Here is a 57,671-nt window from a genome sequence, read left to right on the forward strand (position 1 = left end):
GGACACCGCCGCAATTTTAACTCACGTAAACCCCTTGGAGCACCCCTCCAAGGGGTTTACTACTGTGCACAAAGTGCCCTTCAGTCAAAGCTCGGCAACGAACAGCGGTAGGCGAGTGGACTCACGCACAATGTGGCAGTTATCTGGCGGATTATCGCCGTGAACCGGCTATGCTTTTTAAAGTAGAAATGTAGCTATCAGGGCTAGAACGCCCACGTTTGAAAAGCGCAACCGCGCAGGAATAGAGGAAGAAGCCATGGCAGAAGAACAAGGATCACGTTTTGATAAGGGTCGTGGTGGATTCCAACGTCGCTCACGGTGGAGCGACCACAATCAATCCCGCGCAAACAACAACCGTCGCGAAGGTGGATACGGCCGTCGCGACGATGACCGCCGTGAAGACGGATACGCGCGACGCGATAACGATCGGCGTGACGGCGGCTATGGTCGTCGTGATGACAATCGTGGTCGTGGTTTCGACCGTAACAACGATCGCCGTGACGGCGGATACGCGCGACGCGATAACGATCGGCGTGACGGTGGTTATGGACGTCGTGATGATAATCGTGGTCGTGGTTTCGACCGTAACAATGATCGGCGTGACGGCGGATACGCGCGACGCGATAACGATCGGCGTGACGGTGGTTATGGTCGTCGTGATGATAATCGTGGTCGTGGTTTCGACCGTAACAATGATCGGCGTGACGGTGGTTATGGACGTCGTGATGACAATCGTGGTCGTAGCTTTGATCGTAACAATGACCGCCGTGAAGGCGGATATGGGCGTCGTGGTGATGATCGTCGTCAGGGCGGTTATGGTCGTCGCGATGATAATCGTGGTCGTGGTTTCGACCGTAACAACGATCGCCGTTCCGGTGGTTTTGACCGTAACAATGAGCGTCGCGGTGGCGATCGCCAGCGCGGTGATCGCATGCCTCCCAGCCATAACCAAGAGCAGTACCAAAACTACGCTTCCACTGACGAGTACGTCTCGCCCAATCCGAATGAGCCCACGATTCCCGCAGGTGTGTCCGCCCAGGAACTTGATGCCGCAGCACTGCGCGCACTTACTACACTTTCCGGCCCGAATAAGGACATCGTTGCCCGCCACCTCGTGATGGCCGGACAACTGATTGACCTTGATCCGGAACTTGCCTACAAGCATGCTTCAGCAGCATCTGCGCGTGCCGGTCGCGTCGACGTTGTCCGCGAAGCAAGTGCCTTGACCGCATACGCATCCGGTCGCTATGACGAGGCGCTCCGTGAGGTCCGCGCCGTCCGTCGTATGCGCGGTGACAACTCGCTTCGTGCAGTCGAAGCCGATTGTGAACGTGGCCTGGGACGCCCTGAAAAGGCTGTCGAAATCATCGACCAGACTGAAACCAAAGGCATGGAACTGTCTGAGCAAGTCGAACTGATTCTGGTTTCTTCCGGCGCTCGCGCCGATCTTGGCCAGAGCGAAGTTGGTCTGCTCATCGTCGATGATGCGTTGGCTGTACTGCCCGCAGACACGGATCCCTTCCTCCTGCGTCGCTTGAACGAGGTCAAGATTGATCGTCTGCGTGAACTTGGACGCGATGATGAAGCCGACGAACTCGAATCCCAACTTCCTGAAGAAATTGAAGACCCCGATATCGTTGATATTTCGCTCTATGCGGATGCTGACGTTGACAATAAGCGCACTCAGCTTCGTGCAATGTCAAGACCGCTGGTTGAAGAATTCGATGTTGCCCTCTTTGATCTCGATGGCACCGCATGGAATGGTGATGAGCCGATCGAACATGCAGCTGACGCAGTGAAAGAAGCACGCGAAGCCGGCATGAAGACCGTGTTCGTTACGAATAACGCGATGCGTAGCCCTCGCCAGGTTGCCGACAAGCTGAACACGATGGACTTTGAAGCAGATCCGTCGATGGTGATGACCTCCGCCATGGATGTTATTGCTTTGATGAAGGAACGTATCGAAGACGGTTCGAAGGTCTTTGCTATCGGTGGCGACGGTCTTCGCGTTGCACTGACCGAAGCGGGATATGAGCTTGTTGATTCCGCTGATGATGAGCCGGTTGCCGTTGTTCAGGGCCTCGACAAGGACGTGAACTGGGTGCTCATGTCGGAAGGCGCATTTGCCATTCAACGCGGTGCGCGCTTCTTCGCAACGAACCTTGACACAACTCTTCCACAGGAACGTGGCTTTGCTCTTGGCAACGGCTCTCTTGTCGCCGCCATTGAACATGCAACGGGCAAGCGTGCGTTTGCAGCGGGCAAGCCGGAACCGGGTATTTACCAGCGTGCTGCTGCGCTGGTTGGCGGAGAGAAGCCGATCGCTGTTGGCGACCGCCTTGAAACCGACATCCTGGGTGCTATTCGCGCAGGCATGCCGGCAATGCATGTTCTTACCGGTATTCATGACGCACAAGCCATTGTGACGGCTCCTCGCGGCCAGCGCCCCAGCTTCCTTGCCCTCGATATCCGAGGCCTTCAGGAAACTCATCCGCGCGCTAAGCACCACCTGGATAACTCCTGGACCTGTGGCGTCTCTCAGGTTGTCCGCATAGCACGTCACGGTGGAATTTTCGTCGACGATGTTGAACTGGCCGCGGATGAGATCTACACGATTACGCTCGACACCTACCGTGCAATGGCGGCAGCAGGCTGGGATTACTCTGACGAAAACGCCGGAGAGACCCCGCGTTGCCCCAAGCTCACAGTCGTTCCGAACGACGATGAGTCCGGAATCGTTGTTGCGCCGATTGAAATCTTAGAAGACGCAGAAAGCGACGAGGGCTTCACCTCCTCTGACGAACTGCTTGCAGTTCAAGCAGATGAACTCGATGAAGCATTGGAAACTCCTGCGTTCCTTCCCGGCGAAGAAGAACTCGAACGTCTTCTTGCCGAAACTGAAGACGATGACGAAGCGGGCGAAACTCAAGGCGAGTGATGACTAATCTCAGTGACGGTTCTGGGGCGGGCGTGATGCCGCCCCAGAACCGGAGCCTTCGCAATGATGATGCTCACCAGGCTACGAATTCAGGACAGAATGCCCAGTCTGAAACGGTGAGCATCGAAGAACTTGAACGCGAGATCGTTCGTTTGAAAGAACGCGACGTTGTTCTACGCACGCGTCTATCCGGTCCGGAGTTCTTGTGAAACTGCGTCGAATTGATTCGGAGCTTGTGCGCAGGGGATTGGCTCGATCTCGTACCCACGCCCAAGAAATGATCGCTGACCAGCGTGTGAAGCTCGACGGAGAAATTGTTCTGAAGCCCGCACGTCAAATGGATCCTGCACAGGCGATCGTGATCAGCGAGGCACTAGAGATTGAATACGTCTCTCGTGGTGCGCATAAACTGGCCGGTGCCCTAGATATTCTGGGCGATACTGCTCCCACGATTGCGGACACAGTGTGTATGGACGCCGGCGCTTCAACCGGTGGATTCACTGACGTGTTGTTACGCAGGGGAGCCCGCCAGGTGTTTGCCGTTGACGTTGGTTACGGTCAGCTTGCTTGGAAGCTCCAGTCAGATCCTCGTGTTGTCGTGACGGATCGTACCAACGTACGCACGATGAAAGACGGCGATCTGGATCCGAAGCCACAGATCGTTGTTGGCGATATGTCCTTTATTTCACTGACGCTTGTTATCCCGGCTCTCGTTGCAGTTGCAACCGATGACGCTGATTTCCTGCTGATGGTGAAGCCGCAGTTTGAGATCGGCAAAGAACGTCTCGGCCACGGTGGCGTTGTTCGCAACCCGAACCATCACGTGGAAACCGTCGAAAATGTTGCGCTCTGCGCCATCGACAACGGTCTGACAGTCCGCGCAGTCGCAGCTTCGCCTCTTCCGGGGCCTTCTGGGAACGTTGAGTACTTTATCCATATGTCCGCATCTGGCTCAGGCGGAATTGATGCTGATGAGTTACGCTCACGTATCAAAGAGGCAGTGATCGCTGGCCCCGCAGATTCGAAGGGACTTCAATGATTCGTCGCGTCATGCTTGTCTGGCATAAGCATCGTCCTGACGCGCAGACAGCAGCATCGGTCATGATGAGCGAGCTCGACTCTCTTGGCGTAGAGGTCGTCGAAGAAGCACGCCCAAATTCTGCCGATCTTCTTCTTGCCCTCGGTGGCGATGGAACGATCCTTGCGGCAGCTGAATATGCTCGCCGTTGCGATGTCCCCCTTCTCGGAGTGAACCTCGGCCACATGGGCTTTCTCGCTGAGGCAACCGATCAGGGCTTCGACGAACTGGCACAACGCATCGCGAACGAAGATTTCCATCTGGAAACCCGCATGACGTTGGACGTTGTTGTTCGCCAACCCGATGGGACAGTCATTACTGACTGGGCGTTGAACGAAGCGGTCGTTATCCACACGGATGTTGCCCATCCGGTGCATCTTGCGCTGGCAGTCGACGGACAGGACGTTTCAACGTATGGCGCTGATGGCATTGTTTTGGCGACGCCAACAGGCTCAACCGCATATAGTTTCTCTGCCGGTGGACCAGTTGTATGGCCCGATATGGAGGCGATCGTGATGGCGCCGTTGGCGGCTCATGGATTGTTTACGAGGCCGCTTGTCGTGGGTCCATCTTCCAAGCTTGAAGTGGGCGTGCTCAGTGAAAACTGGACCTCGCCAGAACTATGGTGCGATGGCAAACGACGGAACAGTTTGCCTCCGGGCTCGAGCGTGACCACAACGGTTGGTCAGTGGCCGGTGAGACTTGTCCGTCTTGATGACACTCCATTCTCGACTCGTCTGGTTCAGAAATTTAATCTTCCGACCCGCGGTTGGAGGAACGGACGTAACAGGTCGGTCGGGAAATGATTTCAACGATTGAAATCTCCGGGATCGGTGTGATTGACCGCGCCACTCTTGACTTCGGTGAGGGGCTCACGGTCCTTACCGGCGAGACGGGTGCCGGTAAAACGATGGTGCTCACATCGGTCAATCTTCTATTGGGCTCGCGGGCAGAGCCAGCCTTAGTGCGCGAAGGACGATCTCGCGCGCAAGTCGATGGTGTCTTCATTCTGGATGAGCAACACATAGCTCCTCTGGTCGAAGAGGGAATTGACGTTGAAGATTCGGAGCTGATTGTTTCGCGTACCGTTCTAGCCCAGGGGCGCTCGCGCGCACACGTCGGTGGGCGAATGGTTCCAGCATCGGGGCTTGCCCAGACGGTTGCCCCTCTGATCACAGTGCACGGGCAGGCCGAACAAATGCGTTTAAAAAACCCGAACGCGCAACGTGACCTCGTAGATTCCTACGGCGACCAAGCGCACCAGGATCTGCTGGCCGAATACGAGAAAGCTTGGAAAGAAGCGGTGAACGCCAAGCGTTCTTTCGACGACATTACGAAGAACGCAGATGAGCGTATCCGAGAAACAGAATCGCTAAGCGCAGCTCTTGAAGCGATTGATGCTTTCGACCCTCATGAAGGTGAGGACGAAGAGCTACGACTTGAAGCGCGTCGCCTGATGAGCGTGGAAGACCTCCGTCGGTTTATTGATACTGCAACGGCTTTCATCCGAGGAACTGACGATACAGATGGAGCCTCGAGCCTTCTTCGACACAGTCGCGACCAGATTTCTTGCGCGCGCAGTCTCGACGAGTCGCTCGCGTCTCTTGAACGACAGGCAGAATCGATCGCAATCGATGTTGAGACTCTGGGGGATGACCTGGGAGCCTACGCTCGTAGCCTCGACGCTGACCCCAGTCGTCTTGCATGGGTTCATTCGCGACGCGCTGATCTGAAGAAACTTCTTGAAGGCCGGGCCGATGATGCGACTGGCCTCATTGAATGGGCGCAACGCGCACGTAGGCGTCTTGAAGAGCTTGTGACCAGTGGAAATAATCCTGAGGTCGCCGAAAAGAAACTGAAGGAAGCTCAAGCGCGTGTCCTCGAAGTCGGTTCACGGCTTCACGATTCCCGCGTCCGATGCGGTTGTGAGCTGGCGGAAAAAGTAACGGGGGAGCTGCACGCGCTTGCCATGGCAGACGCGAAGCTTATTTGTATCGTTGAAAAGACAAAACCTACGTCGCATGGCCTCGACGACGTCACTATCCTGCTTCAACCGCACTCGTCGGCCACACCACGCCCACTTGGGCAAGGAGCCTCCGGTGGCGAGCTGTCCCGCATCATGCTGGGACTCGAAGTCGTCTTGGGTGAAAAGAGCACCACGAAGACCTTCATTTTCGACGAAGTTGATGCGGGAATTGGCGGGCAAACGGCGACTGAAGTGGGTGCCCGTTTGAAACGCCTGGCGCAAAACCGGCAGGTTATTGTCGTCACTCACCTCCCGCAGGTCGCTGTCTTCGCCTCGCACCACCTAGTGGTGACGAAGAATGACGGTCTCACCGACGTGCACGTGGTGGAAGGTGAAGCCAGAGAGGCTGAATTAACGCGGATGATGGGTGGAGATGCTCACTCTCCGGCGGCGCGCCGACACGCTATCGAAGTCCTGACTTCAGCCGTGCCACAATCACAGGGATGAGTAGCGAAAAAATCCAGTCCGCTTCAGGCGCGACACAAATCACGGGTATCGTACGCGTTGACAGTCGTGTTCGAAACATTACTGCTCGCATGGAACCCGGTGACATTGCAGTAATCGATCAGGTTGACCTTGATCGTCAAAGCGCGCACGCTCTCGTGTCGCGTGAACCGAAGGCCGTCCTTAATGCCGCGCCTTCGTCGTCAGGTCGCCAACAGGTGCGCGGACCTCGTGTACTTCTCGAAGCAGGAATCATCGTCATCGATGATCTTGGCCCCGACGTGATGTCCCTGCGTGAAGGTGACACCATCACAATCGAAGATGGTCGTGTTCTTCGCGACGATGAAGTCGTATCGACAGGTCGTCTGCTTTCCCTGCGCGATTTGGAAAACGACGAAGTCGAAAGCCGACAGCTCATTTCAACGCAGATCGGTTCATTCGCAGCCTCGATCGAAGAATTCCTTGATCGTGATGGAGGCGTCCTACGAGGTGTTGGCGTTCCGACCTTTAAGAAAGACCTCGAAGGAAAGCCCGTTGTTGTCGTCCTTGACGATTCCCAGACCAAACAACAGCTGAAGAACCTGAAGCGTTGGATCGGCGATGCGTCTCCGATCATCATCGGTGTTGACGGAGGTAGTGATCTGGCGCGTTCTGCCGGGTTTAAACCTCAGATCGTTGTCGGTGACATGGATCAGATCAGCGATAAGGTTCTTCGTGGAGCAGGCCGTAGGATTCTTCGACGCGGTCACGACGGTATCGCTCAAGGAAGCGAACGACTCAACCGCATGGGTCTGCACGCCGACGTTGTCGAAATGTCGGGTTCGTCCGAAGACGTTGCCCTGCTGGTAGCTAAGCATTCGGGCGCCTCGTCGATCGTTCTCGTCGGTGGTCACCACGATCTTGACGATTTCGTTGACCGTGGTCGCTCCGCGATGTCGCCCTCATTCTTTACTCGACTCGTTGCCGGGGATGAACTCGTTCAGGCTCGAGCAGTTGCCGCCAGCCACCGCCCACGACTCTCAGGTTTCTGGATCGTGCTACTGGCGTTGGTGATGATTGGTGGAATCGGTGTTGCTCTCTGGGCGACGCCGTGGGGCAATGATTTGTTCTCATCGATTATTTCGCTTGCGAGCCCGTCCACCCCATTGTCCCCTGACTCTTTGACGAACCTCAACTGAGGAGATACAAAATGATGAATTTCCGTTACCACCTGGTATCGCTGATCGCAGTGTTCGTGGCGCTTTCGATCGGTGTCATCCTCGGTTCTGGTCCGTTGCAGTCCCGAATCTCTGGGGCTCTTGCAGATAAGAATGCAGCATCTTCCGTTGCCGATGCCCAGGCTCTTGCTCAGGCTCAAGCTTTGGCAAGCGCTGAAGCAGCAGGTCTTGATGCGATTGCATCGAACAAGCTTGATGGCACTCTGTCCGGCATGAAGGTAACAACAATTGGTCTGCCCGGAGCTACGGCTGAAGACATTACTACGGTCAGCGATCGCCTGTCCGCCGCTGGCGCCGAGGTAATCGGCCATGTCTCGCTGACGGACAACTTTGATAACGCTGGAATGTCTCAGTACCGTGAGACCCTTTCAAGCCCCCTTTCGAGCCATATGTCTAATCTGCCCTCATCTGCATCGGGCGAAGCAATCATCAGCTTCGGCATCGTTGCAGTCTTGACGACTACGGGTTCTGAAACGGACCTCGTGAAGGAGATTTTGACTGACGATTCCACTCCGATTATGTCGATCGCCACGGATCCGGCCGGAGCAACAGAAGCCATCGTTGTCGTCGGCCCGCGTGCTTCGGCAACTGTTTTAGCTCAGAACTCTGCAGATTCTTCCCAGTCTGGCGTTGTGGAACGTGCTCCTCAGGCGTGGTTGGGTCTTGCTCAGGCGGTTACTTCTGTTCCGAAGTCTGCGGTTATCGTCGCCGATGCTTCGACGGATTCGTCCATGGGACAGGTTCTGCGCACTCAGGGTGCCCAGGTCACGTCAATCGATTCGCCTGGCACGACGCTGTCGGCAATCTCAGCCGTCATCTCCCTGAAGGATGCGTCCGCAACTGCTCGCGCATACGGCGTTCAAAATGGCGCCACTGCGGTTATACCTGAGCTTCCGTGATAGGAGCTATCGTTTCGCCTCAACGTTCGTGACAGCGAGCCACTAGCGCTTCCACCACGTGGCGTTTCCAACTGTGCGGTGCGTATCATCTTGGCCTTCTGAGTCGAGGTGATACGCACCGTTTTGTTATGCTGGAGTCCCATGGTGATGTCTTCAACGCGCGCTATGGGCGCAGATCAAATGGTAACCAAGCAGATTTTTGTTACTGGCGGTGTCGTCAGTTCACTGGGTAAAGGGTTGACCGCTTCAAGTCTTGGTCGTCTTCTTCGTTCTCGTGGTCTTTCTGTTGTGATGCAGAAGCTTGATCCGTACATTAACGTCGATCCGGGCACAATGAACCCCTTCCAGCACGGTGAAGTTTTCGTGACGGAAGATGGTGCTGAGACCGACCTCGATATTGGTCACTACGAGCGTTTCCTTGATGTTGCTCTTTCGGGTGACGCAAACGCGACAACCGGTCAGGTCTACTCGACGGTGATCGCGAAGGAGCGTCGTGGTGAATACCTTGGTGATACCGTCCAGGTTATCCCGCATATTACTGATGAAATTAAACGCGTGATGCGTTCCCAGGCTCGTCCTGATGCCGAAGGCAACACTCCTGACGTGATCATCACGGAAATTGGTGGCACCGTCGGTGATATTGAATCTCAGCCGTTCCTCGAAGCTGCACGTCAAGTGCGCGCCGATCTTGGTCGCGAGAACGTTGCCTTTGTTCACGTTTCGCTGATTCCGTTCCTGCCGGCTGCCGGCGAACTGAAGACGAAGCCGACGCAGCACTCTGTTGCTGCTCTTCGTTCGATCGGTATTGCTCCCGATGCTCTTGTGTTGCGCACGGATCGTCCGCTTCCTGAGGGGATTAAGGGCAAGGTCGCGCTGATGTGCGACGTTGACCGCGATGCCGTCATCGAGTGCAAGGATGTGTCGTCGATTTACGAGGTTCCGCCGACGCTTCACCGTGAGGGACTTGATGCCTACTTGGTTCAACGTCTTGGATTGCAGTTCCGCGATGTTGATTGGACGGAGTGGAATGGCTTGCTCGAGCGGGTTCATTCCCCGAAGTACCGCGTTGAGGTTGCCCTGGTTGGCAAGTACATTGATCTGCACGATGCGTATCTGTCGGTTCAGGAAGCCATCAAGCACGGTGGCTTTGCAAACAATGCTCGCGTTGACATCCGCTGGGTCGCGTCCGATGGTTGCGAGACGCCCGAAGGTGCCAGTCGTGAACTTGCCGGTGTAGATGCGATCTGTGTCCCCGGCGGTTTCGGTGTACGAGGCATCGAAGGCAAGCTTGGTGCCCTGCGCTGGGCACGTGAACACGGCGTTCCTACTCTGGGCCTCTGCCTTGGCTTGCAGTGCATGGTGATTGAAGCATCGCGTAACATGCTGGGTCTGGCTGGCGCTTCTTCGACGGAGATGGATCCCGAGACTTCCGATCCGGTTGTTGCCACGATGGCCGACCAGATGGACATCGTTTCCGGCGAAGGTGATCTTGGCGGCACGATGCGCCTTGGCTCTTACCCTGCAAAACTCACCGAAGGTTCCATTGTTGCTCAGGCGTATGGAACGACCGAGGTGACCGAACGTCACCGTCACCGCTACGAGGTCAACAACGCCTATCGCGATCGCCTTGAAGCGGCGGGCCTGCATATTTCCGGTACTTCGCCCTCGGGTGATCTGGTTGAGTTCGTTGAGCTTGATCGTTCCGTGCACCCGTACTACGTGGCGACCCAGGCTCACCCGGAGTTCAAGTCGCGTCCGACGAACCCGCATCCACTGTTCGCGAGCCTCGTCCACGCTGCCCTGGAACGCCACAAGGGACGCTACTCGTCGAACCAAGACACTCATGTCGTTGAGGAATCGGCGAAATGACCTTGCGTGAAGTTGCGGCCTCTCAGGCGAAGGCCGAAGGCGACACTCCAGCTCAATTCGAGGTCATTGAACACCGTCATCTGTGGGATGGTCGGGTCATCGGGCTTGAAGAGGATGAAGTTCGTCTGATTGAAGACGCTGAACCTGTCCTTCGCCAGTACACCACGCACCCAGGTGCGGTCGCTGTCGTGGCGTTGCGGGGCGAAGCTGGCAACGAAGAGGTACTTCTTGAACGTCAGTATCGTCATCCGGTGCGAGCAAACCTATGGGAAATTCCCGCGGGATTGCTCGATATCGAAGGGGAAGACTATGTCTGTGCCGCCCAGCGAGAACTGGCTGAAGAAGTTGATCTTCAAGCCAATCAATGGGATGTTCTGGTCGACTACTTCACATCGCCGGGAGGATCTGTTGAATCGCTTCGTATCTTCCTCGCGCGTGATCTGGTCGAGCTTGATCAGGAGTTCGAACGTCTGGACGAAGAGGCACTCATGGTGAGTTCCTGGGTGAAGCTTGATGACGCTGTGGACATGATCTTTGCTGGCAAGTTGCACAACCCATCTGCGGTAACTGGAATTCTTGCAACCTGGAATGCGCGAGCACGTGGTTGGAAGAACCTCCGACCTGCGGATTCACCCTGGATGCGCTAAGGAAACGTGTGGCGTTTTTGACACGTCTGAATTTCGATAAGCATATTGTGCGTAAAAGGACGTAGACTCTGACATAGATTCCCATGTGAACAGATGATCGGAGGCCTTGTGGGCGAACAGCTCGATGCGCGAACTCGCGAGCAAGTCCTCGATTTGATCGTCGAAAAAGGACCCGTGACTGCAACCGTCATCGCTCGAATTCTTAAGCTGACTACCGCAGCCGTGCGCAGGCACATCACCATCTTGTTGGATTCGAAAGAAATCATGGAGATGGAACCGGCGCAGTTGCAAAAGCGCGGTCGTGGACGCCCGGCTCGTCACTATGTCGCAACACCGAACGCGCACACGAAGTTGCCTGACGGATATTCCGAGCTAGCTGTCAAAGCCCTCGGTTACCTTGGACAGGTTGGCGGTGGGGAAGCGATTGATTCTTTCGCGGCCTCTCGTTCGCGTGAAATTGAGCGTCGCTATGCGCCTATCGTGCGCGAAGCTGGCTCAGACCCGAAGGTCCGTGCTCAGGCTCTTGCCGATGCACTGACTCAAGACGGTTATGCTGCGACGGTTCGAGACATCGGTAATGGCAATTTTGCTATTCAGCTATGCCAAGGGCACTGTCCTATTCAGGAAGTTGCCGGTGACTACCCGCAGCTCTGCGAGGCAGAAACCCAAGCGTTTAGTCGACTTCTTGATGTTCACATTCAGAGGCTTGCAACTCTTGCCGGCGGTGGTCACGTCTGTACGACTCACATTCCCGTGGGCGCACCCGTGCTTCGTTCGGCTTCACGAGCCACTCGGCGTAAGTAGAGCGTGCTTGAAATTAAGAATGGAAGGTTGACACCACTATGACCCAGTCACCGCAGGTCACTGACCTCGATGACCGTCACATGAGTGATGATGAAATCATCGACTCAATTGGCGCGTATGAGTATGGATGGCGCGATAGCGACGAGTACTCAAAGAATGCTGAATACGGCATTAATGCGGACGTTGTTCGTTCGATCTCGGATCATAAGAATGAGCCGGAGTGGATGCGTGAACGTCGTCTGAAGGCACTTGAAATCTTCGATCGCAAGCCGATGCCCACATGGGGCCCGGATCTTTCGGATATCGACTTCGATACGTTCAAGTACTACGTCAGCCCCACCGACCGTCAGGTGAATGCGTGGGAAGACCTTCCCGAGGAAATTCGCAATACCTACGATCGTCTGGGTATTCCGGACGCTGAAAAGAATCGCCTGGTCTCCGGCGTCGCTGCCCAGTACGAGTCTGAGGTTGTCTACCAGCAGATTCAGGAAGATCTTGAACGCCAGGGTGTCATCTTCCTCGATACCGACACGGGTCTCCGTGAGTATCCAGAAATCTTCCAGGAGTACTTCGGCAAAGCTGTTCCCTCCGGTGACAATAAGTTCTCCGCACTGAACACCGCCGCTTGGTCGGGTGGTTCCTTCGTCTACGTGCCACCAGGCGTTCACGTCGACATCCCGCTTCAGGCCTACTTCCGCATTAACACTGAGGCTCTTGGCCAGTTCGAACGTACGCTGATCATCGCTGATGAGGGCTCCTACGTTCACTACGTCGAAGGGTGCACCGCGCCGATTTATGACGAGAACTCACTGCACTCAGGTGTTATCGAAATCTTCGTCAAGAAGGGTGCACGCGTTCGCTACACGACGATCCAGAACTGGTCGACCAACGTTCTGAACCTCGTGACCCAGCGCGCCATCGTCGAAGAAGGCGGAACTATGGAGTGGGTCGATGGCAACATGGGTGCCGCGATTACCATGAAGTACCCCGCCTGCTTCCTCATGGGCGAGCATGCCCGTGGAGAGACATTGTCCATCGGTTTTGCAGGCCCCGGTCAGCACCAGGACACTGGCGCCAAGATGGTCCACATGGCACCGCACACCTCTTCTTCGATCGTGTCGAAGTCCGTGTCTCGTGGCGGTGGCCGTACCTCGTACCGCGGTCTGGTTCAGATCAACGCCCGCGCACGGCACTCGAAGTCCAACGTCCTGTGCGACGCGCTTCTTGTCGACAAGGTTTCACGTACCGATACCTACCCCTATGTTGACGTCCGAACCGATGACGTCGAAATGGGTCACGAAGCAACCGTTTCGAAGGTGTCGGCAGACCAGCTCTTCTACCTGATGAGCCGTGGCCTTGATGAGAACGAAGCAATGGCAATGATCGTTCGTGGCTTCGTTGAGCCGATCGCGAAGGAACTCCCGATGGAGTACGCGCTCGAACTCAACCGCCTGATCGAACTGCAGATGGAAGGATCCGTCGGCTGATATGACGACACAAGAAGTGATGAATAAAGCGCACTCTCACGGCGGCGTCGAAAAGGGCGGCCACGCCAGCCGCGCAGACCGCCCGGTTTCCTTCGATCTCGATGCAATCCCGACCCCGCACGGTCGCGAAGAAGACTGGCGTTTCACCCCGATGCGTCGCATCGAACGTCTTTTTGAGGTTGAAAACTATGACCAGGGTGATGCCCCGGTCACCGTTGAGGCTCCTGAATGCGTGACAGTTGAACAGGCTGATCGCTCCGATTCTCGCTTGGGTACTGTTCTTGCTCCCGGTGATCGCACAGCGGTTGTCGCATGGAATCAGTATGGTGAGTCGACAATTGTTTCTGTTCCTGCCCAGATGCAGGTCAGCGAACCGATCCGTCTGAACGTTGACGCTGTTGAAGGAACTCGCGCCCAGCACATCTTCGTTGAGGTCGGCGAACTTGCCGAAGCGACGATCATCCTGAACCACCGTGGCTCTGAAGAAGCAGCTGTCAATCAGACCATCGAAGTGAACGCAGGGGACGGCTCGAAGGTCACCTTCGTTTCAATCCAAGAATGGGATGACACCACACTGCACGCCTCAAACCACCGACTGGCACTGGGCAAGGATGCTTCCCTGACGCACATCGTTGTTACTTTCGGTGGCGACCTGGTCCGTATCTCTTCCGATACTGATTTCCGAGGCCCCGGTGGCGAACTCAACATGCTGGGCCTGTACTTCGTTGACGGCGGTCAGCACCTCGAGCACCGCGTGTTCGTTGACCACTCCCAGCCGAACTGCTACTCGCGAGTCACCTACAAGGGTGCTCTGCAGGGCAACGGCGCACACTCGGTGTGGATTGGCGACTGCCTGATCCGGGAAGCAGCCGACGACACCGACACCTACGAACTGAACCGCAACCTGGTCCTCACCGAGGGCGCCAAGGCCGACTCTGTTCCGAACCTCGAAATTGAAAACGGTGAAATCCGCGGAGCTGGACACGCATCCGCAACCGGCCGTTTCGATGACGAACAGCTCTTCTACCTGATGAGCCGAGGAATCAGCGAACACGAGGCACGTCGTCTTGTTGTCCGTGGTTTCTTCGCCGAGCTCATTAATCAGATTGGTGTGCCCGAGGTGGTTGACCACCTCATGGAGGCCGTCGAGGCCGAACTCGCCAAGTCCCGAACGAACTGACCCTGCGCGCCATGTGGCGCACCAACTATTGCGGCCTCGCGCCGACAAGGAGAAACAATGTCGACTTTGACGATCAAAGATCTGCATGTCACGGTTGAAACCGCTGACGGCCCCAAGGAGATCTTGAAGGGCGTGAATCTGACCATCAAGTCCGGTGAAATCCACGCCATTATGGGGCCGAACGGTTCGGGCAAGTCCACGCTTGCCTATGCACTCGCCGGCCATCCCGAATACACCATCACCCAGGGCGAAGCATGGCTCGACGACAAGCTCATTACTGAGATGAGCGTTGACGAGCGCGCCAAGGCCGGTCTGTTCCTGGCCATGCAGTACCCGGTTGAGGTTGCGGGCGTTTCCGTTTCCAACTTCCTGCGTACCGCTAAGACCGCTATCAACGGTGAAGCACCGCAGATCCGCCAGTGGGTCAAGGACGTGAAGTCCTCTATGGAGCACCTGCGTATGGACGAAGACTTCGCTGAGCGTGACGTCAACGTCGGTTTCTCCGGTGGTGAGAAGAAGCGTCTTGAGATCCTCCAGATGGAACTCCTGCAGCCGACCTTCGCAGTCCTGGATGAAACTGACTCCGGTCTGGACGTCGATGCTCTGCGCATCGTGTCTGAGGGTGTGAACCGTGTCCATGACACCACCGGCTGTGGCGTCATGCTGATCACTCACTACACGCGCATTCTTCGCTACATCAAGCCGAGCCACGTTCACGTCTTCGTGAACGGCCATGTTGCCGCCGAAGGAGGCCCCGAGCTTGCTGACCAGCTTGAAGAAGAAGGCTACGACAAGTACCTGGGTCTCTGATCAACATGAATTCGCTTCTCGGAGCAGACTTTAGCGCTGTAGAGCTCGAAGCTATCCGTTCGGATTTCCCGATTCTCGCTCGACTGGGGCGCGGAGGGAAGCCGATCGCGTACCTTGATGCCTCTGCAACGTCTCAAAAGCCTGCCAGCGTCATTGATGCGGAAGCGAATTTCTACCGTCGTTCGAATGCTGCTGTTCACCGCGGAACCCATATTTTGGGGGACGAAGCGACCAGCGCGTTCGAAGACGGACGTAGTGCGCTCGCCTCGTTTATCGGTGGGCGCAGCGATGAGATCGTGTGGACCAAGAACGCGACCGAAGCCATCAACCTTGTTGCTCTGTCTATCGGTCATGCGTCTGTTGGCCGTGGAGGCACGGCTTCGACTCCACTGAGAATTGGGCCAGGAGACACGATCGTCACCACTCGCTCAGAACACCATGCGAACCTCGTTCCGTGGCAGGAATTGTGCGCACGAACCGGCGCTGAACTCAAATGGCTGGATCTGACTCCTGACGGTCGCATTGACCTTGAGACACTCGACGTCATTACGCCCAACACTAAGCTGGTTGCTTTCACTCACGTGTCGAACGTGACGGGCGCGATCTCTCCCGTCGATGCGATTGTCGCAAAGGCACGCAGTGTCGGAGCTCTTGTTTTGGCTGATACCTGTCAGTCGAGCGCGCATATGGCGATTGATGTTCGTGCCATGGACGTGGATTTTGCTGTCATGTCATCGCACAAGATGCTTGGTCCTACCGGCGTCGGTGCGTTGTGGGGCAGGCGGGAACTCCTCGACATGATGCCTCCGGTTTTGACCGGCGGATCAATGATCGAATACGTGACGATGGAGGAATCGACGTACATGCCCGCTCCCGAACGGTTTGAAGCGGGATCTCAGCCCGTAGCTCAAATCGCAGGTTGGACGGCTGCGCTTGAATACCTGAGCGCTATTGGTATGGATCGCGTACACGCCCATGAGAAAGCCCTAACGCAGCGTCTGCTTGATGGGGTTGCCTCACTCGACGGTGTGAAAGTCCTTGGCCCAACAACCGATGTGGATCGTGTGGGCGTCGTGGCATTCGCAGTCGATGGTGTCCATCCGCACGATGTCGGTCAGATTTTGGATGCTGATGATATCGCGATTCGTGTCGGTCATCATTGCGCGATCCCACTTCATACGTTCTTCTCTGTTCGATCGTCCGCACGAGCATCCGTTGCAGTGTCGACGACTGAAGAAGAAATCGATCGTCTGGTCGCATCCCTTGGACGCGTGAGAGAGTTTTTCGGAGGATTCTGATGTCAAGCTTGGATCAGCTCTATCAGCAGGTCATCTTGGATCATGCCCGCGCCAAACACGGCCGAGGCGATGTGGAAGAGGTTGCGGCCTCGTCGCACCAAGTCAACCCCACGTGCGGCGACGAAGTAACCCTTGGCGTTACTCTCGCTAACGACGGCTCGATTGAAAAGCTTGTGTGGGATGGCGATGGTTGCTCGATTTCTCAAGCATCTCTGTCCATGCTGAACGACCTGGTCGCGAACCACTCGATTGAGGAAGCACGCATAGCATATGCGTCCATGGAATCGATGATGCATTCGAGGAACAGGGGAGTGCCCGACGAAGTCCTTGATGCTTTGGGGGATGCAGCGGCTCTTGAATCCACTTCTCAGTTTGCCAATCGCGTGAAGTGTGCACTGCTCGGCTGGTATGCCTTGCGTGACGCGCTTGCACAGCTCGGAACCGACATCGCAGGAGGTAATAAATGAATAACCCCATGGCAGCTCCGGAGCCTGTGGAGCAGCGTTTCGGCGCACCACCGGCACACGAACAGTCTGAGAATGTTCGCCAGATTGACGGCACAGACATCGTTGAAAACGGTTCTTTGAAGGGTGAAGATATCCTCGAAGCACTCAAAGACGTCATCGATCCTGAACTTGGCATTAACATCGTTGACCTTGGACTGGTCTACGGCGTGAATATTGCTGAGAACGACACAGTTGTTCTCGATATGACACTGACCTCTGCTGCCTGCCCGCTGACGGATGTCATCGAGCGTCAGGCACAGTCCGTTCTTTCCGCATTGACACCTGAAGTGACTATTTCTTGGGTGTGGATGCCACCGTGGGGGCCGGATCGTATTACTCCGGATGGTCGTGAGCAACTCCGCGCAATTGGTTTCAACATCTGAGCTGGTTTCAACGTCTGAGCGTGATCAGTGGTGGACTCTCGACGCCGGCACGGTTGAGGACACGCCGATTAAGGGATGGCGGGGATCATGGCAGGTTCGCTTCTGCCTCTTTCCGGAGGCGTGGCGCTCAGGCTACGAAAGCAGAGCATCATTCAGCGACCGTCTAGTATGTCTGGTCATCCCACAGGTCAGATGAGGCTGGGTGTGCCCCTCGTGCGATAATTATTCGCGCACGAGGGGCACACTCGTGTGTACACCGGGGCCGAACACGCAGTTGGATACGACGGTCATGGAGTGGTTCAAGGCAACCTCGTTATTCACAACCACGTAGGATGACCTAAGGAAATATCGCGATCGGTCAATATAGTTAAGTCGATTAAAGCGTGACTGTATGAATCAACAGGGGAGGCGACGAATGGGAGCCAATACCACATTAGTCGCCCGCACTTTTGACATTGTTCGGATGTTTGCATCGGGAGCGACTTCTTCAGCTGTTCGTTCCAGCATCGACATTGAGGAAGAACCCCTGTCACATCTGGTTGACTACCTGTCCGCTGTCGATGATGTCCCGCCCACAACTCAAATCGCGATTCTGGTTGACTCTGACTCATACGACAGACGCCCAGCCTTCACGAATTTTTCTACGTGGCAGAGAACCGCATGGGAGCAAGGGTACGGCGTTCGCATGCTCACCGATATCGACCAGGCGATCTTCGAATCTCTTATCATCATCGACGCGAATCAGACGAACACCTTGCCTCACAGCGCAATCGAGCACCTAGCAGAAAGCGGCAACCAGGTTCTCCTTATTGCTCCTTCAACCACGCAACCTTCAGATTCCGCTTTCGCGAAGACCGCCGGAGTTCAGTTCGAGGGGGAGTCTCACCTTCAGAGGCTCGACGAAGCCAATGATGCAACGTGGCACCTCACCGGTCGCCTCACAGAACCATCACTCAAGCATGCCGGAACGCATCTGAAGACTTCGACTGCTCCCCTGAAACTTACCGCGACTGATCCGAGCCTTGAACGAACACGTCAACTGATGAATGAGCCTCGGCCAGCATTGCGCGCAGCAAACTGGGCACGTGTCTTCACCCCGGGTGACTCGACCACCACGTTAGCGAGCGTTGATGATCCACTCAGTGAGCTTGATGGTCACCCGATCATCACCAAACGTGCCGTCGCAAACGCGCACGGGGAAGCGGGCGGAAACGTGTGGCTTGTCGGCGCTGATCTTGATGCATTCACCCGAGCAACACTGCTCAGACTCATCAGCGTTCATGCGCGTATCCGGCCAATGAACCTACAATTCCCGCGCGGTATCGAAGTCGTCCAACGCGCTCACATGACGTTTATTGTGAATCACGGTAGCACGATGGCAGAACTCTCCAACGTTCATGGATTAGATGTCATCAGTGGTAATACGTGCACGGGGCACGTTGCTCTTGCCCCGCACTCGGTCATGGTCGTCGTCGGAGAATAACAGCCGTTCAGTCGTTATTTCCTGAGCCTCATATCGGATTGATGAAATGAAACAGATAAAAAACTCGGTCATCACCGACCGTGGACGCCGTGATTCGATTATTGTCGCCGCCTTGCGATTGGGATATCTGATTGCGTTCGGAGTCGTCCTTGTGTGGCTTGGAATCCAAATTGGGAACTATGCGACTGGCGGTCGTACTATTTCGCTTCTTATTCCGATCATCGCCTGTCTTTTCGTTGCGACCTTCGCCGGCGTTGAAATCGTATATGGTGGCAAGGTCGCCCGTGCGGAAGAAAAACGTATTCGTCGCGATCTTCTGATGCGTGTGTTCAGCTCAACCAGTGAAGAAGCATCTGATCAAGCGCATGTTGTTCAGCTGGCAACCGACAATACGGAACGTGTCACTGAATTTCGCCAGGTCTACTTGGGCCCGACGATCGCGACGATTGTGGCGCCGTTCCTCACTCTCGGATTTGTCGCCGTTGCTTTTGACTGGGTTCTGGGGCTGGGAATCATGATGCTTTGCCCGCTGATTCCTTTGCTGCTTGGTGGCTTCCAGAAGCTTTTCCGTCAGCGTTCATCGGATTCGCGAAAGCAACGAGGCCAACTGGCTGGCCGTTATCTTGATGCGATCCGAAATCTCATCACTATTCGTCTGTTCGGGGCTGGCCCACGAATTGAAGAGGATCTGCGCGTTCAGGGCGAGAAAAACCGAAGCGCAATCATGAAATTGCTGGCAGGAAACCAGATCGTCATCATTGTTCTAGACGGGTTGTTCTCGCTGATCCTGATCTGTGCCACGACTGCACTGACAATCGCACGATTTAATGCGGGTGCTGTCGACCTCGGACAAGCGATCGCAACGATGCTTCTGACCGTACTGCTCGTCGAACCCTTGGTGCAGGTCGCCGGCTTCTTCTACATCGGAATGGGCGGTATTGCATCGCAGAAAGCAATCGGGCGTTACAAAGCGACCCATGACCGCGCCTCCCATGTCGTCAGCCACGATTCGATCGCGAACGACGGATCGATCAGTGTTGATGCTGTTTCCTACGACTATGGTCGCGGTGAAGTGTTGCACGAGGTCTCTTTGAAGGTCCCAGCTGGTCATCGCGTGGCAATCATCGGTCGTTCGGGCGGGGGCAAGACTACTCTTCTTCGCCTGCTACGCGGTGACTTGAGACCCCAGTCCGGCTCCGTTGCTGTTTCGGGCAACTCTTTGGCATCTCTGTCGATCGATCAGGCGCACGCTTTAAGCGCCTCGGTTGCGCAATCAACCTGGCTTTTCACCGGTTCGATCGCTGACAACTTACGTCTTGCACGCCCCCATGCCAGCGAAGAAGAGATGTGGCAGGCCTTGAAACAAGCGCAGGTAGCTGATGAGATTGAGCGGATGCCCGAAGGCCTTCATACCCAGATTGGAGAGCAGGGTGGGCTGATCTCTGGTGGGCAAGCGCAACGAATCTCGATTGCTCGGGCTCTTTTATCCGGACGCACAATTCTGCTTCTCGATGAGCCCACGTCTCAGGTTGATATTGAATCCGAGAAGAAGATTATTCGAGCGATTTCTGAACTTGGACGAGAGTGGACGATTGTGGTGGTGACACACCGTAAGGCTCTGCTTGCACTTGCTGACTTAGTGTATGAGATGCGCCAAGGGGAACTGCACCGCGTGAATGCAAACGAACACACAATTGGCCAGGAGGTTCTCTGATGGAATCACAGCCGAGCGTTCTTCAGCTGGTGAAATGGCTGACTTCGCATACGCGAGACGTCCACAAGCCCCTCTATGTCAGCACCCTTTTCCGCCTCGTCAATCTGTCAATGGATATTGTGCTCTTTGCCCTGGGGGCAGGGGGACTCGTCGCAGTGGTGGCGGGAAATGGAAAATGTGCCACGATCCTGTTCTGGCTAGTCGTTGTTGCCCTGATCAAAGCTAGCGCCTACTACTGCGAGCAATTCACCGGTCATTACGTCGCTTTCAAGGCGCTGGAACTACTGCGCACGATGGTGTTTTCGCGACTGTGGCCAAAGGCCCCCGGGATTGTGTTGCGTTCGAAGAGTGGCGATGTCCTAGCGTCACTGACGCGCGACGTTGACCGGATTGAAGTCGTGTATGCTCACACGTTCGCGCCGGTCGTTTCAGCCATTATCGTTCCGCCCGTATTTCTTATCGGTGCTGGCATTGTTTGGGGATGGCAGATCGTCGCTGTTCCGGCACTGTGCCTCCTGATTGCTCTTGCGGTTGTCCCGTTCCTGGGGGCAAGGAGCTCACTCGAGGCAACCAAACACACACTTGAACTTCGCCGGCACCTGGCTCAGCACGTCACGGATTCTGTCTTTGGCGCTGAAGAGGTAGTGGGATATGGGCGTGTGAATGAACGCCTTGAAGAGATGGACGCTATCGGCTTTCGTATCTCATCGTCGGCGAGTGTTGCCAAACGCGCTAATGCGTTGCGTCGCGCGTTGAATGCTGCACTCACACTTATCAGTACTCTCGCAATCGCCTGGTCAGCAATGAATGCCGGCTATTCTCCCGTCATCGTCGCGATTCTGACCGCTGGAACGCTACGTCTTTTTGAAGGGCCTCGTGGCGTTGAAGATGCGACCGGATATCTGGATCATTCACTTTCTGCTGCGCGCCGTCTCTGGGAAATATGCCATGCGCCCGCGAATGTGGATGACGGCGATGAGGAACTCACCCTTGACCATGCTCCGACGCTCACTTTCGAGAACGTTACTTACACATACCCGTCAGTGAGCGCCCCTGCTCTGAAAGATGTCACTATTTCGGTCAAAAGTGGCGGACACGTTGTATTGGCTGGACCATCAGGGTCTGGAAAATCAACGGTAATGACAATGGTGTTACGCTACGACAACCCCGATTCGGGGCGCGTTCTGATCGACGGCATCGATGTTTCAACGTTCACTTTGGATAGTTTGAGACACAGCGTGGTCGCTGTTTCGCAGAAGAACCAATTGCTCAACACGACTATTCGCGACAATGTCGCTCTGGGTGCGCCGAACGCCAGTGATGAACAGGTTTGGCGTGCTCTTGAATGTGCATGCGTTGCTGATGAAGTACGAGCGATGCCACAGGGGCTTCATACGCGCGTCGCTCAGGGAGGTAGCGCTCTGTCCGGTGGCCAAGTCCAGCGTCTTAGTCTTGCACGCGCACTGGTGATGAACCCGAAGATTCTGATCCTCGATGAAGCAACCGCACAGCTGAACTCTGAGTTGGAAGCCCGGATTCGTCACAACCTTGACACCTTGGATATGACGATCATCGAAGTAACGCATCGTCTTGACCTGATCGATGGCGCAGATCAGATCGTGCTTCTTGACCGCGGTCGGATTGTCGGCGTCGGAAGCCCATCAACGATCCGCTCCGAAGGGAGCTCCCTTGAAGAGTTCTTCACGAGGAACGTCTAGTTGAGGAAGCATGAAGCCGGCACTCACGTATGAGTACCGGCTTTGGTGCACTGAGGAAGGGGATCAGACGGTCTGGCGGGCACTCAGTTGCTCGGTTCAGACTGCGTCCAACACCAAACCAATGGATCGCACCGATATCGGCTACTCAGCGCCCACCACGGGACCTGAGACGACCAGAATCCGACCGTACTTGTTCGTTGAAACTCATGAGTGCACCACCCTCGTTGACCCCCCCTGCGTATTTACCCAACATATCTGCGCGGAAGACTTCAAAGTTACCGTTGTCGATGGAATCACGAATCGCATCAACCAGTCGGACGGTGAACCACTCGTTGTGGATCGTAGCCAGGGTAGAGGCAAGGATTTCGTGTGCCTTGAACAGGTGATGAACGTAGGCGGCACTGTAGTGCGTGCACGTGTAGCAGCCACAACCTTCGACCATCGGGTTGAAATCCCTCTTGAATCGAGCATTCGTAATGTTGAAACGCCCATTGGGGGAGTAGATGGCAGCGTTACGGGCAACGCGCGATGGATTCACGCAGTCAAACGTATCGGCGCCCGCCTCAACACCTCGGAAGAAATCGTCAGGTTCGGATATACCCAGCAGGTGACGCGGACGATCCTCGTCGAGTTCTTCGCTGACCCACGACACAATCGTGCCGAGGTTTTCCTTCTCTAGGGCACCACCGATTCCGAAACCATCGAAACGCGTGCCGTCTTCATCCATATCGTTCATTGTGCGGGCTGCGAGCCTACGCAGATCCTCGTACTGAGCGCCCTGGATGACGCCCCAGAGCTGCTGATACGGCTTGTTTGCACGCACTTTGGTCAGGCGTGCGTGTTCGCGCAGGCAGCGCCTCGCCCACTGATGCGTGCGCTCCAGCGACGTTTCCTGGTAGGAACGCGGGTGGAGCAGGCTGGTCAGCTCATCGAAAGCAAACATGATGTCTGAGCCCAACTGATGCTGAATGTTCATCGATACTTCAGCGGTGAAGCGGTGCTTCGTACCGTCGATGTGCGAGCTGAACACGACACCGTCATCGTCCACGACTGCAGTGGATGCTTTCACGGCCTGCATGTGGAGCTTCGGGTCGTTCGGGTCGGCTGCACCGGAAAACTCTTGGGAGAGCACCTTCTTGAAACCAGCACCCAGCGAAAGAACCTGGAAGCCGCCGGAGTCCGTGTAGGTGGGTCCTGGCCAGTTCATGAATTCGCCGAGTCCGCCGGCCTCGTCAACGAGGTCAGAGCCGGGCTGTAAATACAGGTGGTAAGCGTTCGCGAGTACCGCCTGGGCACCCAAGTCCGCGACCATCTCGGGGACGAGCGCTTTTACATTCGCTTTCGTTCCGACGGGAATGAACGCGGGGGTGCGAATATCGCCGTGGGCGGTGTGCAGGATTCCAGTACGCCCGAGACCGCGTCCACTTTCCAGACGCGACCCCACATCGAAGCCACGGTCCGGTGAACCGGGTTTAGCCCCCAGAGGGCGTTCATCGGATGGGGGAGCAGCAAGCCATTGTTCACTCATGCGGCAAGAACCTCGTTCGACGTTAGACCTTCGCGATTACGGACGAAGGCAATGACACGGTAAGTAATGGGCAGGAGGACGATTTCAACGCCCACCTTGTAGACGTATCCGGTGATGATGTAATTTGCGAATTCGGCCCCTGGAATGACACCGATGAAGGCGATCGTGCAGAAGAGGACGGTGTCGAAAAGCTCGCCGACGACGGTGGAACCGACGAGGCGTGCCCACAGGTGATCCGCACCCCAGCGTTCGCGAATTTTCACGAGGACCAGCGCGTTGATCAGTTGGCCTGCTAGGTAGCCGATGATCGAGGCGGCCACGATACGAGGCACGAATCCAAGGACCGCTTCGAACGCAGCCTGATTATCGTAGCCGGGGCCAACCGGTGCGACCTGAACAAGGAGGAAGGTGAGTGAGGCCAGTACTGATGCGACGAATCCGAGGACGATGACGCGACGAGCACGACGGAAACCGTAGACCTCGGACAAGACATCGCCCAGAACATAGGTCAGCGGGAAAAGGATTGCTCCACCGTCGAAAACAAGATGGATCGGTCCCGCATCAAGCGCCGTGACCTTGGTGCCCGCAATATTCGAAATGAGAAGGAAAGCCACAAACATCACGGCAATAATGTCGAAGATCTTTGGTGTGCGTGCTGATTCTTCTGGCGAAGTCAATGAAATACCCCTACCTCTGTTTCAGATGTACGCCTTCAATTGTGCCTGCCCGTAGGGCGTATCACCTTATTTGAGTAGGGTGTACCTGCCCACAACCACTAAAATTGTCGGGTGATCAACGTACAAGACTTCTCCCTCAGCATTGGGCCAAGAGACCTTGTGAAGAACGTGTCCTTCAGGATCGATAAGGGAATGCGTATCGGTCTTGTCGGTCGCAATGGTGCGGGAAAGACGACGACCATGCGTCTTCTTGCCGGCGAATCAGATCATGGTGCTGCTGAGTACTCCGGCACGATTACGAACAACGGAAAGATCGGGTACCTCGCTCAGGACACTCACATCGGTGATCAGTCCCTCACTGCTCGCGAACGCATTATCTCGGTGCGTGGAATCGACCAGATCATCGCAAAGATCCGTAAAGCCGAACACGAGATGTCAACGACTGAGGGCAATCGCCAAGTGAAAGCGATGGAGCGCTACGTGCGACTCGATCAGGCATTCACGAACGAGGGCGGCTGGGCCGCGAACGCTGAAGCGGCACAGATTGCCCACTCACTGGGCCTCGAAGATCGTGTCCTTGAACAGAGCCTCGACACTCTATCTGGCGGTCAGCGCCGACGTGTTGAACTCGCACGCGTCCTATTCTCCGGAGCTGACGTGCTTCTCCTTGACGAGCCCACAAACCACTTGGATCACGATTCGATCATGTGGTTGCGTGACTGGATCAAGACATTCCCCGGTGGCGTCATGATGATTTCCCACGACGTAAAGTTGCTGGGGGAGACCGTCAACCAGGTCTTCTACTTGGATGCGAACCGTGCCGAGGTCGATATCTATCACCTGGGCTGGGATGCCTACCTGAAGCAACGCGAAGAAGACGAACGCCGTCGTCGCAAGGAACGCGCAACCGCTTTGAAGAAGGCTGAACAGCTGAAGGCCCAGGGCGAAAAAATGCGTGCGAAGGCCACAAAGGCAGTGGCAGCTCAACAGATGCTACGACGCGCTGAAGAGCTTTTTGCTCAGGCGGGTAGCGAGGAAGTTCAGGAAAAGGTGGCGCGTCTACGTTTTCCAGAGCCTCTTCCATGTGGCCGAGTCCCGCTGACTGGCGAAGGCCTGTCGAAGTCCTTTGGATCGTTGGAAGTGTTTACCGGTGTTGATCTTGCAATCGATAAGGGAGCAAAGGTTGTTGTCCTCGGTTTAAACGGTGCCGGTAAGACCACCCTGCTACGAATCCTCGGTGGCATCAGTGAACCTGATTGTGGCGCGATTGTTGCGGGGCACGGGTTGAAACTCGGCTACTACGCGCAGGAACATGAAACCTTGGATAATTCCAAGACTGTTTTCCAGAACATGGTTGATGCTGCGCCGAACCTTGACGATACTCACGTCCGCAACGTCCTTGGTCAGTTCCTCTTCTCGGGTGACGATGCAGACAAGCCGACGTCCGTTTTATCCGGTGGTGAGAAGACCCGTCTCGCTCTGGCAACACTCGTTGTTTCCGGCGCGAATGTCCTTCTCCTTGACGAGCCGACGAATAACCTCGACCCTGCGTCCCGCGAAGAGGTCTTGAATGCACTCGACACGTATGAAGGTGCGGTCGTTCTGGTGACACACGACCCGGGCGCTGTCACCGCGTTGAATCCCGATCGTGTTCTGTTACTCCCGGATGGGGACGAGGATCTCTGGGATGACTCTTACCTTGATCTCGTCACCCTCACCTGATCTGACATTGCTACGCGCTGGCTGACTGCCCTGCGTAGCACATATGGGTGTGGGCCCAGCGATTTCGCTGGGCCCACACCCATCTCAGGATCGTGTGTGAAGCAGGAGCCTCGTACACCGCGTCAGAGCACCTTCGAGAAGAATTCCTTTGTTCGCTGTTCTTGCGGATTGTCGATCACGTCAGCGGGGCTACCAGCCTCGACGATAACTCCCTCATCCATGAAGACAACCGTGTCAGCGACCTCACGTGCGAAACCAATTTCGTGCGTAACTACAGCCATCGTCATGCCCGACTGTGCAAGATCCTTCATGACCTGCAGAACTTCGCCCACCAGTTCGGGGTCAAGCGCCGATGTTGGTTCGTCGAAAAGCATGATCTCCGGATCCATCGCCAGAGCGCGAGCAATCGCCACACGCTGTTGTTGACCACCGGAAAGCTCCGAGGGATAGTGATCCGCACGATCCGACAATCCGACGCGTTCAAGCAGTTCAAGCGCACGCTGTTTCGCCGTTGCCTTATCCACCTTCGCAACATGGATCGGTGCTTCCATGACGTTTTCCAACGCAGTCTTATGCGGGAACAGGTTGAAACGCTGGAATACCATGCCAATGCGCGAACGCTGGGCGGCGATGACCTTGTCAGCCAGCTCGTGCAACTGGCCAGCATCGTCCCTGCGGTATCCGAGAAGCTCGCCATCAACGCTCACTTCACCAGCACTAATCTCTTCGAGCTGATTCAGGCAACGGAGCAACGTCGACTTCCCTGAACCCGACGGACCCAGAATTACGCACACCTCGCCGGACGCGATCTCAAGATCAATGCCCTTGAGCACGTGAAGGTCACCAAAGAACTTGTGGACGCCTTTGACGCTCACCATAGGAGTTGAAGATTTCACGGTGTCACATCCAAGAATTGAGTCGAGGTTGAAGCGGTCGCGTTATCGCGACGATCAAAGCCCTTACCGAAGTAACGTTCAATGTGTGCCTGGATCCACATCAAAATGCTCGTGATGAACAGGTACCAAAGAGCAGCCGCAATCAACAGCGGAACCGGCTGGAACAGGGACTGGCCCTTTGTCGATGCAACGAACGTCAGTTCCAACGTGAACGGAATCGCCGAAACAAGCGATGTCGTCTTCAACATGGAAATCGTTTCGTTGCCGATCGGCGGGACAATCACGCGCATCGCCTGGGGCAAAATAATGCGACGGAAAATCATCGAACGAGGCATACCAAGAGCGGTGGCAGCCTCCCACTGACCCTTATCAACAGACAGTAAGCCGGCGCGAATAATCTCAGCAAGGTAAGCGCCTTCGTTGAGTCCCAGACCGATGAACGCCATCCAGAACGGTGTGAAGTACGTTGCCGTGTCGAAGGAAACGAACGGTGGAGCAAACGGAATGCCAAGCTCAATCTGCGGGTACAGCGTGGGTAGCAGTGACCAGAAGATCAACTGCGTGTAGATCGGGGTACCTCTAAAGAACCAAATATAGGCTGTGGCAACCCAGCGCAGAACCGGGTTAATCGACTGGCGCATAATCGCAAACGTGATGGCGAGGATCGTGCCAATTGTCATCGCGATGACAGTCAGAATCAACGTGTATACAACGCCTGAAACGATCGTCTTCGAGAAAAGCCATTTGCCAACGACATCCCACTGGTAGTTGTCATTGGTAATGAAACCCGTGGCGAGGAGCAGCGCAAAGATCGCAACGATCACTGCGCTGATCCACCGTCCGGGTCGCGGTACCGGTTTTGCATCAATGAGGGTGATGCCGTCTTTAACGTGTGCCATATGTTTACCTTGCTCAGTATGGGGCTCGCGCCATATGGTGCGAGCCCCATACGTTGAGTTCAAATCAGAGGCCGGGGTTCAGTTCGGCCGTGGTGAGACCGGCATCCTCGGCGCCGTAGGCTGCGAGAATCTTGGTCAGGTAGCCGTTATCCATTAGGTACTGCATGGCCTTTTGGATTGCGTTGGCCAGTTCAGTGTCGTTCTTGGCGACAGCAATACCCTGAGGCTCGGCCTCGATGATGTCACCAACCTGGTCGAGCTTGCCACCGGAGAGTTCAACCGTGTAGCCGATTACGGTGGAGTCAGCCAGAGTGGCGTCGTACTGGCCGCCGATGACCTTGGTTGCAATGTCGGTCTGAAGGTCGAGGGGCATAATCTTGATTGCTTCGTTGCCACCAGCAACGCATTCTTCGGACAGATGCTCAGCGTATTCCTGCTGGTACGTGCCGTTCTGAACGCCGATTGTGGTGCCGCAAGCGTTGGCGGGATCGAAGTTCTTCGGGTTGCCTTGAGCGACAGCGTATGCGGAGCCGACCTCGACGTAGGAGATCATGTTGGTCTGAGCAAGACGCTCTTCGGTGATGGTGAAGGAAGAAGCGCCGATATCAAACTTGGAACCGAGACCCGGGATGATGGTCGGAAACTCTGCGTGAGTCGTGGTGCCTTCTTCAAGACCCATCACCTTTGCCAGAGCCTTGACGATATCAATGTCGTAGCCAACGGGGGTCTGACCGTCTTCAGCGCGGAACTCGGCGGGGGCGTAGTCAGCGGATGTGCCGTTACGCAGGATATTTCGTTCCTTGACTGCGACGGGGACCAGAGCGGCGATTTCATCGACGGTTTCGATCGACGAGATGTCGAATGATTCAATCGCGGTGGCCGATACTGCCCCCTCAGCGGACTGAGAAGTCGAAGAGGTTGACGGGTCGGAGCATGCGGCGAGTGCCATCGATGCGGTAGCAGTCAGGAGGAGTGCTGCAGGAAGCTTGCGCATGGGAGTACCTTTCGGAGATTTTCTCTCTACGCATATAAGTATGCACCCCTATGCATATTATGCATAGGGGTGTCTCGGTATTTGAGTCGAAACTCTCAGCGGCCGCGCATCGCCCTGCGGTTCGGGCGAGCCTTCATCGGATCAATTCCCTTGGGAATCGGCAGAGCATTGGACTGCAACGCATTCAAACGATTCGAAACGGCAGGAACCTCTTCCTTCGTCAGAATCTTCTTGAAACCACGCAACTTGCCCTGCAGCTTCGCAAGTTCCAGCTGGCCTTCATCGTGGCCAGTCTGGATAACGTGAACAGGAACGTTCTTCACAACGCGTTGAACCTTCTTACGCTCAGCTGAAAGAAGTGGCTGAACGTGGCTGGAAGGACCTTCGGAAATAAGAACAACACCGGCGCGACCGATAATTCGCCAGATAACATCCTGCTCGCGCGTGACGTTAATCGGCTGTTCGGGAATGATCCAACCGGACTTGATCTGCGACAAAACAGCGTAGACAGAGCCGACAGTGCCATCGATCTGATCGTATAGAGCACGACGCACCAAGAACGACAGCAGTGACATCGCGATCGTGCTACCTACCAAAACGCCCAGAATTGTCCAGACAATGTAGTTCGCGTGCATCAGGGCGGCGATCGCCAGTGCAAGACAGATCGTTAGGATCCATGCTCCGGCAAGTGCCCATCCGATCCACGGATAGGAGCGCTTTGTAATACGGTATGCGTCCGCGAGGTTGTGGTACCAGCGACGCTTCTTGGGGGCAGTGTTCTCACTCATAGCGAACCTATTCTACCTGTAATGGCGATATTCCAATGCATGGGATCGCAGTTATCCACAAGCTTAGGCAAGGCCGGTCGCTTTCAAGAAATCTGGACCGCACAATGCGGCTATGACTATGCATTCAGATCGCCTTGGAACGATTGCATTTATGACCTCCAACGGTCCGCTGTGGGAGGTCACTCGTGACAATGAAGCACTGTTGATCAGCGTATATAGCTCTGATATCGCGCGTGATCAGATGCAGCGTTGGATTGCATGGCGTGGCCTCGTGCACCCGAATGTGGCAGAGCTGGTGGAAATATCGTCCCAGCCGGATGGTCGCGTGAGTCTTTCTCAGCGTCGGTACGCCGGGCGAACCTTGCAGGCGCTACTCGATAGCGGTCAGCAACTGAACGACAACCAGCGCCGACGTATCGTCGCCGATGTGCGTGCTGGCGTTTGTGCGCTACATGATAGGGGAATTATCCATACCGATATTGCGCCATCAAACATTGTTATCAGCAGTGATTTTCACGCGACGCTGATTGATATTGCCATTCCCGCGCAGGCCGGTGAAGGAACCCCCGGTTTTTCTCTGTCTGCAACAAAGGACCAGCGCAGTGACGATGCCGGAGTTGAAGCCATCGCATGCGCATTGAATATTGATCCACTCGGACTTAACCCCACGCGCGTCGAGCAACGCCCGCTACAACAGACAGTTGACTCACGCTGTGATAATCCGTCTCAGATGAACGATGTAGTCACGTGGCGAAAGGAACACCTTCTCGATAAACATCCACGGGGATTGCCAGCGACTCAGGGGCGGCGACGCGGTGCGCTGGCGGGGATCATCATCGTTCTCCTTAGCGTCATCTATGGAATGACGAGGCCGCCCACACTATCAAACGCGTCCTTCTCAACGGGCGGAATTAAGGCGCAGTCGGTGCCCTCGAGTGGGGGTATTGAACGATCTCGACATCCAGATGCCACGCAATCTGCGCCACTGAGTGAAAATAGGCAATCGGGAGAGACTCAAGAAGAAACTAAGCCGGCAGATCCGATGAAGGGAATGGACCTGGGACAAGGAATCCAACCATTTGGTCGCAATCAGGTTGCTTCGATCGACGACTTCGCAATCGATGGCTGCCCCGACGTCAGCCAGGCGAACGACATCGTCTCCACTTTTATGCATGCGCGAGATCAAGCAGTGATGGATCGTAATATCGCTGACCTGGACAATTTTATGGAAGGGGATGCTCTTCGAGCCGAAGCTGAAAAGATTGCAACCCTTCGCCGCTTTGATGCGTTCGTTAAACATCTGGAATCCGAATCGCACGTGGTCAACCAACCATACTGTTCGGACACGGAGCTCACAATCGAAGCAACGGTGACACAAAGTGAATACCAACGCTGCGAAGGGGCAAAGTGTGTGACTCTTCCTGCTAGTAGCTCGCAAGACGTAGTGATGACTTTTATGCGTCTGACGGGACGAGTTTCACGAACCGCTCAGCAAGACCCTTAGGCGGATCTGGTAAACCCCCAGTTCCCACCGGTTTCCCGGCACGAACTGGGGGTGCCTGAACGTCAGATCGGCAGATTACTTTGCCAGATTGGTTCTACTCAGAGAGCAAGGTCAGCGTCGAAGTTTGCTTCTTCAAGGCGCTTCTTGACCTCCATGAGGTAACGAGCCGCGTCGCCACCGTCAACCAGGCGGTGATCGTACGACAGCGACAAGTACACCATCGAGCGGATCGCAACGGACTCGGAACCGTCGGCTGCCTTGACAACCATCGGACGCTTCACGATCGTGCCAACACCCATGATTGCGGTCTCGGGCGAGTTCAGAACCGGAGTATCGAACAGTGCGCCACCGGAACCGGTGTTCGTGATCGTGAAGGTGGAACCGGTGAGTTCTTCCGGACCAACCTTGGCGTCGCGGGTACGAGCGGCAAGATCGTTGATCGAAGCTGCGATACCCGGGATGTCCTTGGTGCCCGCATCCTTGATCACCGGAACCAGCAGGCCACGCGGGGTATCAACTGCAATACCGATGTGCTCATGGTCGAAGTAGGTGACCTTGTTGTCATCAATGGTTGCGTTGATCTTCGGGTGGAACTGAAGAGCCTCGGTTGCGGCCTTCACGAAGAAGGGCAGGAAGGTCAGCTTGGTGTTGTGCTTGGCGATGAAGGCATCCTTCGAGCGTGCACGCAGAGCTGCAACCTTGGTGACGTCAACCTCGACCACGGTCGTCAGCTGAGCAGAGTTCTGCAGGGACTCCATCATGCGACGAGCGATCGTGAGACGCAGACGCGACATCTTCTCGGTCGTGCCACGTAGTGGTGACGGTTCACGCTTCTGTGCAACCGGAGCTGAAGCAGTCGGAGCCGAAGCTACGGGTGCCGGGGCAACAGGAGCCTTGGCAGCTTCGCGGGCTGCAACAGCATTCTCGATGTCTTCGCGACGGATACGGCCACCAACGCCGGTGCCGGTGATCGTTGCAAGATCAATGTTGGCCTCGCGAGCAAGCTTGCGAACGATCGGGGTTACGTAGCCGGTGTTTGCCACTGCTGCCGGAGTCTGCGATGCGACCGGGGTTCCGGTCGGGGCGGCGGTTTCAACAGCATTGCTCAGTTGATCGAGGGTTGCCGGGACCGGAGTCGGGGCTGCAGGAGCAACAGGCATTGCCGGGGCAACCGGAGCCGGAGTGGCTGCTGCCGGAGCTACAGGAGCTGCAGGAGCTGCGCCCGGAGCCTCAGACGAAATGACGGCGACAACGGTGCCAACTGAAACGGTCTGGTCTTCCTCGACGCGGATTTCAGCGAGGAAACCGGCTGCGGGGGATGGAACTTCGGAGTCGACCTTGTCGGTGGAAACCTCGAGCAGAGGCTCGTCAGCTTCAACGGCGTCGCCAACGGACTTCAGCCACGTGGTGACGGTACCTTCGGTCACGGACTCGCCTAGGGCGGGCATGAGGACCTCGGTGCCGGAAGCGGGAGCAGAAGCGATGGGTGATGCAGGCGCAGGAGCTACAGGCGCTTCGGCAACGGGTGCTGGCGCTGTGGGAGCTTCGGCTACAGGTGCTGGAGCGGAAGTGGCCTCGGATGCGTCACCGATCATTGCGATCGTAGTGCCGACCTCGACGGTTTCGTCCTCGGGGACGAGGATCTCGAGCAGCACACCCGCCACGGGGGATGGAACTTCGGAGTCGACCTTGTCGGTCGAGACCTCGACGATGGGTTCGTCAGCTGCGATCGTGTCACCGACGTTCTTCAGCCAGGTGGTGACGGTGCCTTCAGTGACGGATTCGCCTAGGGCGGGCATTGTTACTGCGGTTGCCATGGATGTTCTCCTTGAAAGACGGGTGTGCTAGTTGTGGGCGTGCAGGGGTTTACCGGCGAGAGCCATTTCCGTGGAAACCGACGATCGGTCCATCTTCAACGCTCACGAGCTTGATGAAGCCTTGGGTATTCAGGATATTAGACTTTCTGTTGCCCGCAAGGTTGTATTCGACGGTTCTGTAGCGGGCGGTGATGTCGCGTCCGTCAACGGTGAGGGTGTTGGCACCAGTCAGGCGACCCCAGCCCTTGACGACCTTGACGTTGTGCGAGGACAACAGCCCCTGAAGGCCCTTGTCAAGCTTGGTGATGACTGAATCGCGGTAGGTACCGGCTATCGCCATGTCGATGCCTTCGAAGGTGGAACGAATGGCGAATGTTTCGGATTCGCAGGCAGCGTCAGCGGTTTGAGCTGCGTGCAGAGAAGCCTTCGTGGGGATGTAACCGCGGTGGAGGCAGGTGCCACCAACCTTGTCTCCATCGATCAAGGCAGCTTTCATTCCCAGTTGGGAAGCACGTAAAGCGGTGGCGTATCCACCGGATCCGGCGCCCAGTACGACGATGTCGTATTCTGGTTCGCTCACGTCTGAGACTCCTTACGTCGTGTTTTCTGCTAACAGTATTGTGAACCATCTAGGCCTATTGTCCCACTTGCGGGCAATGATGTCCGCGCGCAGACGGATGAGATGAGGTGGAACCGGCCACACCGAACATTCGTGCGAAGTGAGGATGATGGTGGGCGCAACGTATGATCAACCTATGAATGAATCCCCGCAGCTTTTGGAGGGCGCCGACGTTTCCGGCAATGGCAAGAGTGTGAAAGATAGGCGCCCGCGAGCGCTTGGCCTTGGTCGTCTTGTTATGGCTATGTTCTGGGCGCTTGGGGCTTGGGTGTTCGTGACAGCGATCGTTGATCTGTTCCATCATCAGAACGCCCTCCCGTGGGGTCCTCAAATTGTCGCGTTGATTGCGGGAATCGTGTATTTCGTTGGTGCGGCGGGCTTGACGCACAATGGCAGGAGAATGCGCATTATTGCCGGCTACAGCATCGGTATTAGCATTGCGGCGCCGATCATTATCGGTATTGCAGGCTTTGATGTGCCCGATCTGATTGTGGCTCGTTCGGCGTGGAGCCGGTGGGGTGCGGACTTTTACTATCTGCCACTCATTATTTCCATGATTGGTGTGGGGTGGATGTGGAGGTCGAATCCGCGCCGGATTGTGGAGTTAGCTGAGCGCCTTGAGCGGCCTCGTTCGTAAAAATGGCGGTGGTGAAAATTTCGGCCTCGCCCCAATGTGCGGGGGACGAGGCCGATTGTGCTGTGTGAAGCGGAATATAGTGTGGGGTCGGTTTAGATTCCACCTGGGAAACCGAGTTGGCGCCATGCTTCGTACAGAACAATCGATGCTGAATTGGCGAGGTTGAGAGAGCGGAGTCCCGGTTGCATGTGAATGCGGACGCGATCTTCGACGCGGGGGTGATTCATTGCTTCTTCGGAAAGGCCGACGGATTCTCGGCCGAAGAGGAGTCCATCGCCGTCCTGATAGGAAACGTCGGCGTACATTGTTGAGGCTCGTCCTGTGAATGCCCAGATGCGTCCGGGAACTTCCGCAAGTGCATCATCAAGGTTTGGGTGTACTTTCACGTGCGCGAGATCGTGGTAATCCAAGCCTGCGCGCTTGAGTTTTGTGTCGGACATATCGAATCCCAGCGGTTCGACCAGATGGAGCATTGATCCGGTGCATGCAGAGAGGCGGATTGCTGCGCCTGAATTTCCAGGAATTTCGGGTTCGAAGAAGATGATGTGAAGCACTCGTTTATCTTGCCACCATTGTTGGTGCGACGGGTAGCCGAAAGAACATGGACTATTGCAATCTGATTTGTACATGGTCGCACCTACTGTATAGAACAGACGTTCTAAATAAGGGGGTGGAAGTCGATTTCGAGCAAAGCGCAGGACTCTTTTTATCTACGAACATTGGGTCGGTATTTCGCGACCGTGGAATCTCGCTATCAAAGAACCAAGGAGGGCCTCATGAGGTTCATTGCTCTATGGATTCCTAACTGGCCTGTGAGCTCGTTGGTCATTGATCTTCCTCCGGGTGCTCCAGGAGCAGTGGGGCATCGCGGAAAAATTGATGTCGTTTCTTTTAGTGCGCGCAAACATGGTGTGCGCCACGGCATGCGTATTGAAACGGCACGGTATCTGTGCCCAGAGCTCATCATCGTGCCTCGGGATCAAGAGCGTGAAGGTAGAAGTTTTGACGCTGTTATCGAAGCCTTCGAGTCAGTTATGGCCAAAGTGATGTGTATGCGTCCGGGCTTCAGTTGGGCGTGGGCTACTCCCGCTACGCGTCGGCACGGAAGCGAAGAAGCAGCCGCAACTGCCATCGTTGATGCTGTTGCACAACAGGTTGGTGTCGAAGCCTTCGTCGGGGTCGCGCAGGGAGTATTTGCTGCAACATATGCGGCGCGAACCCAAAGAATCGTGACCGATCAAGAAATGCCCTCATTTCTTGCCTCAATTCCCGTTCGTTACATTCTGGAACTTCTTGACGGTAAAGAGAAAGAGCAGGCAGCTCAAGACATTGAATTGCTTGCCACTTTGGGGGTGCACACCTGTGGGCAGCTCAAAGATTTAGGTAAGGGCCAGATATATGCCCGTTTTGGAAGCAATGCTGATATCTACTGGAAACTCAGCGAAGGGCACGATGTTTTCGTCCCGCCCATGGAATCTGCGTAGCCGGACCGAAGCGTCACTGTTGAATGCGAAACCTCTGATAACAACGTCGATACTCTTCTTTTCCGCTTCGGTGAGCTATCGGGCAACTATCGCAAAAACTTTACGCTAATGGGTTGGTGGCAGATGCTTTAAACGTCTCGATTAAAGGGCCGAATCAATGCGGTCGCGAACGAACCTGGTCGGGCCTAGGCAATTTTTAGACGAATCGCGTGTCCTTGACAAGATTCGCTATCAACTGCAGGGGTGGGTCAATCTCTTACCTATGAGTGAAGCGGACTCCCATGCTCCGCTCACCATTACTCTGACCGCACTCGCTCCCTACCAACCGCGGGTAAGCGGTCCACTCTGAGGAGGGAATTCAAATTCTGATGACGTCGAACGTTCCATTGACAGGGTGCAATCTCTTCTTGGTGTGAACGGTGTTGTCAGTATTCACCGTCAAGGTGGTTGGGATCCGCGTGAACGCATTGCTTTTATTCCCTGGAATACTCCCAGCTTTTTAACACCTGGGGCAGGGGAGTGGGACGGGACAATCGATATGAGCCCTCAGCCCCTACTATCCGTTCGGCTCCCGGTGCATCTGAACGACTCTTCTTCCTCACCTGTACATGTTGCTCAATGCGGGAAACTGAGTGAAGAACCAGCTTGGATATCTGTTCCAAAAAATAAGCGGGATGCTCAGTCGTGCATGGATTATCGCGGAATTGTTGACCTATCAGCTCCGCAAAGCATTCGTATCTCGCACGGTCCTTGGATAATCCGTGGCAACTGGCGGGATGATTCATCGCCCGCGCGAGCATACCTTCGCGTCATCACCGATCAAGGAAGCGATCTCCTTCTGATTTATACAGACAAACACTGGTGGATAGAAGAGGCTTTCTCAGCAGAATCTGACGGTGAAAGATAAACTGACAGAATGCGCATTTCACCCGAAGAACTTCGTCGCGTCGCTGAGTTCGACGAAGCAATCATTCGCAATCAAGTCGGCTATGCTGCTTGGGCGCGCGCGAGTGCACTGTGTGAAGGAAACAAAGTCACCGATGTTGAGATCGGTGACGACGGAGTTTTTAGCGGACGTGTGGCTTCAACGGGGCTTCGTCTCAAAACCTGGGTTGGACTCAACGGAGGGCAACCTGTTCTGACCTGCGCATGTATTGAAGGGAAAAACTGTCAGCATTCGGTTGCTCTGTTCCTTGAATTACGACGCCAAATCAACGAACTCACAACGGAAGACGAACCAGTTTGGAAAACGCGTCTCCGCTCCTTCACTCATGCTGGGGATTCAAGCGGAGAGCCAATCGCGCTATTGATTGATACTCGCGACCCAGAGCGCCCGTATTGGATGCACCCACTACGCCCCGGCAATCGCATTCAATGGACAAAGAAGCGAGCAACGTGGCCGGATCTGGTGTCGACGCAGTGGGCTTCAGTTTCAGATGGATTATCGCGTTCTCAGCTCGGGTTAATCAGAGAAGGCTATCGTCTTGCAAAAGTGGATGATGGTCGCGCAGCACGAAATGAAATTAGTCTTCAGATGCTCGGAATGGATGCTGCACCGTGGCTACTCAGACTGATCAACCAAGGAATCGAACTCTATTCCAGCCTTGATCCACTGACGCCCATACATTTCGATCGATCATCGTGGGATTTGGGCTGCGACCTTAGCCTGCAGGGGGATGAACTACTCCTGCAGATGATGGCCTTTGACGGGGATAAACGTATCCTCAAACCCCGAATTGATACCGCGACCCGCCTGCTCATCTTGGACGGTGGCACACGGGTAGCCCGTGTTGGTGGGCAAGAACTCATGAACCTATTCGAACGAGGACCGATCTGTGTGCCCGCCGACCAGATCGCCGAACTGACGACCGCGTATATCCCGCATCTCAAACGTCGTTTCGAAGTCTCTTCAATTGACTCGTCAGTCGATCTTGGTGAAGAAGCAACAGTGCGCATTATTGGACAATGCGACCTTGTCGAAGGAAAAGAATTCACCCTCACCTGGTGGGCGGAATACGACTATTCAGGTTCCCCCTCGCGAGTCCGACTTCAGCAGGTCATGGATTTAGAAGCCGTTCGACCGATCGTCGCTTCCCTGAAAACTCTTGCGCGACAGCACGTGCCCGCTTCTTTGTGGGACGGAGAATTCAAAAACCTCCGACTCCCCGCGTGGACTATCCCGCAATTTCGAAAAGATGTGATCGATCAGCTGAATGACTCGCGTCTTGCATGGGAGATCAACGACGCAGTACTGACGTTCATGATTGATGAAATCCCGCTCCATTCATCGATCCGCGTCACGCCAAGCGAAGCGCACAATGACTGGTTCGACCTTGACGTCAGACTCGACGTCGGCGGATATCCGGTTCCATTCAGTGATGTTCTCGAGGCAATCGCCCACTCGGAACACTATCTCTACGTTGACGGACACTGGGTCAGCATCGACAAAGAAACAATTGAATCCATCACAGCACTTCTCGAAGAAGCACGAACCCTTTCTTTTGATGATGAGCCACGCCTCGTACCCGCACATCTTGGCCTCTGGGAAGAACTCGACTGCCTGACGGATACGACTGTCGACTCCCAGCAGTGGGAAGCCCGTCTTGAACACCTGCGTCACGCCGGCGCAGATATTCCACTCCGGAACCCCGTGGGCGCCGCCTTGCGCCCGTATCAAGTTGACGGAGCGCACTGGCTGATCGCTCGAGCCTGTAGCCAAACAGGTGGCATCTTGGCAGACGATATGGGGCTCGGTAAAACCCTTCAGCTTTTAACTGCTCTTGCCTCCCTCAAAGATGCGTCAGTATGTGAAGAAAACGAAGAATCTGACGTCGCATCATCTTTCAAACGCGATCTGCCCACGCTTGTCGTCGCGCCAACATCGGTTTTAAGTACCTGGGAAAAAGAAGCTCAACGATTCTTCCCAGATCTCAACGTGCGCACGATCAATACAACGGGGAAGAGGCGCGAAAGGAGCCTCGCCAGCGAAATCGAAGGCGCAGACATCGTTATCACCTCATACACAATCGTGCGCATCGACGACGAAGAATGGAAACAGATTCCTTTTAACGGCCTTATTCTCGATGAAGCACAAAATGTGAAGAATCCGCGGACCGCCATTCACCGTGTGCTGCGAGGAATAGAAAGAAACTGGACTTTTGCGGTCAGCGGAACCCCGGTAGAAAACTCTCTTGGCGACCTCTGGTCGATCATGGCCCTCGCAATGCCCGGACTACTTCCCAAATGGTCCCTTTTTAACGACAAAATTCGTCGCCCCATCGAAAACGATCACGACGTCACGGCATTGAACCGTCTTCACTCTCTTCTTAGTCCCAACATGATGCGTAGAACCAAAGAAGAAGTTGCCACTGACCTGCCCGACAAGATCGAATCCGTTATCCCCATTGACCTCGGCACGGAGCACCGACGTATCTACGATCAACACCTCATGGCAGAGCGCGCAAAAATACTCTCGCTGACCGACGATCCGAGTGCAAAAATCGATATCCTCGCGGCGCTGACACGTTTGCGCCAACTCGCATTGGATCCCGGTCTTGTCGACGCAACATGCGGACACATCGGCTCGGCAAAAATCGAGTACCTCGCCACTCAACTTGAACAAATCATCCCAAGCGGACACCAAGCTCTGGTCTTCAGCCAATTCACAACGTTCCTTACGCGCATTCGTGACTACTTAGAACGACGTGGAATCGCCACAGTCCAACTCGACGGATCTACAACCCGCCGAGACGAAGTCATCGAACGCTTCAGATCCGGAGAAGTCCCCGTATTCCTCATCTCTCTGAAAGCGGGAGGCACCGGTCTGACGCTCACGGAAGCAGACTACGTGTACATGATGGACCCCTGGTGGAATCCTGCAGCTGAAGCACAAGCCGTCGACCGCGCCCACAGAATCGGCCAAACAAAGAAAGTCAACGTGTACAGACTGGTCGGCGCTGACACCATCGAAAACAAAGTCGTCGCACTCCAAGAACGCAAACGCGAACTCGTATCAACAGTCGTCGAAAGCGTAGGAAATGGTGAGGGTGGCGAGCTCTTATCCAGGCTCGATATGTCCGACCTGGTGGACCTTCTCGATAACTAGCATCCGCACCTCGTACGCTTGCGAGACTTCCGCTAGCTGTACAGATGAACTGAAAGGCTCAGAGCGTGAACCCCAGTAGGTGTGCAAGCTCTTCGGGGGTATGTGCGATAGCAACACAATCGTCAAGGTCGCCGTCTTTCGCGTAACCCCAGCTTACGCCCATGACGTCAATACCAGCTTGCTGGCCTCCTTCAACATCCCAGCAGGAATCACCGATCAGAACGGGGCGGGAGATATCCATTCCCTTGGCGCTCAGGCGCGAAAGTGCACCGGCGATAACTGTTGCTTTCGAAGAAGCAGGATCCGGAGTTGCGCCGGCGATGACGTCGAAAGCGTCAAGAATTCCCAGATGTTCCATTTGTGCCAGAGCAAGGGGCTCTTGCTTCGACGTAGCCGTTGCCACGGGAATCCCAGCGTTGTGGGCGCCACGCACTACTTCACCCATCCGAGGAAAAAGCGGGGGTTCAAGGAAAATCGTGCGGTACAGCGCCCGGTATTCATCGACGAGTTCTTTCGTGATCTCGCCTTCAAAGCCAAGGTCAGCAAATGACCACCAGAGCGGGGGACCAACGTACTTGCGCATTGCATCCGCTGGCGGGGGCGTGATGCCGCGCTGAGAAAGAACCGTGTTGAAGCAGTGGATCACTGCGGGGGCAGAATCAACAAGAGTGCCATCAACATCGAAAAGTACGCACGTGAATTGTGTTTCTGCGCTCAACCAACTACTCCTTCATCGCTTGTGTCTTAATGGTGGCACGAGGCTGCGCACATTGAGAAACTCTCGGCATTTCGTGGCGCGGAGCAAACACGCATAACGGTATGTGAGCAACTGTCTCACCATTCAGTCAAAAATATGGGATAGACCAGGATTTATGAGTGTTTTTCTCGCTTCATAGAATATTCTTCAACACGTGAAAGAAAACGAAATGAATAGTCCCGTGCTTCTGGATACTGATTCAGCTCACTTGCGTCAGCGTGCTTGGCGACTTTATTTCGAAGCGAATGGGCGTCTTCATGGCCTGTTGGAATCCAGCTTGAAGAAGAATTTCGGCCTGTCGGTGCCCGATTACAATATCCTGCTTGCCCTGTTCGAAGCGCCTGGTCAATGTCTAAAAATGGGTGAATTGTCCGGCCAGGTTGTCTATTCTCCGTCGCGCCTGACCTATTTGGTCACTCATTTAGAACGTGACGGTTGGGTAAAGAAAGTGATGTCGAAGGAGGATAGGCGAAGCTATCAAGCGTGTCTGACTTCACAGGGTGCGCGGATCGTGAAGGAAGCAACTCGTCTTCACCAAGAGACGCTTCGCGAATTCTTGCTTGCGGATATGACCGATGCGGAAATATCCCAGATTGTGAGGGTTTTTTCCGCGTTGGATGAGCGACTGCGTTCACGGAACAAGAATTAACTCTGCTGGGGGACCTTCCTCGTCGCCACTTCCTGTGGACACTGACTATCGGCGCTATTCCAACAAAAATGCTGATGGTCCCCAGGAATTTCTCCTTTCGATTTGGCAGTACGGCTACCAACCGTGTTAGAGTTTTCCACGTTCGACTTGAGGTAATCAAGAAGAGCAAGTCACCTGCGCGGGTGGCGGAATAGGCAGACGCGCTAGCTTGAGGTGCTAGTCCTCGTATTAGAGGGTGGGGGTTCAAGTCCCCCTCCGCGCACAGATGGAAGCCCGGAGCTTGAATAAGTTCCGGGCTTTCGTTTTATCTCGGATTTTTCTTACAACCGTGAAGAAAATCCGGATCAATGCAACGAAGCGATGAAAGAGCGTGCGAATGCATATTGATCTTTGGTTCGATGTGACCTGCCCATGGTCGTACTTGGGTATTCGACACTGGCGACAGGCGCTGTCCTCTTTCGATCATCGTGACGAGGTGGAAATTACGCTCCACGCTTTCTTCCTCGACCCCGAATTGGATAGTGCCCGTGAAGAACCTCGTCGCGTCTATCTGATGAACGAAGGCGAACTCACGTACGAGGAAGCAGTGGCGCTGGACGAGCGACTTGAAAAGCTTGGACGTGCAGAAGGCGTCGTTTTTGACTTCGAGAAACTGATCGTTGCTCCATCCTCATTTGCACACCGCGTGATCAATGCCGCCCGCATCGAAGACTACGATCGTGACACTCTCTATGGTCCCGACTCAATGCAGTTGAAGCTTGCCGAAGCTTTGGGACGTGCCCACTTTGAGATGGCCCTCGATATTTCAAACAGCGACGTTGTGATCGGTTGCGCACAGGACCTCGGGTTGGACGCTCAGTTCGTCCTCGATGCGCTGACTGATCCGCACACTGCATCCGATGTCTTCTCTGATTTCCAGATCGGTGTACAGATGGGCATCGACCGTGTACCCACCGCCCTGATCGATCGTCAGTTCGTTGTTCAAGATCATCAGACCGTTCCTGCACTTGGCAATATTCTTGCTACAGCATGGGCAAACACGGGGAAGGAAGAAGCATGAGTAAAACACTGCCGCAGACTCTTCAAGGACCGCGCGTCACCTTGGTTCCGATGAACCTTGATTTCGTCGACGCAATTACCGAGGTGCTCCAAGACGCGCGCATAAGTGAAACGACGACCGTTCCCCACCCGTATACGAGGGATATGGCGGTTGAGCATCTTTCGCGCTCTGAAGAGTCTTGGAAGAACGGTAACGCTGACTGGGCGATTCTTTCTGCCAAGAATCAAAGGTTCCTAGGTCGCCTGGAGTTTTGGCGTGGGCAGCGTGATCCCAAGTCGGCTGAGGTTGGCTACTTCATCCGCACTGATGCCTGGGGTGAAGGGTTTATGACCGAAGCGCTCGGTCTTGCCGTTGATTTTGCCTTTGAACAGATGGATGTCACCCGCATCGACTGGTACTGCCACGTCGAAAACTGGGGTTCTTGGAAGCCAGCGTGGCGCAACGGTTTTAAGCGCGAGGGGATCCGCAGGCGAGCTGAAGGCCCGGCCCTCTGGCAGGCAAGCCTTCTAATCACGGACGCTCGCGAACCGAAGACCCCATGGGATGGCCCCGGTGCCGGACAGGGACCTGCCCTTGATCCTTCACGCCCAGGAAAGCTTGTTGAGCAGTTCCACCGAACCTACTCCATGCCCGTGCGCCTTGGCACCGGTTCCCTGCCAACCATCGACTACGAACGTCTCAACATGCGCATGTCACTGATCCGCGAAGAATTCGCTGAACTGATGGGCGCCGTGTACGGACCTGCTGCACGGAGCCTCGTTGAAGAAGCAACTGAAAAGGCCGTTGACGGTGACGACCACACGCGAGATCTCATCGAAACTGCCGATGCTCTGGCAGACCTCGTCTATGTCATCTACGGAATGGCAATCGAATCGGGTATCGATTTGGACGCGGTTTTAGCTGAAGTTCAGGCATCGAATCTGTCGAAGCTGATGCCCGACGGTTCGGTAAAACTGCGTGAAGACGGCAAAGTCCTTAAGGGACCGAACTTCTTTGTCCCCAACATTGCCCGAGCACTCGGTATCGATCAGGGCTGACGCGCCCGATAGTCTCGCGCGCAAACCCGTATCACGTGCAAGAATTAGACCAGCTCGACGTGAAGGAGAATGAAGTGGCTCGTGTTGTCGTTGTAGGTGGCGGTTACGGTGGCGTGACTGTTGCAAAAGGACTCGATCCTATTGCTGACGTGACGCTCGTTGAACAAAAAGACCAGTTTGTCCACCACGCAGCTGCACTGCGCGCAGCCGTAGACGACGTGTGGCAGGAAGCAATCTTCATGCCCTATTCGAACTTGCTGACACGAGGCGAATTCATTCACGGCACTGTTTCTCAGATTGTCGGTAACACCGTCCATATTTTCGGTCGCGAACCCATCGAAGCGGACTACGTTGTTCTTGCAACCGGCGCAACATATCCCTTCCCAGCAAAGTACTCGTCAGCGAAGTCCGTTGTTGCAAAGGCTCGTTTGAACCAACTGCACGAAAACCTTGCTGGCGCACGCTCCGTCATGCTAGTCGGTGGTGGCACCGTCGGTATCGAATTCGCCGGCGAACTCGCATACGCTTACCCCGACCTTGATATCACGATCGTCGAGAAGGCCGATCAGATCCTTTCTGCTCCCGGCTACTCCGAAGACCTGCGTCAAGAAATTTCCACGCAACTCGCTGAGCTCGGCATTCGCGTGATCACCGGTTCTGAACTTGCTTTCTTGCCTCCGCACAACGTTGGTGAACTCGGTCACTTCCATGTGTCGACCTGCAAAGGTGAAGAAATTGAAGGCGATATCTGGTTCCAGTGCTACGGCTCTCGTGCGAACAGCGGCTACCTCGCAGGTACCGATTACGAGCCCATGTTGCGCCCGAACGGCACAATCCGTGTTGGTAAGACCCTGCAGGTTGAGGGCCATGCCCACACCTACGCCGTTGGCGATCTGACGGACGTCCCCGAGTCAAAGCGTGCTGATGCTGCTCGCCAGCAAGCCCGCGTTGTCATCGCGAATATTTCGTCTCAAATCGCTGGCGAGACGCCCGAAGCAATCTACGAGCCTACGAAGGAATGGGTGATCCTCCCGCTGGGGCCGAATATGGGTGCATCGCAGCTGGTTGACTCTGAAGGTGTGTCCCGCATCGTTGGCGCTGATCAGACAACAGAAATCAAGGGCGCTGATCTGATGGTTTCTGTTATCCGCTCGCAACTTAATCTTCCGTGAGTCCAGTTCGCATAAGGTCTAGGATCTTCTCATGACTCATGATCCTCGCGTAGCGCTTGACGCACTGATTGCAGCCTTTGAAGCTCATTATGTTGCCTGTTCGCGGGCAACCGATGATGATCCTTCGACGCTTGAAGAAGCAGAGAACACTTTGCGAGATGCGTTCTTCACCTACGACGACGAACTGTTCAGACAGTTCGGTGTCGAGCTTCCCTTCGATCTTCTCGACGATAATTACGACGAAGATGATGATGAGGAAGAGGACGATGATGAATCCTACGATGAGGATTCGGACGATTTGGATGATGATTTCATCGACGTCGACGACTGAGCGATTCTAAGAATTCTTTTGTGGCGCGATATCAGACGCTTGTTTGATATCGCGCGACACTGTCTGCTGAACGTCGCGCTTGAAAGCCCAAACTTGAGGGCTGGGATCCCAAACTTGAGGGCTGGGATCTAAGAAATATGCGTTCTTACGAGTACGCGACTTCGTTGAGTACTTGGCGAATCGGGGCAGGCAGAGGCTCGGTCGAGTCAAGGATGTGGTCAAGCTGTCGTACATTTCGCGGACCGCAGATTGCTGAGGCAATGCCCGGCATATCCCGTACCCATGCAAGAGCAACGTCACCTGGATTGCGATCAAGCCCTTGCGCGGCGCGAACAACTGCTTCAACATGTCCCGCGTATTCGTCGGTCAGGAAAGGAGCGACAGTGGGCAACATATGTTCGGTAGCCCCGCGCGAATCTGGGGGAGTGGAATGGCGGTATTTTCCAGTTAATACCCCACCGGCAAGTGGAGACCGAGCAAATACACCCAATCCTTCGCCGGCCAGATGTGAACGCAAGCTATGGGTAGCCGGAGCAGTTAACAGGCTGACGGGGAGCTGTGCTACCGCTGGCTGAACAAGCCCGTGTTCACCAAGGCGGGTAAGGGCGCAGGCTGTTGTCCACGTATCCCAGCCAGAAAGACCGACATAGTGAGCTCGCCCTGAACGGGACGCTGCTTCAAGCACACCCAGCGTTTCTTCGAGTGGGACACTGGGGTCGGGCTCCGCCATCCACACGTCCACATAGTCGGTATCTAAACGAGCAAGAGCATCGTCTAGGCTGCGCAACATATCACCACGCCCAGCCGAGGAAACCCAACGACCTGAGTGGTCGCGACGGGTGGCACCCCTCCAAGCAATCGTCAGGCGGTGGCGTCCGACTCGGTTCATCGCTGCTCCAAGAACGTCGGTGGCCATTCCTTCGCCGTTCATCGGCGAACATTCAACAAGCGTTCCACCCGCATCGACAAAGTGAGAAAGCATGTCCCATGCTTCTTCACCATCGGTGTCGCGTCCCCACGTGAGCGTGCCCAAGCCAAGTGACGAAACCCTCAGACCACTGCGACCGCACTGACGAATTTCCATAGCCTCTAGCCTAGCCGTGTCAGGTTGCACAGGTTTCGTGGCACACCGTTTCGTCAATACCCGCCAATAGCCCGTAGAGTTTCGACTATGACTTGGTTCGATGCGATTTTTCTTGGCCTCGTGCAGGGACTTACTGAGTTCCTGCCGATTTCGTCTTCGGCTCACCTCAGGATTCTTGGGGAATTGGTCGGCAATGCTGACCCGGGCGCGGCTTTTACTGCCATCACCCAGATCGGTACTGAAACCGCAGTCCTCATCGTGTTCTGGAAAGACATTGTCCGGATCTTGTCTTCGTGGTGGAAGTCGCTTCCTATTCGTCCGCGTGAAAAGCGTCTGAGCTCAAGCAATCCCGACGTCCGCATGGGCTGGATGATCATCGTTGGCTCGCTCCCGATCGGGATCCTTGGTCTTCTATTGGAAGACTGGATTGACGTTTCCTTCCGTAACCTGTGGATTACAGTCGTCATGCTTGCCCTTTTCGGTGTTCTTCTGGGTATTGCTGACCGCTATGCTCCTCAGAAACTCACCCTTGACCATATGTCCTGGCGTGACGCGCTCCTCTATGGCCTTGCCCAAGCAATGGCCTTGATCCCCGGCGTCAGCCGCTCGGGTGGAACGATCACGATGGGACGCGCATTAGGGTACACGCGCGAGGCGGCAGCCCGCTATTCCTTCCTTCTCGCCATGCCAGCAGTTTTCGCATCCGGCCTGTACAAGGTGTACAAGGTCTTCTCCGGCGGAGATCACGTTGATGTTGCCCCAACCATCGTCGCCACACTGATCGCGTTCGTTGTGGCATGGGCAGTCATCATCTGGTTCCTCAAGCTGGTTTCAACGAAGTCATACAAGCCGTTCGTGTGGTACCGAATTGGCTTGGCTATTGTTGTTGCAATTCTGCTGGTGACCGGAGTACTCAGCGCAGCGTCAACTGCGGTGATGTAGCTGATCGCCCCAGTTCTTTCGCCCAGTAGGGGGTCTACGTGGGTTCCTGCATTGAAGCAGGGACCCGCGTTTGCAGTAGGCGCTTCATGCCGTCTGCTGGCGCATCGGGAAGTACCCCGTCAAAGAGAGGACAGTGGGCGCGCACACCGCACCAGTTGCATAGGGGATTTTTTCGAGGAGCGAATTCCCCACGCTTCGCATCACGCTCAATCCGATCCCAAATACCTGACACTTCGTCTTCGAAGCGTTCAATGTCATCGACCGTCGGATCAAATGTCAGGGTCTGACCCGCTTTGATGTAGACCAACTGGGTGCGCAACGGCATCCGATCGGTGAGTTTCAACAGCAGGGCGTAGAAGCGCATCTGGAACAGGGCCTCGTCTTGGAAACGGGGCGAAGGCGCCTTACCCGTTTTATAGTCGACCACACGCAACTCCCCAGAAGGGTTACGGTCAATGCGATCGATGAAGCCACGCAGACGCACGCCGTCGTGAGTGTAAGCGTCCACGCGCTTCTCGCGCGCAGCTGGTTCTAGGCGCTGCGGATTTTCGAGCGTGAAATAACCGCGCACAAGATCACGGGTCTTGTCGATCCATTGATCGAGCGCGGCCTCGTCGTCGAACATCGCAACAACATCATCTGAAGACTCTCTTGTTGCAGCCCACTCTTGGTCGAAGAGTCCCATTGCCGTCTCTTCATTTCGGTCCGCTTGAGCCACATCGAAAAGCTTCTCCAATACCGAATGTACCAGCGTGCCGGCAACGGTTGCAGGCGTGAGAGGTTCTTTGATGCGATCGACCACATGCAGGCGGTACTGCAACGGGCATTTCAAGTATTCCTTGGCTCGCGAAGGTGAGAGAGCGGGGTCGAAAGAACCTGAAATACGTGGGTTCGACCCGGTAGTGGCAGTCATAGGACAACGGTAACGTGAAATGCGTTCACCAGCAGATCTCACAGTGGGAGCTGTGGATAGCCGCGATAGACTTTCTGGGATGAATACACAGCCAGATACAACCGATAACTACGCGCCGCTTGGTCAGCAGAATCGGCGTGGTCTCTTGGAAGAAGGCGATCGCGTTCAGGTTCGCGATCCAAAGGGGCGATTCCACCAAGTGATTTTGACGCACGGCGGAAAGTTCCAGTCGAACCGTGGCGAGTTCTTCCATGATGACCTCATCGGCAAACCCGATGGGCAGGTCATTACGACTGAAGAAGGTCGCCAGTTCCAGATTATGCGCCCGTTGATGGTCGACTACGTGATGTCGATGCCACGAGGTGCAGCGGTTGTGTATCCCAAGGATGCCGGTGTCATTACGCACATGGGCGATATTTTCCCCGGCGCAGTTGTCGTTGAAGCTGGTGCGGGGTCTGGCGCGTTGTCGATGGCGTTGTTGAACGCGGTTGGTCCGACTGGGCGTCTGATCTCAGTTGAGCGTCGCGAAGAGTTCGCCGATATCGCACGAGGAAATGTCGAACTCTGGTTTGGTGCGCCACATCCTGCGTGGGATTTGCGCGTCGGCGACTTAGCTACCGAATTGGAAGCGATGGACCAGGCCAGTGTTGACCGCGTAGTCCTGGACATGCTGGCGCCTTGGGAAAACATTGATGCTGTTTCACACGCTCTGATCCCCGGTGGCGTGCTGGTCTGCTATGTCGCGACGGTTACGCAGCTGTCGCGTCTTATTGAAGACTTGCGTGCAAGCGAGAACTTCACGGATCCGATCACCTGGGAAGACATGCGTCGTGAATGGCACGTTGATGGTTTGGCTGTCCGTCCCGAGCACCGCATGGTTGCTCACACTGGTTTCCTGTTGGTTACGCGCCGTCTTGCTCCGGGAATTAACCCACAAGAAAGGTCGGTTCGTCCCGCGAAGTCGTCTGAAGGTCTGGGTGGCCAGTGGGATGATGTTGATGAGTGGAATGAACACAACGTTGGCCTTCGAACGGCATCTGAAAAGAAGTTACGCAAGGTTCGTCGTGATGTGACGCGTCAGGCTGACCAGTGGGTTGAGGGAAGGATCAGCACTGATGAGTGATGACTTCTACGCAACTCGCATCGAAGAGATGCAACGCCTTGTTGTCTCTCTGGAAGCGAAGAATGAGCGCCTTGCCCAGGCGCTGTCCCAGGTTCGCGGACAGTTGGTGAAGGTGCAGTCTCAGCTCCTTGAAGTGAATCGTCCGCCACTAACGATGGCCGTGTTTGTATCCGCGGATGTGCCTTCGCGTCAGATTGAAGCGATCGTGAACGGTCGTCGTATGCGCCTCGCTGTTGCACCTGACCTTGATCTTTACTCGCTGTCGTATGGTCAGTGGGTGCGCGTCGACGACAAGATGGTCGCCGTTGCCGCTGATGGATTTTCGAGGTCCGGTTCAATTGTCTCGATTCTTGAGTTGGTGGGTGATGACCGCGTGCTGGTTGCAGGCGAAGCTGGCCAGGAGCATCTGCTGATGTTGGCAGGCCCTCTACGTCACGGCAATCTGCGTCTCGGCGACGCATTGATGGTGGATCTACGTAGCGGAATCGCGTTGGAAAAGATTGTGCGATCCGATGTCGAGCAGCTTCTCACCCCCGAAGCTCCCGATACGACATACGACGATATCGGCGGTTTGGATGCGCAGATTCGTCAGGTCCGCGACGCAATTGAGCTTCCTTTTAGTCATCCCGAGCTCTACCGCGAGTATGGTTTGCGTCCGCCTAAGGGCATCCTGCTCTACGGTCCACCCGGATCAGGTAAGACGCTTATTGCAAAGGCAGTCGCAAATTCCCTGTCGGGTCGGACAAGTGGTGTGAAAACCTACTTCTTGTCAATCAAGGGGCCGGAGCTTCTGAACAAGTTTGTTGGTGAAACTGAGCGACACATTCGCGCGATCTTCGCGCGAGCACGTTCACTTGCTGCTGGCAATATCCCTGTCGTCATTTTCTTTGACGAAATGGAAGCCCTGTTCAGGACGCGTGGAACCGGGATCTCATCGGACGTAGAAACGATGATCGTTCCCCAGCTTCTTGCGGAAATGGACGGTGTCGAGACCCTGGATAACGTCATCATCATCGGCGCCTCGAACCGTGCTGACATGATCGATCCTGCCGTCCTTCGCCCCGGCCGACTGGATGTGCGCATTCGCGTGGATCGGCCCGATCGCACAGGTGCCCGCGACATCTTCTTGAAACACTTGAACACTGACGTGCCACTTCGTGATGATGAAATCGGCGTCGGCATGACCCTCGGCCAGGCACTCGGAAACATGGTCGATCAGGCACTTGACGTCTTGTTTCGCGAAGATGAAACGACTGCGCTCTTTGATGTCGTGCTGGCATCTGGACGCACGAAGCGCATTCACCTTGGGGATATCGTCTCTGGTGCCATGATCGCCGGAATCGTTGAGCGCGCAAAGAAACATGCGATCAAAGAATCGCTCACAGGCGGGGGATATGGCCTGTCGGCGAAGCACCTGCTTGCCGGTGTTAAAGAAGAAATGGGCGAGTCTATTGAACTCGCAGTCTCTTCGTCTCCCGACGACTGGGCCCGCACCATTGGCCTGCGTGAAGAAATCGCATCAATCGTTGCCTTGGAGGCCTGAGATGACCCACGTGATTGGAACCGAAACCGAGTACGGCGTCTATCGCCCAGGTGATGCATGGGCGAACCCCATTGCACTTTCGTCGCAGGCGGTTCGTCTCTACGCTGAGATTTCTCGCGATGGGACGCCGGCACAGGGCGCTGCACCCGTTCGCTGGGACTATCGGGCTGAGGACCCGCTCAACGATATGCGCGGTATCCGCTTGTCACGTGCGGCCGCCGACCCCTCGTTGCTGACGGACGATCCATATCACTTGGCGCCGTCGGGTGGCAGTGAGCAGATTGAACGCCCAACTCCAGAAGAAATGGCTTTGCCTGCACAGACCACCGCGGTTTTGACGAATGGTGCACGCCTGTATGTCGACCACGCTCATCCGGAGTATTCCGCTCCAGAAGCGTTGGGTGCCCTTGAAGCCACGCTCTATGATCGTGCCGGCGAGGTGATCGCACGCCGGATTATTGAAGAATCGCTCAAGAGCGAAGACGGTCCTATCGTCCTAGTGAAGAACAATACGGACGGTAAAGGCGCCGCCTACGGAACTCACGAGAACTACCAGATCCCCCGCAGTGTTGACTTCGACGATGTGGTTCGTGGACTGACTCCGTTTTTTGTTTCTCGACCGGTCATGTGCGGTGCTGGACGCGTGGGTCTGGGACAGAAATCTCAAGTTCCAGGGTTCCAGATCTCTCAGCGAGCTGACTTCGTCGAAAACGAAGTGGGCTTGGAAACCACCTTTAATCGCCCGATCATTAATACGCGCGACGAACCGCACGCGAATCCGGCACACTACCGGCGTCTGCACGTCATCGGTGGTGACGGCAATATGTTCGATGTGTCAATCTTGCTGAAGCTTGGCGCGACATCGCTGGTGTTGTGGGCAATCGAGCAGGGGATTGGGCTGGAGTGGGAAGCCCTCGCGCTCGATGACGCCGTGCAGGAAACATGGAACCTCAGCCACCACCCGAATCTTGATTACAAGATGAACACGGCCGGTGGACGCGCATACACGGGACCTGAATTGCTTCAGGTGTATGTGGACCTCATTCTTGCAACCTTTGACCGAATGGGTATCAGCCCCGAAGGTGAAGACCAAGCGATTCTGACCCTCTGGCAGGACGTCCTTGATCGTATGCGCGCTGACATGTTCTCTGTTTCCACTGAAGTTGAATGGATTGGCAAGTATCAGCTGTTGGGTCGTCAAAAGGATCGTCTGGGAGTTGAGTGGAACGACCCCCGTTTGACGGCGATGGACTTGCAGTGGGCCGATCTTCGCCCGGAGCACTCGCTTGCTTTGAAGCTGGGTAAAGCCGGACGCATCAAGAGACTCTTTAGCGACCAACAGGTTGAGGATGCAGCCTCTCAAGCCCCGACAACGACCCGCGCGTTTGCCCGCGGTCAGGCTGTGGCGTCACGACCAGACTTGGTGAAAGCCTCGTGGACGTCCCTCGTCATTGATCCGGGACAGGGGAATCTTGTCCGCTATCCGATTCCGGATACTGCGCAAACACGTAGCCCCGTGGAATGATCCTCACCAGTGGAATAATTTCACATAGTAAAGCAACACAGGTTTAGGAGAAACGAATGGATATCCGTCAACTGTTCGCTCCTTCGGGGGACAACGACGATTTCGGCGATACCGAGGCCGCTGGCCAGGTTCACGCACAGACTCAGTCGATTGACGATCTGCTCGACGAAATCGACTCCGTGCTTGAAACGAATGCAGAAGCGTTCGTTCAGGGCTTCGTCCAGAAGGGTGGCCAGTGAAGTGAGGCGTCGCGTAGTCGGCATCGAAACTGAATATGGCCTGATGAGCGCCGCACCGCCCGGGGTTCTGGCAATGGACGCCGACATGGCTGCACGCAAGCTCTTTGAACCGTTGCTACGTCGGGGACGATCATCGAATCTCTTCTTACGCAACGGTGGCAGGCTCTACCTTGATGTTGGCTCGCACCCCGAATATGCGACCGCTGAATGCGATCGCCTAGAAGACCTGTTGAACCAGGATCGTGCAGGCTCACTGATGCTCGCGATGCTGGCAGCAGATGCTGATCGCTCGCTTGAAAAAGAGGGGAGCGCTGAGCGCCTGCACCTGTTCCGCAACAACGTCGACTCGCAAGGAAACTCGTGCGGTTGCCACGAAAACTACCTCCTGCACCGTCGTCGTGATTTCCGTCAGGTCGCAGATGCCCTGGTTTCATTCTTTATCACTCGCCAGATTCTGGTGGGCAACGGTCTGATTCGACGTAATGCCTCCGGTGCAACACTCGCTTTCTCCCAGCGCGCTGAGCAGATGTGGGATGCCGTTTCATCCGCAACAACGCGTTCACGCCCGATCATCAACACCCGTGACGAACCGCTAGCAGATTCCGGTTCGTACCGTCGCATGCACGTGATCGTTGGCGATACGAACGTTGCTGAGCCAACGACTGCGCTCAAGGTGGGGGCCACCGAGTTTCTCCTTCAAGCAGTTGAAGACGGCTTGCATATCGAAGACCTGACGATGGCTGACCCCATGCGGTCCATCCGCGAGATTTCCATTGATTTGACCGGTCGAACTGAAGTCGAGCTTGCCGATGGTCGTCGCTGGACTCCCGTCCAAATCCAGCGTGAGATTCGCGAACGTATCTTGGGCACAATCGATGCTGCAGAGCTTGACGATACACATCGCTATGTTCTTGATCTCTGGGAACGGGGTTTGAACGCGATCGAATCCGGCGATTGGTCTCCGGTCGACACCGAACTCGATATCGCTATCAAAGCTAAGCTCTTCTCATCCTACGTTTCAAAGGCAGGGACGAACCTTGCCGATCCGCGTGTGGCTCGTTTGGATTTGAGCTACCACGATATTACCGGCAGCTCCCTGCTTGACCGTATGGAGGCGTCTGGCCTCGTGAAACGACTAACGAAGCGCGAAAGTGTGCAGGCGGCCGTGAATACTCCGCCTGCGACCACCCGCGCTCATCTACGAGGCCGCATCATCGGCGCTGCCGAAGATGCGCGCGTTGACCTGAGTGCTGACTGGGTTCACGTGCGCGTTGACGACTTATCGTCTTCCCCGCTTTCACTGCAGGATCCTCTGGCCAATGAGGATCCACGCGTGGATGAGCTCATTGGAAAGATCACTTCCTGCTCACCGGTGCTTCCCGCATGAGCATGATTGATCTTTTCAAGCCCTCGTATAGGCATGGTCTGCGCAATCTGACCATTGCGTTGCTTGCCACCGTCGTGGTTGCTGGCGCCGCAATCATCGCCGTAGTGCACGCGACCCACAACGGCTCGGGCTCATCGAAGGTGCAGGGCATCAGAGGCCCCCTTGACTCCGTGTCAGTCTCGGGTCGTATTGGCGCGATCCCTGTTGTGACCATGGGACAGCCAGTGACGGTGAATGCCGCAAAAGCCAAGGTTCTTGAGATCGGAACTGGGCGGCAAATCACGAAGGATTCACCGATTCTGCTGGCTATCACCTCGTTCGACGGTAAAACAGGCGAGAATCTGTCTGCGGATGGGCGACCCGACCTCGTTGTCGGATCCGCAGACCAAGCAACCTTGAACGATGCTCTTCTTGACATTGTCGTTGGACTTCACGAAGGATCACGAGTCCTTGTTGCCCATCCGTTGGCTTCGTCCCAGGGCGAGTTAGCGAAGCCGACAGATCAGGACACTGAGCTTCTCGTGATTGATATTTTGTATTCGATCGCGAACGGTAGTGAAGACACCGGTGAATCCTCCGGGGTCCTGTCTGTGACAATGACCGACGAAGGTCCTGTTATCGAACACGGAAGCGATGCGCCCACGGACGTGACAACCCAGATCCTGATCAAAGGTGAAGGACAGCAGGTCACATCGAACGATCAGATTGTGGTTCAGTACGCCGCAGTGGGATGGAACGACGGCGTTGTTCGAGCATCGACATGGCGGACGGGCAAGCCAGAGGTCGTCTCAATGCTCACCGCGATGACCGGCTTGAAGCAGACTCTTGTTGATCAACGAGTGGGATCGCGACTGGCGATTTCTATTCCGCCCGATCTGGCGAACGGTGACGACACTGTGTGCATCGTCATCGATATTCTGGGCACTGAACCAGCATCCGATAATGCGTCTCAGTCGGGTGCTTCAGCCGAGCAGACGGGCGTAGCTCCGTCAGATTAACCTGAGTCTTCTTCCAACGCCCACAGCACCGCCGAAGAGTATGCGGAGCGAAATACAGTCCGAACCGCTAACGTAAGTGACAGCCAGTCAGCCAGTAGTTCGCCCACACATGCTGTGCATGCACAAGGCAGGACTGCCCTCAGGTAGTGAAGAGACCTCGACGAAGAAGGATAAACATGAGTGTCGCACTGAGAATTATCCCCTGCCTTGATGTGAATGCTGGGCGCGTCGTGAAGGGCGTGAATTTCCAGAATCTGCGCGATGCTGGGGACCCTGTTGAGTTGGCTAAGCGCTACGGGGCTGAAGGGGCTGACGAAATAACTTTCCTTGATGTGAGTGCATCGACTGAGAACCGTGGCACGATGCTTGATGTCGTGTCGGCCACGGCGGAACAGGTGTTCGTTCCTTTGACCGTTGGCGGTGGAGTTCGGACTGGCGAAGACGTGGCGACCCTACTCAAAGCGGGCGCTGACAAAGTTGGAATGAACACCGCTGCGATCGGCAACCCTGACGTGATTTCCGAGGTTGCGGATCGTTTCGGTAATCAGGTTCTGGTTCTGTCTGTTGATGCTCGGCGTTGCCCTCCCGGCGTTGAAACACCTTCGGGCTTTGAAGTGACCACTCACGGTGGAAAGCACTCGACCGGTATTGATGCGCTCGAATGGGCGATGGATGCCGAGCGCCGTGGTGTGGGTGAAATTCTGCTGAACTCAATGGATGCAGATGGGGTGAAGCAGGGCTTCGATATCGAACTACTGAATCTTGTGAAAGAACGCGTGCACGTGCCGATTATTGCTTCGGGTGGCGCCGGAACGGTTGAGCATTTCGTTGAGGCTGCTCGCGCGGGAAGCGACGCGATTTTGGCGGCGTCCGTGTTCCACTTCGGTGAAGTAGCGATTCGCGACGTGAAAACGGCCTTGGATCAGGCCGGTTTCCCTGTTCGCATGTGATACGCCACGGCCTTGCACGGTCACGTGTGAAAGACTGGAGCCATGCTCAGATGGCTTACCGCAGGTGAATCACACGGTCCGGCTTTGATCGCTGTCATTGATGGTGTTCCAGCCGGTCTTCGTATCGAATCCGACGATTTTGTGCGGGCTCTAGCCCGTCGTCGTCTTGGCTATGGGCGTGGGGCACGCCAGTCTTTTGAGAAGGACGTCGTGCGTATCGTCGGTGGTGTCCGTCATGGTATGTCGACGGGTGCTCCGATTGCGATTGAGATTGCGAACTCAGAATGGCCCAAATGGGAAGTTGTGATGAGCTCCGATCCAGTTGCCCCAGATCTTCTGCTGATTGATGCCGGTACTGGCGACGAACGTGAAATTGCGCGGAACAAGAAGCTGACCCGCCCGCGTCCAGGTCATGCGGATCTTCCGGGAATGCTGTCGTACGGTTGTGATGATGCCAGACCAATTCTGGAGCGTGCGAGCGCGCGTGAGACCGCAGCTCGTGTGGCGCTCGGTTGCGTTGCCGAGGCGATTTTGGACCAGGTGGCCGGTATTCGTCTGGTCAGCCATGTTGTGCAGGTGGGAACGCAGATCGCAACTGATCCTCATCTTCCGACTCCGGATGATGAGGGTGCTCTGAACGAATCTCGCATGCGTACCCTTGATACCGAGCTTGACCAGCGTTTCGTTGATGTCGTCGACGAAACGAAGAGAGCCGGGGACACCATCGGCGGTGTCGTCGAAGTGATTGCGTGGAACGTGCCCATTGGTTTGGGAACACACGTGAATGCCCAGCGTCGTTTGGATACGAAGGTTGCGGCTGCGCTGATGTCGATCCAGTCTGTCAAAGGTGTGGAGATCGGTGATGGTTTTGCTCAGGCGGCGTTGCGGGGCAGTGTTGCTCACGATGAGATCGTGAAGGGCGACGACGGGCATCTGCGTCGTACGTCAAATCGTGCCGGTGGTATCGAAGGCGGCACCTCGAATGGTCAGCCGATTGTTGCTCGTGCTGCGTTCAAGCCGATTTCTACGGTTCCGCGTGCTCTTCGTAGCGTGGATCTTGCGACGGGTGAAGAATCCGTCGGCTTGCATCAGCGTTCTGATACCTGTCAGGTTGTTCCCGGTGCTGTCATTGCGCAAGCTGAGCTCGCGCTTGTGCTGGCCGATGTTCTCGATGGCCACGCCGGAGGAATGTCGGTAGAGGAAATGCGTCGCAATCTTGGCGCATATATCGCGTCAATTCAGGAGCGCGCATGAGTGTCTCTTCACCTTCATCGATTCGACTGCATCTTCCGCTTGTTTTTGTTGGATTGCCCGGTGCGGGTAAGTCGAAGGTTGGGCGCCTTGTTGCCGCCCAGCTTGGGGTTTCCCACGTGGATACTGATGACCTCATCGAAAAGAGCGCGGGTAAGTCGATTTCGCAGATTTTTATGGACGAGGCCGAGCAGGGTTTTCGTCAGCGTGAGATTCGCGCGGTGCATCAGGCTGTGCAGATGGGCGGGGTGATCTCGTTAGGCGGTGGTGCTGTGACATCTGAAGAGGTTCGCGATGCCCTGCGTGATGTCTGTGTCGTCCATATTCATGTAGAACATGATGAGTTAGTGCGTCGGGTGACGAAGAAGGCTCACCGCCCTTTGCTTCGTGAAGATCCTGAGGGGATGCTCCGCCAACTGCGTCGCGAACGTTTGCCACTCTATGAGGCAGTAGAGACGATTCGGCTTGAGTCTGACGATGGGCCTGCTTCAGAGGTTGCCGATCGCGTGGTGGATTTGGTGGATCTTGGATGGAAACGG

Annotated in this window: 51 protein-coding genes, 1 tRNA gene and 1 pseudogene (1 of these 53 running past the window's edge); 41 read left to right on the forward strand and 12 right to left on the reverse strand. The window is 55.5% G+C overall.

What is annotated here, in order from left to right:
• Nucleotides 1-256: 256 nt before the first annotated feature.
• The 19 genes from QP442_RS07010 (at nucleotide 257) to QP442_RS07100 (ending at nucleotide 22,501) form a co-directional block, all read left to right on the forward strand.
• Nucleotides 257-2,938, forward strand: coding sequence for an HAD-IIA family hydrolase (locus tag QP442_RS07010; RefSeq protein ID WP_219811076.1), 2,682 nt, complete (start codon nucleotides 257-259; stop codon nucleotides 2,936-2,938).
• Nucleotides 2,938-3,147: a hypothetical protein gene (locus QP442_RS07015; RefSeq protein ID WP_006680936.1), complete on the forward strand. Its 210-nt coding sequence runs from the start codon at nucleotides 2,938-2,940 to the stop codon at nucleotides 3,145-3,147. Before QP442_RS07010 ends, QP442_RS07015 begins: the two co-directional genes overlap by 1 nt.
• Entirely contained in the window at nucleotides 3,144-3,977 is an 834-nt protein-coding gene (locus tag QP442_RS07020) for a TlyA family RNA methyltransferase (protein WP_103633712.1), read from the forward strand. Before QP442_RS07015 ends, QP442_RS07020 begins: the two co-directional genes overlap by 4 nt.
• Complete coding sequence (locus QP442_RS07025; protein WP_006680938.1) at nucleotides 3,974-4,822, forward strand: NAD kinase; 849 nt, start codon at nucleotides 3,974-3,976, stop codon at nucleotides 4,820-4,822. The genes QP442_RS07020 and QP442_RS07025 overlap by 4 nt, the downstream gene beginning before the upstream one ends.
• Nucleotides 4,819-6,489, forward strand: coding sequence for a DNA repair protein RecN (gene recN / locus QP442_RS07030; RefSeq protein WP_006680939.1), 1,671 nt, complete (start codon nucleotides 4,819-4,821; stop codon nucleotides 6,487-6,489). The genes QP442_RS07025 and recN overlap by 4 nt, the downstream gene beginning before the upstream one ends.
• Entirely contained in the window at nucleotides 6,486-7,664 is a 1,179-nt protein-coding gene (gene steA, locus QP442_RS07035) for a putative cytokinetic ring protein SteA (protein WP_006680940.1), read from the forward strand. Before recN ends, steA begins: the two co-directional genes overlap by 4 nt.
• 11 nt (nucleotides 7,665-7,675) lie before the next feature.
• A complete protein-coding gene (locus QP442_RS07040; protein ID WP_006680941.1) occupies nucleotides 7,676-8,602 on the forward strand; it encodes a copper transporter in 927 nt (308 codons plus the stop codon).
• 147 nt (nucleotides 8,603-8,749) lie between these two features.
• Nucleotides 8,750-10,471, forward strand: a complete 1,722-nt coding sequence (locus QP442_RS07045) for a CTP synthase (RefSeq protein WP_006680942.1) — start codon at nucleotides 8,750-8,752, stop codon at nucleotides 10,469-10,471.
• Nucleotides 10,468-11,118, forward strand: coding sequence for an NUDIX domain-containing protein (locus QP442_RS07050; RefSeq protein WP_006680943.1), 651 nt, complete (start codon nucleotides 10,468-10,470; stop codon nucleotides 11,116-11,118). The genes QP442_RS07045 and QP442_RS07050 overlap by 4 nt, the downstream gene beginning before the upstream one ends.
• A gap of 108 nt (nucleotides 11,119-11,226) precedes the next feature.
• Complete coding sequence (locus tag QP442_RS07055) at nucleotides 11,227-11,922, forward strand: helix-turn-helix transcriptional regulator (RefSeq protein ID WP_006680944.1); 696 nt, start codon at nucleotides 11,227-11,229, stop codon at nucleotides 11,920-11,922.
• A 38-nt stretch (nucleotides 11,923-11,960) separates the two neighbouring features.
• Nucleotides 11,961-13,409, forward strand: coding sequence for a Fe-S cluster assembly protein SufB (gene sufB, locus QP442_RS07060; RefSeq protein ID WP_006680945.1), 1,449 nt, complete (start codon nucleotides 11,961-11,963; stop codon nucleotides 13,407-13,409).
• 1 nt (nucleotide 13,410) lies between these two features.
• Nucleotides 13,411-14,589, forward strand: coding sequence for a Fe-S cluster assembly protein SufD (gene sufD, locus QP442_RS07065; protein ID WP_006680946.1), 1,179 nt, complete (start codon nucleotides 13,411-13,413; stop codon nucleotides 14,587-14,589).
• A 57-nt stretch (nucleotides 14,590-14,646) separates the two neighbouring features.
• Nucleotides 14,647-15,399, forward strand: a complete 753-nt coding sequence (gene sufC, locus QP442_RS07070) for a Fe-S cluster assembly ATPase SufC (RefSeq protein ID WP_006680947.1) — start codon at nucleotides 14,647-14,649, stop codon at nucleotides 15,397-15,399.
• 5 nt (nucleotides 15,400-15,404) lie between these two features.
• Nucleotides 15,405-16,697, forward strand: a complete 1,293-nt coding sequence (locus tag QP442_RS07075) for a SufS family cysteine desulfurase (RefSeq protein ID WP_006680948.1) — start codon at nucleotides 15,405-15,407, stop codon at nucleotides 16,695-16,697.
• Nucleotides 16,697-17,164 carry a Fe-S cluster assembly sulfur transfer protein SufU gene (gene sufU / locus QP442_RS07080; RefSeq protein WP_006680949.1) on the forward strand — a complete coding sequence of 156 codons (468 nt, stop codon included), beginning with the start codon at nucleotides 16,697-16,699 and terminating at the stop codon, nucleotides 17,162-17,164. Before QP442_RS07075 ends, sufU begins: the two co-directional genes overlap by 1 nt.
• On the forward strand, nucleotides 17,161-17,586 hold the full coding sequence (locus QP442_RS07085; RefSeq protein ID WP_103633713.1) for a metal-sulfur cluster assembly factor: 426 nt from the start codon (nucleotides 17,161-17,163) through the stop codon (nucleotides 17,584-17,586). The genes sufU and QP442_RS07085 overlap by 4 nt, the downstream gene beginning before the upstream one ends.
• A 415-nt stretch (nucleotides 17,587-18,001) precedes the next feature.
• A complete protein-coding gene (locus QP442_RS07090; RefSeq protein WP_103633714.1) occupies nucleotides 18,002-19,069 on the forward strand; it encodes a hypothetical protein in 1,068 nt (355 codons plus the stop codon).
• 46 nt (nucleotides 19,070-19,115) lie between these two features.
• Nucleotides 19,116-20,783, forward strand: a complete 1,668-nt coding sequence (locus QP442_RS07095) for an ABC transporter ATP-binding protein/permease (protein WP_103633715.1) — start codon at nucleotides 19,116-19,118, stop codon at nucleotides 20,781-20,783.
• A complete protein-coding gene (locus QP442_RS07100; protein ID WP_006680954.1) occupies nucleotides 20,783-22,501 on the forward strand; it encodes an amino acid ABC transporter ATP-binding/permease protein in 1,719 nt (572 codons plus the stop codon). The genes QP442_RS07095 and QP442_RS07100 overlap by 1 nt, the downstream gene beginning before the upstream one ends.
• 145 nt (nucleotides 22,502-22,646) lie before the next feature.
• On the opposite strand, the gene tgt is transcribed toward QP442_RS07100, so the two are convergent.
• On the reverse strand, nucleotides 22,647-24,029 hold the full coding sequence (gene tgt / locus QP442_RS07105) for a tRNA guanosine(34) transglycosylase Tgt (protein ID WP_285069723.1): 1,383 nt from the start codon (nucleotides 24,027-24,029) through the stop codon (nucleotides 22,647-22,649).
• Entirely contained in the window at nucleotides 24,026-24,649 is a 624-nt protein-coding gene (locus tag QP442_RS07110) for a queuosine precursor transporter (RefSeq protein WP_103633762.1), read from the reverse strand. Before QP442_RS07110 ends, tgt begins: the two co-directional genes overlap by 4 nt.
• A 168-nt stretch (nucleotides 24,650-24,817) precedes the next feature.
• Here QP442_RS07110 and QP442_RS07115 point away from each other — a divergent pair, with 168 nt between their 5' ends.
• Nucleotides 24,818-26,428: an ABC-F family ATP-binding cassette domain-containing protein gene (locus QP442_RS07115; RefSeq protein ID WP_103633716.1), complete on the forward strand. Its 1,611-nt coding sequence runs from the start codon at nucleotides 24,818-24,820 to the stop codon at nucleotides 26,426-26,428.
• A gap of 122 nt (nucleotides 26,429-26,550) precedes the next feature.
• On the opposite strand, the gene QP442_RS07120 is transcribed toward QP442_RS07115, so the two are convergent.
• From QP442_RS07120 to QP442_RS07135, 4 genes are all read right to left on the reverse strand, one after another.
• Nucleotides 26,551-27,306, reverse strand: a complete 756-nt coding sequence (locus tag QP442_RS07120) for an amino acid ABC transporter ATP-binding protein (RefSeq protein WP_040318535.1) — start codon at nucleotides 27,304-27,306, stop codon at nucleotides 26,551-26,553.
• A 14-nt stretch (nucleotides 27,307-27,320) separates the two neighbouring features.
• A complete protein-coding gene (locus tag QP442_RS07125) occupies nucleotides 27,321-28,223 on the reverse strand; it encodes an amino acid ABC transporter permease (RefSeq protein WP_006680959.1) in 903 nt (300 codons plus the stop codon).
• 64 nt (nucleotides 28,224-28,287) lie between these two features.
• Nucleotides 28,288-29,217, reverse strand: a complete 930-nt coding sequence (locus QP442_RS07130) for an ABC transporter substrate-binding protein (RefSeq protein WP_103633717.1) — start codon at nucleotides 29,215-29,217, stop codon at nucleotides 28,288-28,290.
• A gap of 95 nt (nucleotides 29,218-29,312) precedes the next feature.
• Complete coding sequence (locus QP442_RS07135) at nucleotides 29,313-30,005, reverse strand: DUF4191 domain-containing protein (protein WP_103633718.1); 693 nt, start codon at nucleotides 30,003-30,005, stop codon at nucleotides 29,313-29,315.
• Between the two features lie 112 nt (nucleotides 30,006-30,117).
• Between QP442_RS07135 and QP442_RS07140 the strand changes: the two genes are divergently transcribed.
• Nucleotides 30,118-31,509 (forward strand): protein kinase domain-containing protein, encoded by a 1,392-nt coding sequence (locus tag QP442_RS07140; RefSeq protein ID WP_103633719.1) that lies wholly within the window; start codon nucleotides 30,118-30,120, stop codon nucleotides 31,507-31,509.
• A 98-nt stretch (nucleotides 31,510-31,607) separates the two neighbouring features.
• Here QP442_RS07140 and sucB read toward each other — a convergent pair whose 3' ends face one another.
• Complete coding sequence (sucB, locus tag QP442_RS07145) at nucleotides 31,608-33,326, reverse strand: 2-oxoglutarate dehydrogenase, E2 component, dihydrolipoamide succinyltransferase (protein WP_103633720.1); 1,719 nt, start codon at nucleotides 33,324-33,326, stop codon at nucleotides 31,608-31,610.
• Between the two features lie 181 nt (nucleotides 33,327-33,507).
• A pseudogene (locus tag QP442_RS07150) lies at nucleotides 33,508-33,906 on the reverse strand (FAD-dependent oxidoreductase); the annotation flags it as partial.
• A gap of 175 nt (nucleotides 33,907-34,081) precedes the next feature.
• On the opposite strand from QP442_RS07150, the gene QP442_RS07155 reads away from it, so the two are divergent.
• Nucleotides 34,082-34,582, forward strand: a complete 501-nt coding sequence (locus QP442_RS07155; RefSeq protein WP_179370395.1) for a hypothetical protein — start codon at nucleotides 34,082-34,084, stop codon at nucleotides 34,580-34,582.
• A gap of 92 nt (nucleotides 34,583-34,674) precedes the next feature.
• Here the strand turns inward: QP442_RS07155 and QP442_RS07160 are convergent, their stop codons facing one another.
• On the reverse strand, nucleotides 34,675-35,136 hold the full coding sequence (locus QP442_RS07160; protein WP_101628207.1) for a tRNA (cytidine(34)-2'-O)-methyltransferase: 462 nt from the start codon (nucleotides 35,134-35,136) through the stop codon (nucleotides 34,675-34,677).
• 222 nt (nucleotides 35,137-35,358) lie between these two features.
• On the opposite strand from QP442_RS07160, the gene QP442_RS07165 reads away from it, so the two are divergent.
• The 3 genes from QP442_RS07165 to QP442_RS07175 all read left to right on the forward strand — a co-directional run bounded on the left by QP442_RS07165 (nucleotide 35,359) and on the right by QP442_RS07175 (nucleotide 40,171).
• Entirely contained in the window at nucleotides 35,359-36,066 is a 708-nt protein-coding gene (locus QP442_RS07165) for a DNA polymerase Y family protein (RefSeq protein WP_103633723.1), read from the forward strand.
• Nucleotides 36,067-36,460: 394 nt separating this feature from the next.
• Nucleotides 36,461-36,973, forward strand: a complete 513-nt coding sequence (locus QP442_RS07170; protein ID WP_141089667.1) for a hypothetical protein — start codon at nucleotides 36,461-36,463, stop codon at nucleotides 36,971-36,973.
• Between the two features lie 9 nt (nucleotides 36,974-36,982).
• Nucleotides 36,983-40,171 (forward strand): DEAD/DEAH box helicase, encoded by a 3,189-nt coding sequence (locus QP442_RS07175; RefSeq protein ID WP_103633725.1) that lies wholly within the window; start codon nucleotides 36,983-36,985, stop codon nucleotides 40,169-40,171.
• Between the two features lie 58 nt (nucleotides 40,172-40,229).
• On the opposite strand, the gene QP442_RS07180 is transcribed toward QP442_RS07175, so the two are convergent.
• Nucleotides 40,230-40,889 carry an HAD family hydrolase gene (locus QP442_RS07180; RefSeq protein ID WP_103633726.1) on the reverse strand — a complete coding sequence of 220 codons (660 nt, stop codon included), beginning with the start codon at nucleotides 40,887-40,889 and terminating at the stop codon, nucleotides 40,230-40,232.
• 208 nt (nucleotides 40,890-41,097) lie between these two features.
• Between QP442_RS07180 and QP442_RS07185 the strand changes: the two genes are divergently transcribed.
• From QP442_RS07185 to QP442_RS07210, 6 genes are all read left to right on the forward strand, one after another.
• Entirely contained in the window at nucleotides 41,098-41,577 is a 480-nt protein-coding gene (locus QP442_RS07185; RefSeq protein ID WP_285069725.1) for a MarR family winged helix-turn-helix transcriptional regulator, read from the forward strand.
• Nucleotides 41,578-41,753: 176 nt separating this feature from the next.
• Nucleotides 41,754-41,839, forward strand: a tRNA-Leu gene (locus QP442_RS07190).
• Between the two features lie 114 nt (nucleotides 41,840-41,953).
• Nucleotides 41,954-42,637: a DsbA family oxidoreductase gene (locus tag QP442_RS07195; RefSeq protein ID WP_006680972.1), complete on the forward strand. Its 684-nt coding sequence runs from the start codon at nucleotides 41,954-41,956 to the stop codon at nucleotides 42,635-42,637.
• On the forward strand, nucleotides 42,634-43,674 hold the full coding sequence (locus tag QP442_RS07200; RefSeq protein WP_103633727.1) for a GNAT family N-acetyltransferase: 1,041 nt from the start codon (nucleotides 42,634-42,636) through the stop codon (nucleotides 43,672-43,674). Before QP442_RS07195 ends, QP442_RS07200 begins: the two co-directional genes overlap by 4 nt.
• A gap of 74 nt (nucleotides 43,675-43,748) precedes the next feature.
• A complete protein-coding gene (locus QP442_RS07205) occupies nucleotides 43,749-44,846 on the forward strand; it encodes an FAD-dependent oxidoreductase (RefSeq protein ID WP_103633728.1) in 1,098 nt (365 codons plus the stop codon).
• 31 nt (nucleotides 44,847-44,877) lie between these two features.
• Complete coding sequence (locus QP442_RS07210; protein WP_285069727.1) at nucleotides 44,878-45,177, forward strand: DNA primase; 300 nt, start codon at nucleotides 44,878-44,880, stop codon at nucleotides 45,175-45,177.
• 145 nt (nucleotides 45,178-45,322) lie between these two features.
• On the opposite strand, the gene QP442_RS07215 is transcribed toward QP442_RS07210, so the two are convergent.
• On the reverse strand, nucleotides 45,323-46,261 hold the full coding sequence (locus QP442_RS07215) for an aldo/keto reductase (protein ID WP_285069728.1): 939 nt from the start codon (nucleotides 46,259-46,261) through the stop codon (nucleotides 45,323-45,325).
• Between the two features lie 87 nt (nucleotides 46,262-46,348).
• On the opposite strand from QP442_RS07215, the gene QP442_RS07220 reads away from it, so the two are divergent.
• Nucleotides 46,349-47,203: an undecaprenyl-diphosphate phosphatase gene (locus QP442_RS07220; RefSeq protein WP_006680977.1), complete on the forward strand. Its 855-nt coding sequence runs from the start codon at nucleotides 46,349-46,351 to the stop codon at nucleotides 47,201-47,203.
• Nucleotides 47,204-47,237: 34 nt separating this feature from the next.
• On the opposite strand, the gene QP442_RS07225 is transcribed toward QP442_RS07220, so the two are convergent.
• Nucleotides 47,238-48,116: a RecB family exonuclease gene (locus tag QP442_RS07225; protein ID WP_103633730.1), complete on the reverse strand. Its 879-nt coding sequence runs from the start codon at nucleotides 48,114-48,116 to the stop codon at nucleotides 47,238-47,240.
• Between the two features lie 79 nt (nucleotides 48,117-48,195).
• On the opposite strand from QP442_RS07225, the gene QP442_RS07230 reads away from it, so the two are divergent.
• From QP442_RS07230 to aroB, 9 genes are all read left to right on the forward strand, one after another.
• Nucleotides 48,196-49,239, forward strand: a complete 1,044-nt coding sequence (locus QP442_RS07230) for a tRNA (adenine-N1)-methyltransferase (RefSeq protein ID WP_040318537.1) — start codon at nucleotides 48,196-48,198, stop codon at nucleotides 49,237-49,239.
• Nucleotides 49,232-50,782: a proteasome ATPase gene (gene arc / locus QP442_RS07235; RefSeq protein WP_006680980.1), complete on the forward strand. Its 1,551-nt coding sequence runs from the start codon at nucleotides 49,232-49,234 to the stop codon at nucleotides 50,780-50,782. The genes QP442_RS07230 and arc overlap by 8 nt, the downstream gene beginning before the upstream one ends.
• Before the next feature lies 1 nt (nucleotide 50,783).
• Nucleotides 50,784-52,307 carry a depupylase/deamidase Dop gene (gene dop, locus QP442_RS07240; RefSeq protein ID WP_179370385.1) on the forward strand — a complete coding sequence of 508 codons (1,524 nt, stop codon included), beginning with the start codon at nucleotides 50,784-50,786 and terminating at the stop codon, nucleotides 52,305-52,307.
• A 56-nt stretch (nucleotides 52,308-52,363) separates the two neighbouring features.
• Nucleotides 52,364-52,546, forward strand: coding sequence for a ubiquitin-like protein Pup (locus QP442_RS07245; RefSeq protein ID WP_006680982.1), 183 nt, complete (start codon nucleotides 52,364-52,366; stop codon nucleotides 52,544-52,546).
• 1 nt (nucleotide 52,547) lies between these two features.
• Nucleotides 52,548-53,933 (forward strand): Pup--protein ligase, encoded by a 1,386-nt coding sequence (gene pafA, locus QP442_RS07250; RefSeq protein ID WP_103633732.1) that lies wholly within the window; start codon nucleotides 52,548-52,550, stop codon nucleotides 53,931-53,933.
• On the forward strand, nucleotides 53,930-54,931 hold the full coding sequence (locus QP442_RS07255; RefSeq protein WP_103633733.1) for an FKBP-type peptidyl-prolyl cis-trans isomerase: 1,002 nt from the start codon (nucleotides 53,930-53,932) through the stop codon (nucleotides 54,929-54,931). The genes pafA and QP442_RS07255 overlap by 4 nt, the downstream gene beginning before the upstream one ends.
• A 176-nt stretch (nucleotides 54,932-55,107) precedes the next feature.
• Nucleotides 55,108-55,881: an imidazole glycerol phosphate synthase subunit HisF gene (gene hisF, locus QP442_RS07260; RefSeq protein ID WP_006680985.1), complete on the forward strand. Its 774-nt coding sequence runs from the start codon at nucleotides 55,108-55,110 to the stop codon at nucleotides 55,879-55,881.
• A 42-nt stretch (nucleotides 55,882-55,923) separates the two neighbouring features.
• On the forward strand, nucleotides 55,924-57,135 hold the full coding sequence (gene aroC / locus QP442_RS07265; RefSeq protein ID WP_006680986.1) for a chorismate synthase: 1,212 nt from the start codon (nucleotides 55,924-55,926) through the stop codon (nucleotides 57,133-57,135).
• Nucleotides 57,132-57,671, forward strand: partial view of a 3-dehydroquinate synthase gene (aroB, locus tag QP442_RS07270; protein ID WP_006680987.1) — the 5' portion only. The gene runs 1,068 nt beyond the window's last position; 540 of the gene's 1,608 nt are visible here — the first part of the coding sequence; it begins with the start codon at nucleotides 57,132-57,134; the stop codon falls past the right edge of the window. Before aroC ends, aroB begins: the two co-directional genes overlap by 4 nt.

This window comes from Pauljensenia sp. UMB1177 (genome assembly GCF_030217965.1).
Taxonomy (GTDB): Bacteria; Actinomycetota; Actinomycetes; order Actinomycetales; family Actinomycetaceae; genus Pauljensenia; species Pauljensenia turicensis_A.

Coding starts and splice junctions, on each gene's coding strand:
- QP442_RS07010 (WP_219811076.1), top strand. CDS start 257: ATGGCAGAAGAACAAGGATCACGTTTTGATAAGGGTCGTGGTGGATTC.
- QP442_RS07015 (WP_006680936.1), top strand. CDS start 2,938: ATGACTAATCTCAGTGACGGTTCTGGGGCGGGCGTGATGCCGCCCCAG.
- QP442_RS07025 (WP_006680938.1), top strand. CDS start 3,974: ATGATTCGTCGCGTCATGCTTGTCTGGCATAAGCATCGTCCTGACGCG.
- recN (WP_006680939.1), top strand. CDS start 4,819: ATGATTTCAACGATTGAAATCTCCGGGATCGGTGTGATTGACCGCGCC.
- steA (WP_006680940.1), top strand. CDS start 6,486: ATGAGTAGCGAAAAAATCCAGTCCGCTTCAGGCGCGACACAAATCACG.
- QP442_RS07040 (WP_006680941.1), top strand. CDS start 7,676: ATGATGAATTTCCGTTACCACCTGGTATCGCTGATCGCAGTGTTCGTG.
- QP442_RS07045 (WP_006680942.1), top strand. CDS start 8,750: ATGTCTTCAACGCGCGCTATGGGCGCAGATCAAATGGTAACCAAGCAG.
- QP442_RS07050 (WP_006680943.1), top strand. CDS start 10,468: ATGACCTTGCGTGAAGTTGCGGCCTCTCAGGCGAAGGCCGAAGGCGAC.
- sufB (WP_006680945.1), top strand. CDS start 11,961: ATGACCCAGTCACCGCAGGTCACTGACCTCGATGACCGTCACATGAGT.
- sufD (WP_006680946.1), top strand. CDS start 13,411: ATGACGACACAAGAAGTGATGAATAAAGCGCACTCTCACGGCGGCGTC.
- sufC (WP_006680947.1), top strand. CDS start 14,647: ATGTCGACTTTGACGATCAAAGATCTGCATGTCACGGTTGAAACCGCT.
- QP442_RS07075 (WP_006680948.1), top strand. CDS start 15,405: ATGAATTCGCTTCTCGGAGCAGACTTTAGCGCTGTAGAGCTCGAAGCT.
- sufU (WP_006680949.1), top strand. CDS start 16,697: ATGTCAAGCTTGGATCAGCTCTATCAGCAGGTCATCTTGGATCATGCC.
- QP442_RS07085 (WP_103633713.1), top strand. CDS start 17,161: ATGAATAACCCCATGGCAGCTCCGGAGCCTGTGGAGCAGCGTTTCGGC.
- QP442_RS07090 (WP_103633714.1), top strand. CDS start 18,002: ATGGGAGCCAATACCACATTAGTCGCCCGCACTTTTGACATTGTTCGG.
- QP442_RS07095 (WP_103633715.1), top strand. CDS start 19,116: ATGAAACAGATAAAAAACTCGGTCATCACCGACCGTGGACGCCGTGAT.
- QP442_RS07100 (WP_006680954.1), top strand. CDS start 20,783: ATGGAATCACAGCCGAGCGTTCTTCAGCTGGTGAAATGGCTGACTTCG.
- tgt (WP_285069723.1), bottom strand. CDS start 24,029: ATGAGTGAACAATGGCTTGCTGCTCCCCCATCCGATGAACGCCCTCTG.
- QP442_RS07110 (WP_103633762.1), bottom strand. CDS start 24,649: ATGTTTGTGGCTTTCCTTCTCATTTCGAATATTGCGGGCACCAAGGTC.
- QP442_RS07120 (WP_040318535.1), bottom strand. CDS start 27,306: ATGGTGAGCGTCAAAGGCGTCCACAAGTTCTTTGGTGACCTTCACGTG.
- QP442_RS07125 (WP_006680959.1), bottom strand. CDS start 28,223: ATGGCACACGTTAAAGACGGCATCACCCTCATTGATGCAAAACCGGTA.
- QP442_RS07130 (WP_103633717.1), bottom strand. CDS start 29,217: ATGCGCAAGCTTCCTGCAGCACTCCTCCTGACTGCTACCGCATCGATG.
- QP442_RS07135 (WP_103633718.1), bottom strand. CDS start 30,005: ATGAGTGAGAACACTGCCCCCAAGAAGCGTCGCTGGTACCACAACCTC.
- QP442_RS07140 (WP_103633719.1), top strand. CDS start 30,118: ATGACTATGCATTCAGATCGCCTTGGAACGATTGCATTTATGACCTCC.
- sucB (WP_103633720.1), bottom strand. CDS start 33,326: ATGGCAACCGCAGTAACAATGCCCGCCCTAGGCGAATCCGTCACTGAA.
- QP442_RS07155 (WP_179370395.1), top strand. CDS start 34,082: ATGAATGAATCCCCGCAGCTTTTGGAGGGCGCCGACGTTTCCGGCAAT.
- QP442_RS07165 (WP_103633723.1), top strand. CDS start 35,359: ATGAGGTTCATTGCTCTATGGATTCCTAACTGGCCTGTGAGCTCGTTG.
- QP442_RS07175 (WP_103633725.1), top strand. CDS start 36,983: ATGCGCATTTCACCCGAAGAACTTCGTCGCGTCGCTGAGTTCGACGAA.
- QP442_RS07185 (WP_285069725.1), top strand. CDS start 41,098: ATGAATAGTCCCGTGCTTCTGGATACTGATTCAGCTCACTTGCGTCAG.
- QP442_RS07195 (WP_006680972.1), top strand. CDS start 41,954: ATGCATATTGATCTTTGGTTCGATGTGACCTGCCCATGGTCGTACTTG.
- QP442_RS07200 (WP_103633727.1), top strand. CDS start 42,634: ATGAGTAAAACACTGCCGCAGACTCTTCAAGGACCGCGCGTCACCTTG.
- QP442_RS07210 (WP_285069727.1), top strand. CDS start 44,878: ATGACTCATGATCCTCGCGTAGCGCTTGACGCACTGATTGCAGCCTTT.
- QP442_RS07215 (WP_285069728.1), bottom strand. CDS start 46,261: ATGGAAATTCGTCAGTGCGGTCGCAGTGGTCTGAGGGTTTCGTCACTT.
- QP442_RS07220 (WP_006680977.1), top strand. CDS start 46,349: ATGACTTGGTTCGATGCGATTTTTCTTGGCCTCGTGCAGGGACTTACT.
- QP442_RS07225 (WP_103633730.1), bottom strand. CDS start 48,116: ATGACTGCCACTACCGGGTCGAACCCACGTATTTCAGGTTCTTTCGAC.
- QP442_RS07230 (WP_040318537.1), top strand. CDS start 48,196: ATGAATACACAGCCAGATACAACCGATAACTACGCGCCGCTTGGTCAG.
- arc (WP_006680980.1), top strand. CDS start 49,232: ATGAGTGATGACTTCTACGCAACTCGCATCGAAGAGATGCAACGCCTT.
- dop (WP_179370385.1), top strand. CDS start 50,784: ATGACCCACGTGATTGGAACCGAAACCGAGTACGGCGTCTATCGCCCA.
- QP442_RS07245 (WP_006680982.1), top strand. CDS start 52,364: ATGGATATCCGTCAACTGTTCGCTCCTTCGGGGGACAACGACGATTTC.
- QP442_RS07255 (WP_103633733.1), top strand. CDS start 53,930: ATGAGCATGATTGATCTTTTCAAGCCCTCGTATAGGCATGGTCTGCGC.
- hisF (WP_006680985.1), top strand. CDS start 55,108: ATGAGTGTCGCACTGAGAATTATCCCCTGCCTTGATGTGAATGCTGGG.
- aroC (WP_006680986.1), top strand. CDS start 55,924: ATGCTCAGATGGCTTACCGCAGGTGAATCACACGGTCCGGCTTTGATC.